The following is a 57,671-nucleotide window of genomic DNA, read 5'->3' as shown; positions in this document are numbered from 1 at the left end:
GAATGAGATTTTACATAACATACCACCCACACCCGACCAGCAGGAGTTTATCGGTAAGTTGATGGAGTTTGCCAAAACAGGAAATGCCACTCTTTTGGGGCGTGCACCACTTTCAGAAAGGGAAGAAAAAGCAAAAATGCTGATAGCAACCGACTATGCCCGTAAGATGTCGCTTGATATGCGGATGATAGACCCCAACAAATATGGCGACCATGTGGACAACAAAGCCAGTCATTGTGCGGCTTCAATAGCGGACTACTACAAAAAATACGATGCACAAAAAGGGACACAATTTGTATTTTCAGATTTGGGAACGTATAAACCGAACCAGTGGAGCCCATACACCGAGATAAAACGCAAATTGGTGGAGGATTATGGCATCCCTGCATCTGAGGTGCGGTTTATTCAGGAGGCAGGAAGCGAGAAAGCACGTAAAGCCATGATCAAGGATATGAATGCGGGTAAAATCCGTGTGATGTTCGGTTCGACCGAGATGTTGGGAACAGGTGTAAATGCCCAAAAACGGGCGGTTGCGATTCATCATTTGGACGCACCGTGGAGGCCAAGCGACCTCGAACAGCGGGATGGTAGGGCGATACGCAAAGGCAATGAAATAGCCAAACTGTATGCTGATAATAAGGTCGATGTGAAAATATACGCTGTCGAAAAATCATTGGATGCTTATAAATTTGGCTTACTGCACAACAAGCAATTATTTATCAAACAGCTTAAAAACAACAATCTGGGTAGCCGTACCATTGACGAGGGTAGTATGGATGAGAAAAGCGGAATGAACTTTTCTGAATATGTGGCTATCCTGTCAGGGAATACTGAATTGCTGGAAAAAGCAAGGATAGAAAAGAGGATAGCTGCTTTAGAAAGTGAAAGGCAGGCTTTTGTTCGTGGAAAATCATCGAGCCGATACAAATTAGAAAATATCATGCAGACCGTAGAATCCAATAAAGGATATGTTGATCGCATTTCCAAAGATGTGGAAGCCTTCAATAGCAAGGTACAGATTGCTCCTGATGGGACACGGCTCAATCCTGTAAAATTGGATGGTTTTCAAGCTACTGATCCGATTGCTATCGGAAAGAAGTTGAACGAAATATCGGACAAAGCACGTACACATGGAGCTCACGAGAAAATCGGTTCGTTATATGGATTTGATTTATTGGTAAAATCAGAGACTACCAATAAAGACGGCTATGATTTGGTACAAAACCGTTTTTTTGTGCGTGGAGAGGGACAGATACTCTACAACTATAATTACGGGAGTTTGGCGGCAGATCCTAAAACTGCTTCGCTAAATTTTCTGAATGCACTCGACAGTATGCCCAAACTTTTGGAGAAGTACCAGACAGACACCGATAAACGGATGCTGGACGTACCTGTTCTCAGGCAGGTAGTGGAAAGCATATGGTCGAAAGAGAATGATTTGAAGGACTTAAAAACGGAACTCACAGCTTTGGAACGTAAGATAGAGTTATCATTAAAGCCTATTGAGCAAAGCGAAGGACAAGAAAACACTTCAGAAAAGAATCAGGCTCAATCTCAGAATAGCCCAAAATCGGCAGTGGTTCAAGATACTCCTATGCCCAATACTTTGCAAGGAGTGAAAGAGGTTATGGGAGATAGATTTGTTATTGCATCGGTGGGTAGTAGTCCTCCAAAAGAAGAAAAAAGAGGTCTGAAGCTCTAAATGAAGATGACCGCAGAAGAGTTCTGCGGTCGTATTTTATTCTTTTTCTTCCATAACTCCAGCTATGTTATCGTTATCTCTAAAATGATCGCGGATAAATTTCTCTACGTTTTTTTCTGTGTAAAATATCTTGTGATGGATAGTTATGTAGGTCAGTTCGCCTGCCGAACGGTAACGTTGTAATGTCCGTTTGCAAATACTTGGAGATAAAGCAAAATTCAGACTAACAAGGTAACTGGTTGAAATATAGACTTTAATTCATCATTCTGCGTTGTCTTGAAAAACGTAAAAACGCAATAAAAAGCAGACTTCAGCGAACTTTCCGTTACCAATTCATTACCTATTTTGGGATGGTAAAACGAGAGAAATATACAGATTTTAAACCTGCTTTTATGCGGAAAATAAAGTTAAAGTAAAACTACAGAAATTAAATTTTATCTGAGAGTTTTACTCATTATTCATCAGCGATTTACATAGTATCACATAGCTCAGTTGAAAGTAACTTTAAAGAAAATGAGTTTTATGGGAACAACAGTAAAGGTTCTATTTTACCTGAAAAAAAATCAAACGAAAAAGAGCGGGCTTTCCGCTGTAATGGGCCGGATAACCGTCGGCAAAACGATGGTACAATTCAGTCTGAAAGTAGATGCAGATGCAGCACTTTGGGATATCAAAGTCGGACGTATGGGCGGTAAGAGTAGATCCGCATTGGATATAAACAGACAGATTGATAAAATCAATCTGTTGATCCACTCGCGTTATAAAGAGATCAAAGAAAATCAAGGTTCAGTTACAGCATTGCAGGTCAAAAACGCTATTCAAGGAATTGCTTCTACTGGGGATGCTGTTCTTGATCAATTTGCAAAGATGAACGAAACCGTATCTCTCCGTGTAGGTATTGACAGAAGCCAGTCTTCGTATGACCATTATCGAAAATCTTACAACGCATTACGCCATTTTTTACGTGTCAAATACAATCTGAGCGATATTCCCTTCAAGGCTCTAACCTATTCTTTTATCGAAGAATATCAGTTTCATTTACGTATAGAACGTAAATTTAAGGCCAGTACATCCGGGGGCTATATCCTCTATTTACGAAAAGTAGTCCGAAATGCCATCAACAAAAGAATTATCAGTCGTGATCCCTTTTATGGTTTTGAAGCCGAAACAGCTATTAATAAACATAAGACTCTGAGTAAAGAAGAACTTGATCAGATTATGACCATCGAGACACCTCCCGGTTTACAATCTATCAGTCGTGACATGTTTGTATTTGCTTCATTTACCGGTATGTCGTATATAGATGTAAAGAATCTAACTCCCGAAAAGATTGTAACGATGGAAGATGGCAGCAAGTGGATTATGGATAAACGCCAGAAGACAGGAGCACCTTTCCATGTCCGCCTGATGGATATTCCTTTGGCTCTCATTGAAAAGTATCGGGGACAAGGTGTAGATGGAAAACTATTCCCGATGCCCTGTACTGCAACGGTCTATTTCAGTCTGAATGCCATTGCTAAAAGATGTGACTTCAATAAGAAGGTCAGCTACCATCAAGCACGCCATACATTTGCCAGTTTGATTACGCTTTCCGAGGGCGTTCCTATCGAAACGGTCAGCCGTATGCTGGGACATCGGGACATCAAAACGACTCAAATCTATGCCGAGTTGTCATTAGATAAGGTGGCTCAAGATATCCGCTTGTTGTCCGAGCGGATTAGAGGCAAATATATTCTGATAGACTAACAAGCATCAATTACAATTGTATCACAAAATAACAATATCCTATGCGTAGTACATTCAGTATCTTATTTTATATCAATAAACAGAAAATCAAGAAGAACAGACGATGTCCGATTCTTGGGCGTATCACTCTTGATGGGAAAATAACTCAATTTTCTACCCACGAAGAAATAGAACCGGAATTATGGTCTGCTTCCGAAGGTCTACCTGCAGGTACAGATAAAATCAGTAAAGGGATAAAACGTAAACTTGAAGAATTCAAAACGGCTATCTCTACCCATTATGATCGTCAGATAGAGCGTAACGGATATGTTACAGCCGAAAGTTTGAAGAATGCTATTCAGGGTGTCGGAGTTACTCAGCCCATGCTCCTCAAAGAATACGAACTGCATAACGATGAAGTTTTTCGAAGTATAGGCATCACAAAAGAGAAGTCCACCTACAAGCACTATCTGTGTTCGTACCTAAGTCTCAAACGCTTTATAAAATACAAATACAATATGGAAGATATTGCATTTGAGAATTTGAATTACGCCTTTGTTGAAGACTTTGATTTTTATCTTCGTGTGAATGTCGGCATGAGTTCCGAAACTGTTGAAAAACGAGTCCGTAATCTCAAGCGGATTGTCCGTCGTGCTGTCAATAAAGAAATGATCCGGCGTAATCCCTTTACCGACTTTAGAACCAGAAAACCGGAAGCATCCCGCAAATGGTTATCGAAAGAAGATCTGGACAAAATCATGCAGACTTCCATAGAGCACAAAGGTGTCAATCATGTACGCAATTTATTTATATTTTCAGTATTTACTGGCCTGGCCTACACAGACATCCGTAATCTGAAATGGAACGAAATTGTAACCGATAAGGAAGGAACAAAATGGATTCGTCAGAAACGCAAAAAGACCGGGACAGAAGCCTGCATCCCTTTGATGGATATTCCTCTGTCTATTTTAGAGAAACATGGTATGCCAAAGGAAAACGACAAAGTATTTAATGTGGGAACCTATTCGCTGATCGTTTTCTATTTAGAGGATCTTCGGAAAGCCTGTAGATTGAAGACTCATCTGACCTATCACATGGCCCGTCATAGCTGGGCTACCCAAATCTGCCTGACCAATGGCGTGTCGATTGAAACACTGAGCCGTACAATGGGGCATCAGGACATTACCACTACACAAATCTATGCCAAGATTACCACACAGAAGATTGACGAAGATATGCAGGCATTGGAAAAACGCATAGCCGGAAAATATCAACTATCTGTCAATACAGAAAAAAGCAATAATAACGAACTCAAAAACCAACAAGCGATATGAAGAATCTGAATAAAGGAAAGCTCATCATTGAAATGGGCAAGGACAATAAGACTAATGTTATCTTCCGACCTGTCAATGGGACAGTTTGGATGGATAAAAATGAATTGTGCGAATTATTCGGAGTATATATGCCGGAAATCAAAGTCTGTATAGGTTCTATTATGGAAAAGAAAATAGTTCATACGGAAAATACATACAGGTTTCATCGAGTAGTAAAAGGCAGTAGCATTGTATATGACATACGAGAAGTTAATATGGAAGTTATTATTGCCTTGTCTTTTCATTTAAGATCTGCACAGGCATATTTTTTGAGAGAATGGTTTATGGAGCGGATTTTAAAACAAGAAGAATTGTTATCTTCCTTTCTGACAACAGACTATACTTTTTCTCTTAATTAGAATAGTTGCGGATGGAAACAAAATGCAATAAGTTATCGTTTCTGTTTCCATGCGTTATAATAATGTTGTTCCAACATGCTTCGTATGTCGGATATTTTGTATAATATCTTACCTTCTATCTTGTAAAAGGCGATGAAGCCCTTATCTCGATAATCCTGAAGGGTGCGGGATGAGAGACGAAGCATTTTACAGACCTCGTTGTTATCAAGGAATATTTCGCCGGATAGCATGGGTTTTTGCTCTTCAATATTAGCTGTTATATTTTCGTTTGCTTTTTCGATAGCATGGAACAGCTCAATAATTTCAGAAGAATTGCTGCTTAGAATATCATTCAAATTCATGGCTTATTTTTTTACGGGGTGCATAATTCTATTTTCTTCCATAAAGCGTTTGATGTCCTCTACTTTGTAGTAGCACTTGTGCCCCACTTGTGAATATGAGATCAATCCTTTATCTCTGTACGTTTGGAGCGTTCTGAGCGATATCCCCATCAGGCGGCATACATCCTGATTATCCCTCCATTCATCCTCAATTTGTGAGAAGCTTAGCTTCTTGCTATTTTCCACCAATTCGTGAAGACATTTTTTTATTCGCTCAAAGGTATTGCCTTCGATTATTTTAAATTCCATATTTCTTAATCATTTATCCGATTAAACCCAATGCTAAGTACAGTTGTCGATTACAACAAGGTACAAAGAAATATGAAAATATCGATAATGTCATTGGTTTTCAACATTTTGGCAGGGTTTGGCGTTCATTTGGTAGGATAAAAACAAATTCTATTGGAGCAAATTATTAGATATCAATGTTTTTGCCTATTTTTGAATATATAAATTAATAACAATACAAAGAACAAAGAAATGACAAAGGCTGAAGTTGTAAATGAAATAGCGAAGAATACAGGTATCGACAAAGCAACAAGTTTGAAAATCGTTGAATCTTTTATGGAAATTGTGAAAGACTCTTTGAGTGGCGGCAAGAACATTTATCTGCGTGGCTTCGGCAGTTTCATCATAAAGCAAAGAGCAGAGAAGACTGCCCGTAACATATCGAAAAACACAACGATCATCATTCCGGCTCATGTAATACCTGCTTTTAAGCCTTCACGTTCATTCAAAATCTAATATCCCAGCAACCGTTCAATTACTATTGCGATGAGTAATTTCACTTATGACAAGTTATTGCTTACATATACAGATAATCCGATGGTAAAGATGCCATTGGATCAAGCTAAACAAGCTCTCCTTGCCTCAATTCTTGAATTGCATTTTGAGCAACTTCCCATAAGTGAAATGAATGATATTGTCAATGAGAATTATCAGCTAAAGGCAGTAAGCCTTCGTTTGAATGCAGTATCCGGGTTCAGGGAAGAATTAGAAAATAGAAAATTTGAAAAATACTACGCGTCTTATCGTAAACGCAATAAATATAACGACTGGATCGAAGTTTATACGACAGAGATAACAGCCTTATCTGTTTTTCTGACACAGTATCTGATACAAAACGTAAGCAGTTTTGACCGGACATACCAACAACAGATCGGGGATCTGACAATACATATCCGGTACATATTGTCTAATAAAAATCAGCTTTACCAAATCGAAGAAAATCCCTATACGTTTACTCAAGATATAGATAATAAAATTGCCGAAATAAATAAGCAGCTTCCTGCTCTAGCCAATGTTTCGTATATACTGTTTACCCTGTTTGCCGTTATCTTTATCAGTAATCTGGCTATGGCAATTTGGTTTCATTCTTTTGGTCGGTTGTTTTGGGGAATATGTCTGATGTCTGCATTACTTCCCGTTGCCGCATATAGAGGTTTAAAAATGCTTATCAGGTCTAATAGTCAGAAGGAAATGCTCTACGGTTGGAAAATAGATATTCTGGTCAAAGAAAAGATGGATGGAATCATTACTTTAACGAATAGAAAATATTAGACATTAAATTATTCAAAATACAATTAAAAAAGATAAGGATATGCTTAAAAATCTATTCTCAAAAAAGGACGAAAACGGAACAGGGGTATTCAAAGTCGAAGATAAAAGTTTGGTTGAATTAACCAAAATGCCAGGAAATGGTTCTGTTAATAGTATCATTGAAAGTCTTGGTTATCCGACAAATCTTATACATACAGTGCATGCATTTAATTCTAAAAAAATTGATTGTATAGGATTTAAAATATTGTCCAAAGAGTTCGTTTTTGTGTTAGCTAAGGATAAAAAAACGAAGCTTTCATATTCAGATGTATCTAAAGAAGTAAATCAAATTGATTGGAATTTTGAATATTCAAGTTTAAATGTTGAGGATATTTTGAATGATGCTATTGATTTAGAAAATATAACCTTGGAGTTTTTCAAATCTGTAATTAATGATTTATCGTGTGAGAACCAACAAACTTATCAATCAAAGAGATTAGGTTTATATTTCAGTTTTGAAAATGATATATTGAAGGCTTTTACTTCAACAAGTTGGGATAATTCTGCAACAAAGTGGCTAAAAGATATAAATCCCTATATGTTTGATGAGATATTAAAAGAGGCAAGTTTATACCATGACAATGAAATAGATGCAATGGAGGAAGTAAATAAACACTGTGAATCACTTCTAAATATCCCCCAAGCTATGCAAAATGAGTTTATAGAATTCCATAGAAAACAAAATGGCAATATTAACCTTTATAATTTATAGATAACGCATTATTCTAAAAACTGTAATCTAAATGATTTTCAGTTCATGAATAAAGGCAGGTATTCTAAAGTTGGTAAAAATAATTTTGCGGTAGGAAAATTTGTTTATGAATTTGGAGATTTAAATCAATTAATTGGTATGTATAACCTCTAAGTAAAGCATAGAACAAAGCCACCAAGAAATTAATGTAACTGGCTTTGAGTGTTAGATATAAATAAAATCATTATGGATAAGGTATTGATTATAGGTAACGGCTTTGATATAGATTTAGGACTACCGACAAGATATATTGATTTTTGTAATAGCCAATATTTTCAAGAGATTGATAAATCATCCAATATAATTCGTCATATAGTAAATAAATATGATATAAATAAATGGGTTGACCTTGAGCTTGAAATAAGAGATTTTATTTTAGATAGAGAAATAGCTAAAGAGAAAAATCAGCCTGTCGTGTATGATAAGAGTGTTATAGATAAAAATAAAAACGGATTTTTTGAATTAAATAATATCTTAATGGATTATTTAAAATCTTTAGATTATTCAGCCATTAATAATCAGTCAACAGCAGCAAAACTTCTTCAAGCTATCGGCAAAAATGGATATTTCAAAATTTACAATTATAATTATTCTGATTTTTCAAAAATAAGCCAATTATTAGGGTTTAACAATCTAAAATACACACATGTACATAGTTCAATTAAGGAATCAAGTATTATTTTAGGGATAGAAGATAATATTGATATTCCGAAAGAGTATTGCTTTACCATCAAGTCCCATAATCCAAATTATCGTTCTTCTAATATTCGTTATGCCTTAGAAAAAGCTGATGAAGTTATTTTCTTTGGGCATTCTTTAGGAATTACTGATTATCACTATTTTTCAGATTTTTTCTTAAATCAATCAGGTAATAATGGAACTCCACAAAAGAAAAAAACTATCCGCATATTTACCTATGATGAAGATTCAAGATTAGATATTCTTCTTCAATTAAGAGAAATGAACAATAAAAAAACGAATGAACTTTTTGACCTGAATGATTTTAGAATTTATTGCACAAGTAAAAAAGAAGATGTAGATGATATAAATAGATATTGTCAGAACCTTATAAATAACAGTTTGGAAAATCAAACTGAAAGACTTAGGGATGCATTCTATTAATCTTTATTGATATAGCCAAACTCTATTGTATATTTATATTTAGAAAGCCCATTTGTACACAAAAAAACCAGCCACCTTCGTGTTGGAAAAGATAACTGGTTCTAAACACAAAACGATCAAATCAGATTATTTTCTCCTTTTTCGGGGAAATCTCTCGTTTTTGCGTAATGCTTCTAATATTTCCGCATCCTCATATTCCGACTTATAAGTATAATTCTGCATATAAATCAGTTCGTTATCCAACATAATAGCTTCTATATTATCAACTGATGTATCCCCAATGTAGCGTAGTTGCAGCAAAGCTTTCCGGGAGCCAAAGTAGAGCATAACCTGTAAAATATCCCTGACTGTCTTACAAGACATTGAGTAACGAAAAGTATTGTTGCAATTAGCAGGAAGCCTGAATATACCTGTCGATGAGGTAGTGTAAATTAAACTGTGTCAGCGTTTGTCTTTCACTTATAAATATATCAGGTTTTTCGTTTTCATTTTACAATGGGTAATGAAGAACCTGAGTTTTGTTGGTAAAAACGGTTAGGGGTCGATCCCCTAATCGTTTTTCGTTTCAATGGTACAAAGAGTCGCCATCGTTTTGTTGGTTTTACAAAACTAATAAAATAGTTGATATCTTGTAATTAATCGAGTAATTTAAATCTATCAGGGTATATAATAGCCAGTTATTGAGCTGTTTTACTCCATTCCCAGAGCGGCATAGTCCATTTCTTTTTGATATTTCTGTAGGCTAAATAGACGAGTTTTTCCAGAGCGGTATCATTAGTGAAAACACCTTTGTTTTTAGTGACTTTCCTTATCTGGCGATGATAACCCTCGACTGTATTAGTCGTGTATATCATGCGTCTGATACCATCAGGATACTGGAAGTAGGCTGATAGTTTGTCCCAGTTGTTCCTCCATGATTTTATAATGATCGGGTAATCTTCTCCCCATTTGAGTTCCAGATTATCAAGTTCTACTTCTGCCTGTTCCTTGCTGACGGCACGGTAAACCAGCTTCAAGTCTCGCATAAACTCTTTCTGGTTTTTACTGGCTACATACTTGATTGAGTTACGGATTTGGTGTACAATACAGGTCTGGACAGTCGTATCGGGGAAAATACTTTTGATAGCATCAGCGAAGCCTGTCAGATTATCGCAACAGGCAATAAGGATATCTTCAACCCCTCGGGATTGCAGATCTGATAAACACGACAGCCAAAAATTAGCTCCTTCACTTTTGACAATATACATCCCCAATAAATCTTTATAACCTTCCTTATTGATTCCTAAAATATTATAGATTGCTCTGGTTACCGGTCGATTCTTGTCATCCATTACCTTGTAGTGTATAGCATCCATCCAAACAATAGCATAGACATTATCCAATGGACGGCTACGCCAGGCTTGGATTTCGGGAAGAACACGGTCGGTGATAGAACTGATGGTTTCAGCTGAAACCCTATTACCCAGATTCTCTTCCATCCACTCGCTAATCTGCCGGGTACTGTTACCCATGGCATATAAGCCAATGATACGATCGGCAACACCATCAGCTAAAATACGTTCGCGTTTTTTAATAAATTCTGGCTCAAAGGTAGATTCACGGTCCCGTGGAGTATGAACGGTTACTTCTCCCAATGGGGTTTGTACTTGCTTGGGGGTATGACCATTACGGCGATTACCAGATAAACGTTCATGTTCATCTAAATGAGCATCCATCTCCCCCTCAAGGGCTGCATTCAGTATGCTTTCTAATAACGGAGCAAAAGCCCCTTCCTTACCTAATAAAGATTTGCCTGATTTGAGTTGTTCTAAGGCTTTCTTCTTAATGCTTTCAAAATCAAATCCTTTTTCCATAAATAAACTGTGTTAGTAAAAATAATAATTTATTCTTGCTTGACACAGTTTAATTTACAGTCTCGTCGATGAAGCCAATAACTCTTCTTTTGCTTGATTCTTTTTTGTCATTTCTAATGCATTCTGCATTTCTTCAAAGGATAAAGTGGAAAACCTCTCTTCATTTTCTGATTCGAATACGTTTTCTTCATGTAGAGGATAGGTAAGATCAACTGGGGCATTCTCCGTTTGTATTGCCGATACTTTTTCACTTAGGTTTTCCAATTGTTCGACCTGTTGCCTGCTTCTGGTGATAAATCGTTCGAAGATATGCTCTATGCGATCCACACACTCCACAAACAAACCATCATTCGCCACCAATGGTAAGCTGATATGTCCTGCCAGTACTTCCTTTATCAAAATTACTTCTTTATCCGTCAATCGGGGTCTAATCTGCTTTTTGAAAAACAGATGTTCGATACACATACAACAGAAAGCTATTAATACACACCATATCAGCGCACTTGCTGCCGATACTAATACATCAATTAAAATTTCACACATAATTTTGTCATTTTTAAAGTTTACTAATTTTACTTATAGTCTAAATCCCCTATTTTTCTTCGGTTCATCCTTCAGCTCTTTTTCCTTTTCTGTTTCCTGCGTTCCAGTACTGGATTTAGTTATAAAAATCCGTCCGGAATTGGCTTCTACAATATCTTTGATAGACATCGGCTGATTGGAACGGACATTGGATATCGTTTCCATGGAGATAGGTTTATTGGGCAGTGGATTCGCACCAACTTCAACTGCTTCTTTGTTTAGAGAGTCTTTTTTCGGTTGTTGTTCCGTTATCGTTTGATTTTTATTTTCCAAACTCAGATTAATCTGTCTGTTCAATGAATCCAATTGCGACTTTAGGCCTTTCAATTCAGGCTCTCTTTTGAAGACAGAATTTATGACTTCTTTTAGCACAGGAAGATCTTTTTCTAACTTTTGATTATCAGATCTGTATTTCTCCAACAAAGCTGGTATCTTCTCCAATGCTTTCAGAAAATTAGTAGCTGCCAACAGAGAATCGAGTGCAATATGCCCGTTGTTATAATTGTACTTGATGCCGCCATTACCCTCGATAAAGAAACGGTTATCTTTGAAAGCTGCTCTTTCCTTTTGGCTCTCTTCAGTCTTGACCAGCAATTTAAAATCATAAAGTTCTCCTATTCTAAAATACTCTCCATTGGTACGTGCATTATTTGCCAGTTGATTGAGCTTATCACCAATAATCTTCGGATCGTTACTATCCAGATTATCCAATCTTATCGGATTGAGTTTATTACCCTCCTTATCCATCTGTACCTTATTGTTGAACTGCTGGAGATCATTTGTTATTCGTGCAATCATTTCATTATTGCCATCTATACTACGAGTAGCATCCTCATAGTTGTAAATTGCCGATGATTTACTGCGGTTAAAGGCCTGCCGTTCACTTTCCAAAGCTGCTATCTTCTTTTCCAACTTGGCTTTTTCCAATAAATCGGTATTACCCGACAAAACAGCGACATATTCCGAGAAGTTTATACCGGAGCCTTCATCCATGCTTCCCTCATCAATGGTGCGAGTTCCCATGTTGTTATTTTTGAGTTGGCTGATAAATAGCTGCTTGTTCTGCAACAGGTTGAATTTATACGAATCCAGACTTTTTTCTACGGCATAAATGATCACATCGACCTTGTTATCTGCATATAGTTTAGCGATTTCATTGCCTTTACGGATAGCCCTGCCGTCCCGCTGGTTGAGGTCGGAAGGCCGCCACGGTGTATCTAAATGATGAATGCAAACAGCCCTTCTTTGCGCATTTACGCCTGTCCCGAGCATACTTGTCGAGCCGAACAGGACACGGATACGTCCGTCATTCATGGCTTCTATCATTGCTTTGCGGGCGTTGTCAGTCTTGGCTTCCTGTATAAAGCGAATCTCATGAGCGGGTATTTTATGGTCTTCTACCAGTTTACGTTTGATCTCCGAATACGGATTCCATTCATTGGGTTTATAGGTTCCCAGATCGGAGAAAACAAACTGCGTCCCTTTGTGAAAATCATATTTGTTGTAATACCCGGCTATCTGCGCTGCACAATGCGAGGCTTTGTTGTCCATGTGGTCGCCGTAAGCCATATCGATCATCCGCATATCGAGCGACATCTTCCGGGCATAGTCGGTGGCGATCAGCATTTTGGCTTTTTCTTCCGAGTCGGAAAGTTTTGCCCTGCCCAATATCGTTGCATCTCCTGTTTGGGCAAACTTCATCAGTTTTTCAATGAAGATCTCCTGCTGGGGTGTCGGAGGAATGTTATACAATATCTCATTTTTTTCGGGACGGTCTATACCTATATCCTTTGCTGTCCGATAATCTGTTATTTCGGAATAGAAAGCTGCCAGTTCCGGCACTTTGATGAAATAGCGGAAGCGTTCTTTCTGTACAATCTGGTTGGTAACTGAAAATTCATAGTCGGTCGTCTTCTTGGCAAAGATAGCTGCCCATGCGTCGAAGCTATTGATGCCTTGCTTTTCCAGTTCCTTCGGTCGAAGGTATTTGAACAAGAGATACAATTCAGTCAAAGAGTTAGAAATCGTCGTTCCCGACAAAAATGTTGCTCCCAGATCTTTATCCCGTCTCTCCTGTATGGTTCGGATAGCAAAGAGCATATTCAAGGCTCGCTGGCTACCCTCGGCATTCCCTAAGCCTGCTACCCGATCATGTCGGGTGGTAAAGGTCAGGTTTTTGAATTGGTGACTCTCGTCTACAAATAGGTGGTCGATGCCCATCATTTTGAAGTCTACCACATCGTCGGTACGGTTCTTTATCGTATCAGCCAGATTATCTAACTTTACCTCTAAATTTTGTTTGCGTATTTCCAATCCTCTCAGCATTCTCTTGGAAATATCTTTGCCTTGCGAACGTAAAACGTCTAAGTTTTCCTCTACCGAATCTAATTCCGATTGGAATATCTGTTGTTGCATCTCGGGCGATTGGGGTATCTTGCTAAACTGGTCATGTGTCAGGATAACAGTATCCCAGCTATTGTTCTTGATTTCATTGAATATCTTTACCCGTTTCTGAGGTGTAAAATCTTCTTTTCCGGGATAAAGTATCTTGGCATTGGGATAGGCGGTGCGGAATGTTGCTGCTATCTCATGTACATTTGCTTTGAGTCCAACGATCATCGGCTTATTGGCTTGTCCCAAACGTTTCATTTCATAGGCGGCACAACACATGATCAGTGTCTTGCCTGCCCCCACCTCATGGTCTCCTATGCCACCCCCGTTTTGCTTGAGCATCCATATACAGTCTTTTTGGGATTGGTAGAGGTCAGGAATACCCAAGCCTTTCAGGTCAAGCCCCGGAAAGGTTTGGTGGGAACCATCATACTGCGGGCGGACGAAACAGTTGAATTTGCGGTTATAGGTATCAGCTAATTTATTTTGAAATTCAGGCGATTGTTCGTCCAACCAGTCCGAAAAACCGTTACGCATCTCATCAATCTTGGAGTTTGCCATCTGTATGGCTTGTCCATCAGGTATTTTTACGTCTTTAGCTTCTCCCGTATTCGGGTCGGTTACTTTGATTGTCTTGGTAATATTGGGTGTGGTATTCAACAGGGCGTGTTTCAATAGATAAATGCCTGTATATAGCTTGCTCTCACTCTGTACGGCAAACTTTTCATTGATAATCAGGTTGCTTTTATCGGCTTTGACCGTATAGTCATCACGGGAGGCATAGTAATCGATGGTTACATCGGTTTCAAAGAGTTTAGCGATATATTTCTCATATATGTCCGTACCAATCCAACGCTCCCCGAAATTGAAGTCCAACTCTTCAAAACGAATAGGTTGCGGGATAGCATCTTGTAAAGCTTTGAGTGATGTTTGCGAACGGATATCATCGGGATGGTTCAATAAATAACGTTCTACGGATTCGGATTTGTCAACTACATTGCCTGCAATAAAACGGTCCCGCACTTCGTAATTCTGTACTAAGGGATTGAAATAGATCCGTCCCTCCAATTCGTGAATTATCTCATCTCTGTTCTTGCCTGCCAGCAAAGAATCCATATAGTCTAAGTCTACCTCTCCGTACTTATTCAAAGATGCTACCAGAGCTTCATCGGAAGTATCTACGACCTTAATTTCATTGGAATTGAATGCGACAGGCATAGAGAAAATATCGGCTTTTTGCAGTTTACCATCGATAGTACGCTCCAAAGAGAGTACCTCCCGGCCTCCTGCATCCATTTTGATAATATCGAGATTCCGTTTGTCATTGAGATTACCATATCTACGAACAAAATTATCATAGACTATATTGAGATTGCCCCGTAGGGAAGCGTGTTCACTTAGATGCTCCGCTTCGTGGTTATACAGCGTATGATAAGTATCGCGTAACTCTATATACCTGCTGATCTTTGCTTTTTGATCAAAAGATAAATCCAAGACTTGAAAAACAGCATCATCCTTATAACGCTCTTTCAAATAACCGACCTGCCCTTCGTCTTCTACCAATGAGCCGACTTTGTGAAACATAAATAATTCTCCCGAATAGGGACGAGGGTCTAAACTCAGTTTAGGCTGTTCTATCGGTTCTTGATTTGTATTCTTTTTGTTATCAGAAGAAAACATACTAAGCTGTACGGGCTTTTCGTTTTTAGCAGATACAATTTTTCTCTTACCTCTGGTCGGTTTTATTTGGCTGCGTTCTTCTTGCGAAAAACCGAATAAGTCATATAACGACAGGACGGGTTCAGAAATATTGACTTCCAATGCCTGATAAGTATTTTTCTCTTCTTTTTGTCGAATTTCGGATTGTTTCTGTGACGGAGCATCAACCGTTGATTCTATTAGGTGCTGTTTTGATTGTGAATTGCCTATCAAATACTGATTGTATAAGCCTAAATTCAGATTCGCTTTCAGGTCACTATCCAGCATCTTTCGCATATCGGAGGCTATGCCTTCGATACCACCTTCGTGGATAAATACCTGTGCAGGCTTACCGTAAGGATCAGTCCCGATGGAGCTTTTGGTCTGTACAACTCTTCCCAAATTATGAAAGTAATCATTGTTGTATGTCTCCGTTTCCCGATGCAATGAACTGCTTGTAAAGAGTTCTTCCCAAAAGTTGGGCTTTTCTTTAGCTGTATTCTTCTGCAAGACTATCAGGTCACTACCAACTTCTGTTCCAGCATAATCCGTAAAGAGGTTATTGGGCAGACGTATTGCTGAAACGAGGTTTGTATTTTCCATCAACCACTGACGGACTGGCTCATTACTTGGCGAGTTCATGACTCCCTGCGAAGTGATAAAAGCCAGCAGCCCGCCTTCACGCAAAGAATCGACTCCTTTTACAAAGAAATAATTGTGAATTGTGCGGGTAGACTCCCGATGCAGTTTATCCTGTTTCATAAAAGCAGCATCAAAAACACTGATCTCGCCAAAAGGGATATTGCTCGCTATCGTATCGAAGTAGTTGTTGTAACGGCTTTCGATATTCTCAAAACCTTCTGTTTTTATTTTATCATCCGTATATAGATGAGAGAATATTTTTCCTGTCAATATATCTTTTTCAAAACAGACCTTCTCTGCACTGTTATTTGCAAAAGCTTTGGGGAACTCGCCCGTGCCTGCGGATGGATCGAGGAAACGGTTGATTGTTATTCCCGAATCCTCTATGGCATCAGCAATGACTTGTACCACTTCAGGCGGTGTATAGAAAGCAGTCAGCACAGAGTTCTTGATGCTCGCGAAATATTGCTTGTATTCCTTTTCGGATACGGTAGTGTCCCGAATGACCTGATGCAGCTCGGCAACCAAGGGGAACAGATCAAGTTCCGACTTTGCCCAACTACTGATGTCGGACAACGTACCCGCAGGGTTGAGTACGCATTTCAACCCTCCGAATCCCGAATAAGCTTGCAGTATCAATCGTTCTTCATCGATAGCTGCCCGTTGCTCTTTTTCAAGAGCAAGGACAGTACGGATAGCTTCGATATTGGCTCGAAGATGGATCTTCTTATTGTACGCCATGTTCTTCCAGCCATAGGTCAACGAATCCCGTCAGTTCGGTATAGAGACTATTATACTCGGGAGAATACATAAACCCATCGGAGAGAACATAAGGGAGCAGGTATTGCGAGAAGACAGATTCGCATGGGGTCAGCAGTTTTTTTGCATAGTCTGTGGCTTCGCTTTGTGGAACAATATCAGGAAATTCGTTCCACAACACATGGACAATGATATCGTGCCGGGAAAAGAGTAATCCCCGAAAGAGGGTTAGGTTTGCGAGTTCCTCGGCTTCTATATGGGATAATCCTTCTTTGATAGCATTGGAATAGGCTTCCGCTGCTTCATCGGCTCTACTCTTAATAAAATCGGCATTGGAGACCAATGTCGGGTGGCTTTCTTTTAAGAATGATAACAAACTTAGTCTGTAATAGGATAGTTCCATTGGATTAGTATCTTTTTTCTTCATAATGATTTCTATATGCGGTGATTAAAAAAATCCCTACCTTTGTCTCACTTCAATTTGTTCGCATACATTTTTCTTCGAAAATGATGTCGTGAGACATTTCGGGTTAAATTTGAATAAGTTGGATAATTAGTGAGGTGCTTGGGAGGGATACCCAAGCACCGTTTGTTTATAGTCGCGGACTCTTTTGTTATTTCTTCCTTTTGAACTTGCTCCCCTTATCATAGCTATTGTCGAAAACAAATTTTATTTTGAAATTCTCGTCCAATACCAAAGCTGCATCAAAATGTTTACCTGCCTTGCTTTTGAAGCCTTTGATGGTAGCTGTTTGCTCGCCTTGTAGCAATAGCTGTAACACATCGTTCGATAAGGTCTTTCCGGCAAGGGAGGTAAAGAGCATCAGGTCACAATCAGGCATGGCTCCCGATGCCGAATTATTCCCCGAACACTTTGCCACTTTCGCATAAAAATTAATCGGCAGTCCGCATTTGGGGCAATTGACGGTTTCCTGCTTGGGCAAGGACAGGGAGGTATTCAATAACTCGTCAGTTATCTGCGTGGCATACACTTCTATTCCTTTTTTGAAATTACTCGCTTCGGCTGTTCCCACCTCAATCTTGGCAAAGGTATCCTCCCACATACCGGTCATCTCTACATCGGCTATCCGCTTGTCTTTTACGGCATCATAAACTGCCAAGCCTTTTTCGGTCGGAACGAGTGACTTCTTATCCCGAATCATATACCCCCGTCCAAATAGCGTTTCGATGATAGCCGCTCGTGTAGCAGGCGTTCCAATGCCACAGATCTTTAGAGCTAAACGTTGCTCTTCATCTTCTAAATCTTTACCTGCACTCTCCATCGAGCTGAGCAAGCTGGCCTCGGTGTGGAGCGGCTTGGGTTTGGTAAGTTTCTCCAATAGCTGAATCTGGCTCACGAAGAGTTCTTGTCCTTCGATTAATGTAGGAAGTTCTTTGTCCTGCTCCTGCTCTTTGTTTTGGGTCTTGCTCTTATCTTTATTTTCTTTTCCAAAGACTTCGCGCCATCCGGCTATTTTAATTACTGATCCTTTAGCAATATAAAGCGTATCGGCACAATTCAGGGTAATTGTTGTTTGATCCTTGACACATTTTTCGGAAAAGGCTTCTAACATCCGTCCGGCTATCATATCGTAGATCTTACGCTCATCATAACTGATACTATCGGGAATGTTGCCCGTAATCAGCAGGGCATGATGGTCAGTCACTTTCTTGCTGTCTACCGGATGGGTATTCAGGTTTTTACAAGATAGCTTATTGGCATAAGCACCCAATACGGCATGTGACGCCAGCTTATCAATTAATGGAGGTATCTCATAAAATACATCATCGGAAATGTATCGGCTACCGGTTCTCGGATAGGTAATGTATTTTGCTTCGTACAATTTTTGAGCAATGGATAAGGTTTTATCTGCCGAGAATCCATATTTGCTGTTGGCATCCTTCTGCAAAGAGGTCAAATCATACAGTAACGGCGGCTCTTGTACGATTTCTTTAGTCTCAATACTTTGGACAATAACTGCTCGCTGTTGTTTCTGTTTTTCAAACAGGTCTTTTGCCACAGAGCGGGATTCGATACGATCCTTAGTCATGGCCGAGAAACTTTGATTGGCGAATGATGTATCTAAACGCAATTCCCAGAATGGAACGGGCGTGAAGTTTATATGCTCCAAATAGCGGGAACAGACCATTGCCAGTGTCGGAGTCTGCACACGCCCGAGTGAGAATATGCCTTTTCCGGCTGCTATACTTATCGCCTGGCTGGCATTGATGCCTACTAACCAATCGGCTTCGCTACGGGCTTTGGCTGCATCGTAGAGTTTATCATAACTACTACCGGCTTTTAGATTCTGTAAGCCTTCCCGAATAGCCTTATCGGTCAAAGAACTGATCCAAAGACGGTCAAAAGGCTTTCGACAACCTAAATAGGAATAGATGTAGCGAAAGATAAGTTCTCCTTCGCGTCCGGCATCTGTGGCGACAATGATTTTATCGCATTCGTCAAAAACGGAGCGAATTACTTTCAATTGTTTCAGCGCGGAAGGGTCTGCTTGATATTCTTTTCCTACTCGTTTTTGTCGGGGAATCAATTTAAAGTCTTCGGGAATGATGGGTAATTCTTCCCGCACAAAGCCTTGTAAGCCATACTGTTCGGGCATAGCGGGTCCGACAAGGTGGCCCAATGCCCATGTCACGAGATAATTGTTGCCGGAAATGTATCCGTCTTTTTTATCTGTTGCTCCCACGATAGCGGCTATCTCGCGTGCTACCGAAGGCTTTTCTGCTATAATTGCAATCATTCTTTAGTTATGAGTTACGGGTTACGAGTAGATAAGTTGTGTCTTACTCGTAACAGATGAATAATTTTGGATAATTAGTGAGGTCAGAGACCATTTTGTAGATAGAAGAGTCTGTGAATCTTACATTTTCATTCCTTTGGACTTCTTGACTTCTTTCTTCTCCTGTTGCTGTTCTTGCTGTTTCTCGGATGGCACAGTTTGCCCCTTTTTCAGCGGCTCTTTAATATCTTTAGTCGCTTTGTTGGTCTTGCCTTCGGAGTTGACAGCAACCTGTGCCTTGGAGGCATTGTCGGGTGTAACTTCTGCTCCTTGTTTCTTAGCCCTGTCGGGATTCCATTTGAAAAAGTCAAGTTTTTCCTTCTCTGTATTGACTTTAATATAGGCATTGAATTTCTCTCCGGCCTTATCGGTCATTCCGGTTACATAGATGGTTTTATGTTCCGTCAAGTCCTTTTGTTGCTGTTCGGAGAGTTCTGCTCCCAATAATTTGGTCGGGATGCGGAAACCTGTCGTATCAGATTGCTGTTGTTGATTTTGTGATTGCCCTTGTTTTTGGGTATTATCAAACTTAAATTCCAGGCTCCGATGATCGGCATTGATCTGCACAGTAGCATTGAACTCTTTATCATTCTTCGATTTCATACCCTCCAAATAGACAGCTTTACCTTCGGACAGCTCTTTCTTCTGCTCATCGTTTAGTATTACACCTTTAACTTCATTGGGAATCTTGATTTTATCAGCTCTGACCGCCACCAATTCATTGGTCAGCTTATCGACAGAGAGGAAAGCCTGCATCTTTTGGTCTTTGACCGGTTCGATTTCTACCAATCGCCCGGCATGCCCGGTCTGACGTAGATTCTGTTTATCCTCTTCTGTAAGGCGGACTCCATAGACAAAGCCATCGAGCTGCGGTTCTTTACGCACGGCATGAACAACAAGGTTTAACTTGCCATCGGCAGATTCTCGTAGGGACAGGCGTGCATCGGTACGGATAATACTGTCTCCGATAGCCGTTTTAATAGGTAATAAAATAGGAGTCTTTTGCCAGTTGAGCAGATTATCCAGTGTTTTCTTGTCTATCATATCTCTAGTTACGCCTACGTTTTCGAACTGTGACCAGTTGATACGGGATTCGTCAATGGGCTGATACGGTTTTTTGGCAAAGGCTTCGGGTAAGACACGAATCTCATTCATGAATTTTTTGTTGGAGGGGTTTTCCGGATCTTTAAGCATTGTGCTCAGTACATTGACAATGTTATTCAATCCATCCGCAGGGACTTTGAAGAAATGAAAATGAGTGGGTTCTTTGCATTGGAGCATAAAATTGGACATGAAGTTCTCCAATGCATCGCTGTTCTTGTCGATTTTCAGAAAATCAGGCTCGTTTTCTTTTTTAGGCTCTACGGCTTTGGGGGTGCCGTCTTCACTCAATCCGGTAACTACCTTCGGGTTGGTACTGTCTTTCTCTGTGACCAGCAGAACATCTTGGTCTTTTAATTTTTCATTCATAATAAGTTGGATAATTAGTACGGTCGCAGACCGTTTTGTTAATACATAGCCTACTATTACATAAGCCTCTTTTGTTAGTAAAATACCCGGGATAACGGGAGGATAAATTTTATCGAGGGCTAATGTAAAACGAAAAAAGATAGGATATGCTGATTATCAATTCAGTGGCAGTATTTGGCGTTCATTTGGTAGTATGAAATAGAAAGTCGGGATGAAGCATAGAAAAGAAGAATCCCCACACTGTTACAGCGCGAGGATTCATACACCAATTAAAAACTAAAAGCTAAAACGAGTGAGGTTACATTAATCACCTTCACTGGCTTCATCATCCTTCTTGTCGGGAAGGATTTTCTTATTATCTATTTGATTTTGGAGGTAATTCATAACATCCGACTCCAGGTAGAATGTCTTTTGTCCTATTTGCATATAGGGCAATACACCTAAGCTGCGAAGACGTTGCAGGCTTCGTTTACTCAGTTTGAGCATTACACATAAATCCTGATTGTCATATAGGGTTTCGCCTTTAAGCCTGTTCTTGGCCTTCATCAGCTTGAGCAGCTCATACAAAAGTTTTAGAATCTGCCCCATGCTGTCATCGAATTTGTTATCGGATATTTCCATCTGTTAACCACATTTTTCTAAGAGCAAAGGTCACAGATATAAACTAAAAAAAATCCCTATTAGGGATAAGTATTTTCAAGTGTCAGATTTATTACTTTAATTTACAGTAAATTAAATGAGCCTATTAAAGAAAGGTTAGCGGAAAAATGGAGAAGTTAATAGGGGAAAAATAGCGTGGTCACTATTTTCAAAACAAGGGTACTGGTATAACCTGATATACGAAAAATGTGAGCCACGCTACAATAATAGCATTTAGCTTCACATCTCATTTTATGTATATCTAAAAAATTACCAGTTTTTTGTTTTATAAGATGAAATGAAAAATCAATAAGTTGAAGTTCTACTTTATAAATTTGTTTAATTCATAGGCTTTTTATTTTTCGTTATCCTCATCCATTTTATTGTTTAGTATCTCCCTTAGCCTATCTAAGAATGTAGTCCGTTGTTTGCGGTTTCTCATTTCAAAATAAGCTTTTGACGGATTAGCTCCTAAATCGATATTGAATATATCTTCGAAATAAGATATTATCTCCTTGAGCGTTGCTTTTCCATAATTGAAAGCTCCAAATAGATACAATGCATAGATCAGTTCAATCAGAAAGACTTTATTAACGGTCCAAGTCAGCTTTACTTTTGAGGGATTCGCTCCGTTTATTTCTTTAGAATCATCAATCTTTGCCAATTCATCATAAATATATTTCTCCAATTTATTATTCGCCAGTATCCGAGTTAATTTAAGATCGGCAACAGTAGAAAACAGAGGGTCTCGTTCATGTGAAATACTGTTATGATAAAGCGTATTGTCGGATTGACCGCGAAGGAAATAACGACAGTCCATTGAGGTTTCGTTGGATCGATAATACCGATAGAACGCCCTGTTTTTATCAAAAAAATCAGTAATTCGGGCTAACTCCTTTTCCAAATAAATTTTCAATTCAGGATATCCTCCTGTCGGACGATGGATTTCGAGGTTATACATTTTCTGATAGTAGATCAAATCACAAAAGAGGTTCGGTTTAATCTCCTTGAAAAAGAGAATTTCTTCGGCTTCATCTTTGAATTCATATTGATAAATAAAAACTCTAAGGCGATTAAACGCATCGGTCAATAAAGAAGTGATTTCTTCGGCTTTCTTCAATGTATCTGATTCTTTCGCATTGATTACCAGCAACGATTGATCGACTTCTTTTTGCAAACTGTCTGAAAATTGAATCATAGGCAATTGGGATTAAGTAGATAATATACACAATGTTAGGTTTAATATATCCTGTATGTTTTTACAATTGCTTCTCTTCAATATAGAAAATTTGGCAGTAGTACTCAGGGAATAACAGTCTTATTAATTTAAGTTTATTGAAAGACTTGTTGCCTAACAAATAATCTTGAATGTGTGGTACAACCATTTCAGATACCAAATATGAATCTTCTCCCATGTACTCGAAACTTCGGCCATTAAGAGGTATCCTATAAATATTTATTCCTGGTTCGAGAAGTACATTCTTATTTCTATAATGAGCTTCTTCTCCAATATTCTTACCATATAGTAATGCAATATCGGGATTCCATGTTACCGCAAGACAAGTTAGAGCAGAAAAAGTAATACAAGAGTCGTTTGTCCATTTCGCTTGATCCCATTCGTCTTACAATACCTCTGCACGAATTGATAAAAAAGGAGAGGTACAGAATTATTCGTTTCATATTTTATGTCTTATTGTAATTAATTATTTTACGTTTATTATTATTCTATCTTCTTTCAAATAGCTGCCAAAAGCATGTATCTCAATATTACCTTTTATTTGAGATGACTCTACAATAGCTATCAACTTCCCATTAAATAGGTTCATGTAAGAAGAACAGAATGAGGTTTGACTGGTTGCATCACCATTACATAGAGCCTTAAGCTTTCCTTCTCCGTTTGCTTCAAAAAACAATAACTGATTAGATGTCGGGCAGGGGTTTCCATCTTTATCCAAAACCTCAACGGTTATAAATGATAGATCTTTTCCGTCTGCATTAATCAAATTTCTGTCAGCCGTCATTTTTATTTGATAGGGCTTTCCAGCCGTTCTAATAATCTTCTCTTCAGCAAATTTCCCTAAATTATCATAAGCAACAACTTTGATTTCTCCAGGTTCATAAATGACATCTTCCCATACTAAACGATAACGTTTATATTTATCAGATTTGTCATGCGTCCTAGTTCCCATACTTTTTCCATTGACAAACAATTCGGCCTTCGGATAATTAGTATAGCAGAATACAGGGACTATTTGCCCTATTCTTTCCGGAAAATTCCAGTGCGGTAGAACATGCAATACAGGTTCATCACTCCAATGACTTTGATATAGATAAAATCTGTCTTTTTTTAATCCGGCCAAATCTACAATCCCGAAGTAAGAACTGCGAGCAGGAGTTCCTTCGTTATACGGAGTTGGTTCGCCCAGGTAATCGAACCCTGTCCAAACAAATTCGCCAAATACAAAATCATTATCTTCTTGCGCGGCAAATTCTACATCAGGGATTGCTCCCCATGAAACTCTATCGAGATCATAGCTCGATATCTGATAATCTTCATACCAATCATAGGTTCTTTCTTCGACAGGAAACTTATAAACTCCTCTCGAACTGATTGCGGAAGCTGTTTCGCTGCCATAAATTATCATATCAGGATATTGATCATGTTTAACCTTATAGTCGTATGGCTTGTAATTGAAACCGACTAAATCAATCTCATTAGCCAAACCATTATCGATAGCTTCGGTATGAAAATTGAATCCCGCAGTTGTAGGACGTGTAGGGTCTTCTCTACGGCAAACTTCTACCAACCGACGGGCAATATGAGCCGTGCCTGCCTGTTTTTGTTCACGAACCTCATTACCAATACTCCACATAATAACGGATGGGTGATTCCTGTCGCGACGTATCATAGCTTCCATATCCCGTTCGCACCACTCATCAAAATACTTATTATATCCGTTCTCGTTCTTTTCTCCCAGCCATTCGTCGAAAGACTCTACTTGTACAAGGAATCCCATTTTGTCACACAATTCTAACAATTCCGGAGACGGGGGGTTATGTGATGTGCGGATAGCATTACACCCCATTTCTTTCATCATCTCCAATTGGCGCTCTGTGGCTCTAACATTAACAGCGGCTCCCAATGGCCCTAAATCGTGATGTAAACACACGCCATATATTTTGGTTTTCTGCCCATTCAGAAAAAAGCCTTTTTCACGGTTAAACTCTATCGTGCGGAAACCAAAAGTTGTCTCATACTTGTCATATAGCTGGTTGTCGACATAGACATTCGATACAGCGCGATATAGATTCGGAGACTCTATATTCCATAGCTGAGGAGCCTTTACTTCAATCTGCTGTATGAATTGATTAATTCCCTCTATTCCTTTTTGTTGTCTTGTGTCTGATGCCACTTTAATGCCTTTGGAATCGTATATTTCTGTTATCAGCCTTATATTCTCATTTTCTGTTGATGTCTTTTTTATTGAAGTGTGAATATCGACAGTACCCTTTTTCGTTGTAATGTCAGGGGTTGTAATTTGGGTTCCCCAATGTGCAACATGAATAGGATTGGTTATGACCATTCGCACATTCCGGTATAATCCGGCTCCAGAATACCAACGTGAAGATAAATCTTCATTATGAAGTTTGACAGCTAATATATTTTTTTTTCCAAAGTTTACAAAAGGAGTTAAATCAAAGGCAAAAGAAGAGTATCCATATGCCCAGTTTCCGACAAACTTACCATTCAAGAAGACCTGTGCATTGCTCATCGCTCCATCAAATTCTACAGATATTTGCTTTCCTTTTTCTACGTCAGACAAATCAATTTCTTTTCTATACCAGCCTATTCCAAACATGGGCAAGGCTCCTGTACGACCTGTTCTTAATTCCGATTTTGTATCTCCATCCTCAATAACCTGAGTCCACTGCATATCAATAGTCATGTCGAAATTTCCACATATCGCCCAATCGTGTGGGACTGAAACTTGTTCCCAATTTTGATCATTAAGGTCAGCAGACTCTCCATTAGTAATATCTCCCAAATGAAACCGCCATCCGGTATCAAGCAGTATCGTATTACGAGGACTATCTTTTGCATTTATTATTGTAATAGAATACAAGCAAATAAGAATAAATGTAATTTTTATGATGTTCATTATATTATTATTTTATAGTTTAAAGATATTCTCGCCGGATTTTACATCGAATATTTTGTCGTGTACATGAAGTAAATAGCTGTTATTGCTCACAACGCGAACGATTTTATTCTCCGGTTCATAAATCAGGCTTGTTATCACTTCCCTAAATCTGAGATTTTCAATTCCATGCCTATCAGTACGATGAAGATTCCATTTAATAGAATTTGTATATCCATCAACATTTATTCCAATAATATTTTCTATTAACATAGATATAGGCACCAATCCACTCCATCCCACAAAATTGGGCTTACATAGCATAATTCCACTTTCGTTTACTGACGGCATATATATGTCAGGGGAATAACATTCCCATATTGTATGTGTTTTTTGATACACCTGATCCATCGATTGTAAGAATTTTTCGGAAATAGAATAGGCTAAATCGTTATAACCTTCCTGTTGTAAGCCTTTTACTACCATATAAGAAGTTGGTGCCCATACTCCGCCAAGCCAATATTTGCCTACAACAGAATATGTTTCCTGATCGGCGGCCAGTGATGGCAAGGGTAGTAGCCGCCAGAACAAAGAAGGGTCAGTTATGTTTTCTACCATTCTTCGTGTTTGAGCAGGATTACTGGCATTAGCTAACATTGGCCAAAATGCAGCCACTGTTTTCCATGGGGTTTGAACTCCATCGACATCAACATCATGATATAATCCAGTCTCTTCATTCCACATAAATTGATTGATACGCTTGATTATTTCACGGGATTTTTCATCGTATTGTCTTGCTTTTGTCTTACAACCCAATTCATTGGTTATAAAAGATAGATTTTCGTATAACATCGCCATCTGTGATGACATATCTACCCAGCCAACGGGATCTATTGCCGAGTGTTCGTCACAATCAGGAGCCGGAGCTGGCCGGCCTCGATCACGCAGAGTATTGTCCATTCCACTAGCTTGCCCATTACTCCAGTATAATTGATGGGGACTGTTCTTGTCTATTCTATTTTTATCAATCCATTCGGCATATTTTTCCAACACAGGCAATACCAAAGCTAAACGGGATTTGTCTCCGGTAAATTTATACATTTCAACTTCTGCCCAACCAAAAAGAGGAGGATTGATCGAACGCGCATTGTTAGGCCCCAGTCCCCATACATGATCTGCACCATCAGCTTCGTTTATCACACGACAAATCATCCCATCGGGATGTTGTTGAGCATAAAAATTGTCATGAGAATTAATAAATGGAAAGATATGATAAGCATAACGTCCGAAGAACATTATCAAATTAGTGTCCCATTGAAATATCTGAGGACTTAACCCCTCATCTATCCAAGGCGCCGTAAAAGGGGAGCCTTCAGGTGGAAGCATTAGATTGGAAAATGCTATTTCCCAAGCTTTCCAATATAAGATTTCCCACTCAGGATTTTCCTCAAGAATAGGGACTGGTAATAAATTCTTGATGTCTTCATATTGGGGAAGAGATGAAGGTATTTCACTCTTCTTTTTTGCAAAGTAGATTCCTCTTTTTTCAGAACCACTGACTGAGTTGAGGCAAATAAAGAGTGTGGCGAAAAGAAGTAAGATACGTATTTTCATAACATAATAACTTTATTTTCAGTTTAAATATGTTTTAATGTTTTTCACAAAATCTATTTTAAAATTTTGATCTTTCCCTACTTTGATTTGATCTTTTGTCATATGCTCTATCAAGATATCTCTTGTTTCGTAATTATCGTCTATACTATTGTTTTCTATGATAACATCACGACAACCGTCAAGAAGGAAAGCGGATTTCTGCCATGTATATGGTTCGTATGTTTTTGTTTTTATCACCTCGTTATTTGTAAAGAATAAGCCTTTTACAGAACGAGCCCTGACTAATGGAGCATCAAACACCTTAAATATATTATTTTCAACATGTATGTTTTTGTGATAAGCTTCTGTTTTTGAGCTCACAGGACGATGTGATGGTGTGATAGATATGATAGCATCACCCCATTGCCAACGGTCTCCATCTCTATTTCCCGAGGTGAGGCAGTCTTCAAAGATATTATTTTCTATTCTCACATTACAATTTGCACCTGATTCGAACCAATAATCAATATCCCCTTCAATTAATATTGCAGCTCCGGCTGTATGAAAATAATTATTCTCTATTATAACTTCTTTGGGAGTAGTAACTAAAATGCCTCTTGCTCTATGTTTTTTCAGAATCTTACAATTTTTCAACACCAACGAGGCGGACCATGTCTTATTTTCAATAAAATCACCAACCTTTAAATCCTTTGGTAATGGATCTGTAAAAGATAACAAGAAACCTCTCGAACCATCCTCTCTTTTTATCGGAGTAATATTTTCCAATATACCGATTTCGCCACGTTGAGCTGTTTCTTTATTCAGAAACCAGATTTCATCCCCTATTGTGTTATATATTCCATCTTCTTTTACTTCAACACTTTTAGCATCAACAATCTTTTGAATAATAATATTACGCCCATGAACATTAATAAAATCGTCCCCTTGTCCGGTATGAGTGCAGTTCTCAACTTTTATAACTCCTTTACAATTGATAAAATGCGAAGCATCTGCGACAATACTGAATATTCGTCCTTTAGCCTCATTGACAGTCATGGAAGCGTTATACATAGTTATATTTTCGCTTAATTCTCCTAATACACCATGACTTAGAGCATGGTAAATGGTAATGTTTTTTAATAGAGTATCCTTACTTCTATGTATATGAAAACCAACAGTCAGATAACGAGCATGAGCCATTGAAACAATAGTACCTTTAGGTGGCAATATTTTTGATTTACCATAAAAACGTAAAACCCCATTATTCCTTTCTTCTACTTTTTGTTGAAAAATATCTCCCAATGCACCATCCCATGTCTGAGGCAATATCTCTTTATTGTTTTTATCAAAGAGATTATTTCCTGTATATGATGATCGCCATCCTTCGCCGACAAATGCGATTTTATCATTCTCAATTACATAAGGATATGCCTGCTTATCCATTTTTATATCTAAGTAACTATCCGTTGCTTCTATAATTTCAGCCTGAGATATATATGGCCTGTCCCAATCTACTGAAAAATTTCGGAAAGTTATACCCTCACAGTTGTGAATCATTGCAATTTGCATACGCCCGTGAAAAATAAACTCGGAACCATTACCTTCTATAGTAATATTCTTTAAATTGTTTAGGTCAAACCCAATCGTTACCTCTTCTGAACCATCGCAGTGCGATGGCCAGAAATCATATCTTCCTTTAGGAAAATTCAGAATCATATCTTTTTGTCCAGAACAAGAAGTCAATGCTTCTTTGACTGAGTTTACGATGTCTTTACGGCTATCGGGTATTGCTCCAAAGTCAGTAATTTGAATTACCTGCTTCGCATTTAATAATTGGAAGGATGCCGACAAAAATAGTATGGAGAGTATAAATTTCATTATCGATGTTTGTTGTATATATCTTAAAGGAAAAAGCAGGAAGGCATTGTTAGACGATAATAAGACCTCGTTACCGGTTCTTCATTTTAGATTAACAATGCCGGATAGTATTCTATTTAATTCTAAAAAATTTAACTTCGTCAAAGTCGACAATCGGTTTAGGATTACCTCCAGACGTGGTTACTTGCATACCTATTTCACACTTTCCATTGTTAACATTTATATTATTTATAACAATTTTATGCCATGTAGCACCATTCGGTTGAACGATTAGTTGATCTCCGCCATAATCTTTTGCATAAAGCCTACACATGGAGAAATTGCCTTGTCTAATTCTCGCCCAGGCTTCTAGCTGATACATACCTTTATCTAAATTAGGAATAATTTGCGAAACAGTAAGATCAAAAGCATTAGTATCTGTAAAAACCAATCTGCCTGTAGTGTTATTATATCCTTCATCTTGATATGCCCACAGAGCCCATTCACTGCCCAATGTTTGATTGACATTCCAGCCAACAGGTCTATTCCCTCCTTCAGCCTCAAACCCAGAATTAGTAAGTAAATTTATATTTTGAATAGGTATTGATGGATTTATTGAGTTGGTTATCTTATAAAATTTTATATCATCAAACCATGCCCATTCATCGTTACCTCCGTCTGAATTAGATGCTAATCCAATCTCACACTGCCCATTATCAACATAGATGTTATCAAGTACGATCTTATGCCATTCTTCGCCATTGAGATTAACACTTTGTTCATCTCCTCCATAGCCTTTTACATAAATTTTGGAAGATAAATCATTTCCTTTCTTAGCCACCATAGCTTCAAGCCTATAAATGCCTGTTTCTAATCCGGTTATTGTTTGTGCCACAGCCAAACTAAAAGGTTCAGGAGAGGCATGCACTAACCTGTGAGTACCAGAGTACCCCCAATCTGCATATGCCCAAGCTGCCCACTCATTATTAGAATAGATGCTCCATCCGACAGGCTGCCCCCCTCCTCCTTCTTCAAATCCTGGATTTGTAAGCAAATTAGCTCCGGATTGGATACTATTAGCATTCTCTGAACATTCATAAGTTCTTACATAATCAATTAAAAATTCATTAGGAAGATAGGAGTCTACAGGTGTTCCTGCATGCCCTTCAATGCTAAAAATGATATAACGCTCTTGGTCACTTACACTCGGGTATGATGTTGTATCAAATTCCCAGAATACTTCTCCATCCAAATACATCCGAATAAAGCCATTACGTCGCTCCAGACCATATACGTGAAAATCATCACTTAAATTGAATGACAAATTCTTAACTTTCCACCCTAATGCAACGTGAGGATCCGCCCATTGATGTATTGTACTGGTGAAAATCTTAGGCTTTTCTCCAGCTTGAAGTGTCTCCATAATATCTATCTCGACATTTGGACTATTTTCAGTAGTTGGTTCATCGGATAACCATAATGCAGTCGTAACATTTGCTCTATAGTCAATTGTTTTTGCGCGAATCTCGACATAGCTATTTCCTCCAACTTTGAATGTTGACATAGCAATGCCTGCAGTATAGTTTTTCCCATTTTTGCTTTCTCTCTTAGCGGATAGCCTTAGGAATCCATCCTTAACACTTACATTTTGTGCGTTAAAGGCAAAATCGGTCGATACATCATACCATAAAGATATCCCCCATTTATTAGAATCCCAAACATCAAACTCATCACTAAGCTCTGGAACAAGATCCCATACGGTTTCGTTCAACATACTACTCTTTGAGTTTTTATAATCATTGGTGTGATCAATTAGATCATTATGATCATTGCAAGAGCATATACACAAAAAACTTATTATTGAAATAAAAATATTGATTTTCATGTCTTTATATAAATAGGTTAATTATTTATGAAATACTCATTTTATAAACTAAGCCTGTTACCCACAGATACATTGTGAGTATAGTCATTCATAGTAGGTTTACTCTCGACAACTACTATTACTACTTATAGATATATGACTTCTTACGGGGTCTTAAATATAAGTTAAATTATTAGTTGGAATTAGTTGTACGGAATACTCTTACATAATCGATAAGAAACTCGCTTGGTAAGAATTCATCGACCGGGGCTCCTGCATGACCTTCAACGCTGAGTATTATATAACGATCTTGATAGCTTACATTTTGATAATTTGTGGTATTGAATTCCCAATATGCGATATCGTCAATGTACATTTTAATATAATTATCCAGCCTAATCAATTTATATACATGAAAATCATCACTTAAATTTCCCGTAGGCATATCTATGCTTACCCATCCTAAGGCAGTATCTTGTCCATTTTCCCAATAATGCACAGTTGCCGTAAAATTTTGAGGAGCGTTTTTTGCCTGTAACGTCTCCATTATATCAATTTCTACATTAGGATCATTCTCCACAGCGGGCTGGTCGGACAACCATAAGGCTGTAGTTACATTGGCTCTATAATCTATCGTCTTTGCTCTAATCTCAACACATGTATTATTCCCTAATTGGGTGGTAGAAATAACGGCTCCACATGTATACTCCTTTCCATTATAACTTTCTTTTTTTGCTGCTAAATGAAGAAGTCCATCCTTGACATATACATTATCGGAGGTGAATGCAAAATCTGATGTTACATCATACCACAATGATGTTCCCCATTTACTGTTATTCCAGTTGTCAAATTCATCACTGACAGAAACATCTAAAACCCAGTTGTGTTCCAAAGCCTCATCTGTGTATCCGTCTCCAAAAGGGACACCCTCCGTGTCGTTGCACGCTACAAATGATAGCGCAGATAAGATTAGTAATATATATTGATTTGTTTTCATTTTTATTTGTTTTTGCTGTATAGTTATTTATAATCATTTATTTACGGGATTGGCTTGATTGCCAATCCCATAAAACTTCTCTGTATCAGTATTGCACTTTATAGAACCTAAACTCGTCAAAATCTATTGCCGGGTTTGGATTTCCACCTGATGTTATAACATGCATCCCAACTTCACATGTTCCATTATCGACAAATACGTTATCTATTACTACCCTAGTCCACGTACTGCCTCCGTTCGATTGGACTGTTCGTTCTTCGCCACCATAACCCTTTACATAAATATTACTTGTGGAGAAATCTCCTTGTCTCACCCTAATCCAAGCCTCCAGGCGATAAACTCCGGTTTCCACGCCTATAAGGCTTTGGTAAACATTTATGTCGAACGCCCCTCCGTCGGTAAACACCATTCTACCTGTTGTTCCGTTATAACCGTCATTTTGATATGCCCATAAAGCCCATTCGCTACCGGCAGTACGTTTTACTGTCCAATTGGTAGGTTGGTTTCCTCCTTCAGCTTCAAATCCGGGATTCAATATTAGATTAGCTCCTTCAGTTGGCGGATTGACCGGTGTGGTCGTATTATATACTTTTACATAATCGACTTTAAATGTACGTGGAAGTTGACTATCTACAAGAGATCCTCCGACCGATCCATCGATACCTAAAATTATACTGCGCAATTGATTACTTAACTCTGGATAGTCAGCAGTAAGGAATTCCCACAATAGATTGCCGTCAATATAGAGGCGGATATACCCATTGCGTCTTTCGATGCCAAATACATGAAAGTCATTACTTAACAGGTCATTCAAATATTTCACCCGGGAGCTTATGGCTGTTTCACCGGCTGGCATTATTTGCTGGCTGGCTCCAAAGACAAAAGAATTGGATAAGCCTCCGGCGCCAAGCGTTGTCTTCATTACTGTTATCTTAGTATTTGGATTTGCGGAAGCGGAAGGTTCTCCGAAAAGAGAGATGAAAGAATTTACATTTGTTTTGTTATGAATAACTTTTGCCCGTATCTTAACGTACGTATCCTCTCCTATTTCAAAGTTCGATTTAATAATCCCCGCTGTATATTCTTTTCCATCTTTGGCTTCTTTTGCAACGTTTAATAGTAACTTCCCATTATTTACCGAAACATTACTTGCACTATATGCAAAAATGCCGGATGTGTTTTCCCATATTGAAGTGCTCCATAGAGAAGTGTTCAATTGGTTGAAATCATCGCTTTTCGATGCGTCTAAAGTCCAAACAGAATTATCAAGTTCGTAATCAAACCCACTATCATATTCATCCTCTTTATCATCCACTTCAATTTCACTATCCCAACGAAGCTCTACTGTCCATTCCCTTTTTGTCGATCTATCACCAGCTATAAGGGTATATACGACCGGAACTCTGAAATCTGTAACAACTCCCATTTGTGGGGTAACAATTACACCCTCGGAAACAACAGCACGAGGAGTCAAACTGTCTTTAGGAATACCATCATAAATTACAACCTTTATGACAGAGTTTAAAGTGTCAATTTCAGAAGAGATTATCACATTTTCATTGTTAATATCTACTAAACTGAACGATGTTATTTCAGCCGCCTTATCAGTACTGGACGGATATTCATACAAGTCTGTTTTTTGACACGAGCTTATTATAAATATCGACAAAAGCGAAATAATTACAATTTTGTATGTTTTCATATATATTATTTTATTATAGATTACCAACCTGTATTCTGTTTCATATTCTTATTGTTACGCATCTCCGCAGTAGGTATAGGCCATAAATTGTATTTAGGATATGTCTTTAGCTTTGTTTGAAATAAAACGGACTCTTGGCCATAGGTTTCACGTCTATATCCATAAAATGCAGAACCATTAGGCATCGTTTTTTCATAATCTTTCCAACGCATATAATCCCACATGAGTACGTTCTCTGCCAAAAGTTCAACTTTCCTTTCGTGCTTGATTATTTCTCTTATCTCACTTGGGTCTGAAGACACTATTGCCGGCATGCCAACTCTATCACGGACTGCATTCACGTAAAACAGTGGAGTTTTCCCAAGAGGATCAGATATACCCGCCTCATTCAACGCTTCTGCGTAAAGCAGTAGCATATCCGAGTAACGAATTAATGGGAAATTATTTTCACTATTTCCATAGTAATAAACAGGATTAAAATTCGTCGGGTCAACTAATTTCTTAAAAGAGTAGGCATCATTGTCTCTGTCCGGGGAAAAAGTTGCATTTGCAGGTTCCCAAAACTCTCCTGTTCGTGATATTGTGCCTCCCGTAGTGCTAATTGTTGGATGAAAGAAAGTTGCTGTCAAGCGTGGGTCACGATTCGTAAACTCATTTAGGGGATCATATTTTGCACTTTTGCCGAGAAGCGGACTACTTAGATTTTTGGTATTTCGATATTTATTCATGTCAGCAAATTGTATTCCATTGGCCTGCCATCCATCAGTACATTCAAATAAGTCGATACAAGCCTGAGTCGCTTGAAGTGCCTTCCACCCTGTTCCTGCAAAGCATGTACTAATATTATTGGGGCGTTTATCGGCAATAAATTGGTCGGAAAATATGATTTCTTTATTTTCTTTTCCTTCGTTAGCCGCCCAGAATATCTCATTAAAATTATTGACCAGATCTGAATTTTTCTCATATAATTCAAATTGACCACTCCCTACAATTTGTGACAAAGCATCTACTGCTGTTTGGTAATGCTCTGTTTTTCCATAGTATCCTGCATAATGTAAAGCAGCTCGAGCGGCATACGCATTAGCTACGTGTTTGAATATCCGTCCGTGTGCATCATCCGATTGTGTTTCCGGTAACTCATCCGCAGCTAATTTGAGTTCAGATAAAACAAAATCCATTACTTCCGTTGCAGGTGTACGTGAGGGTAAAGCATCAGTTCCAAGTGTTTCTTTTACAAGTGGTACATCTCCATATCCCTGTACCAAGCGTAGGTAACAAAAAGCTCTAACAACACGCGCCTGTCCACATAAGTTTTTGTATTCATCATCTGTCATTAGGTTTTTTACTTTATCTACATTTTCGAAAAAATAGTTCGCGTACCTAATATATTGATATTTTTTGCTCCAAAATGCATATATCCAACCATTATCGGAATTCATCGATCCGTCGGAAAACGGCATAAGTCCGAATTCCCATGAGTTCCTTAAATAGATCAGGTCTGTACACACATCAAGATATGGAGCACCACCGGGGCTCCAATATCCGCCTCCATCTAATTCGTAGAAACATTCATACAATCCGTTCACTGCATATTCGGCATCACTGGCTCTTTCCCAATAGGCAGCTTCCGATAATTTGTCTAATGGACCTTTGTCTAGAAAATCTTCGCAACTTATCAATAAGATGGTGCATAGCAAAGTTGTTAAATAGATATATTTTTTCATGTTTTCTGTTTTTTAAAATTGTAGATTTAAGCCAAATGAATATACTCGTAAAGTAGGATATATATCTGTTCTCATATCTCCCTCCGGGTCATAGCCTTTGAGAAAATCAGGAGCTATCGTAAACAGATTTGTTCCTGAAACATAAAACCGAAGATTTTGTATCCCTATTTTGGATAAGACAGGTTTGGGCAGATTATACCCAATTTGCAGGTTTTTTAACTTGACATACGACGCATTTTTGATCCAGAAACTGGATAATACATCCGTATTATGTGTATACTGCCTTCTCAGTCGAGGATAAAGAGCATCTGCATTTCTGTTTTCTTCTGTCCATCTATCAAATTTGTTTGTATCGGAAGATCCATAAGTTCCGGTAGAACGGGTTGCTCCATCCATCATTTTATCTACATCAAACGCTCCTTGAAAGAAAATCTGAAAATCGAAGGCTCGATAACCCAGATTCAGATTAAGACCGAAATTCTTTTTAGTATTCCAATTACCTATTTTTACAACATCCATATAATCTATACGCCCGTCTCCATTTTGATCTTTGTATTGTAAATCTCCTAAATCTACGTATGGCGATACATTTTCAATCTTTTTGTACGCCGACAATGTAGCTTCGTCATTAATGATACCTAAACATTCATAGCCGTAATAATTCCCGAAATCATCACCGGGTCTGTATTCGGTACTAAAAGCAGAAGCCCTATTTTTCAGATCAACAACCCAACTGTTCCATGCAGTGAATGAAAGACGAGCATCATAGGTAAAATCTTTTGTAAGATTGCCTCGTGTGCCAACAGAAATATCAAAACCATGACTGGCAACCTTCCCTGCATTGACGGTTTGTGATGAGCTTGAAGATCCTATAACTGTAGATATAGGGATTGTTAGTATAATATCATCGGTATTTTTTTTCCAAAAATCGACTTCAAAGGTGTACTTGCCGTTTAAGAAACTACCATCTAATCCTGCATTATAAAATGTAGTCGTTTCCCAAACCAGTTCTCTGTTTTCGGGATCAGAAGGCCTCGTCCCAAAAACTTGATTCCCATCAAAATTGTAATATGGTCCTGAATCTATACCTCCAAACCATAAGTACAGGCCTACCTTTTCTGCATTGCCTAGTTGTCCCCACGACACTCTGGGTTTCAGTTTATCTATAAATGTGATGTCCTTCATAAAGTTCTCTTTGTTAATGTTCCATCCAAGAGAAAGAGAAGGAAAGGTTCCCCATTGTTTTGACGGAGCAAAACGTGATGATCCATCGTGACGAAAATTGGCCTCAAATAAATATCTGTCGTCGTATGCATAATTCAATCTGCCAAAAAAAGATGCAAAAGCCCATTGGTCTGCACCACCGGCATTTGTCTGAGTTGATGCATCCCCTGCATTTAATTCCTGCAAAGACTCATTAATGAAATTCTTTCGATAACCTTGAATATAATCGCTCCGAAAACTTTCAGTGGAGAAACCTGCTAAAACCTTGATATAGTTTTTATTAATTGTTTTTTCATAATTCACGGTCGTCTGAAAATCGTATTTATACTCTTTTGTCCATCTTTCTGATAGATTAGCAGGTCCCGATTGACCAACAGATTGTGTCAGAGGATTCCATGCTATCCAACTACGGTTATATTCCTGGCTGTCACTCTGAGAATGTTGATAAGTCCCTTGTACTTTTACCGTAAGATCATTAATTGGTCTGTAACTTAAACCGCCCGATGTATTGAAAGTATGCCAATATAAATCACGAGGACCATATTCCGTTATATTTTGGACAACATTGGATGCATCAGACAAATGCGCTCCATTCGCAAAGATTGTATTACCCCAATGACCATCCTTATAGCGAACGGGAATGGTTGGAGAGGTAGTTAATACAACATTGAATATATCAGCGAGGCCTCCGGATATCTGATTTGTACGGATATAGTTGGTATTAAACTGGAACTGAATACGATTTGTTATATCACTGACTATATTTGCTCTTAAATTTATACGGTTCCTTTTGTCTATTTCTTTCACCATACCGTCTTGTTGCATATATTCACCCGAAACATAATACCTACCCAATTGGCTATTTCCACTAACACTGACATGATTTGTGTAAATTGGGGCTATATCCCTAATTCCTTCTTTTTTCCAGTTTGTGTTAGCATGCAAATCATCAGTAACTCCGTGCCTGAACATTTCCATATCGTGAATGCTAAAAATCGGATATTTGTTTCCCTTATTTGATCCGACAGCCTCATTTCGGGCAATCTCATTTATCATAGATGCATATTGATATGAGTTTAACCTATCAGGAAATTGTGCTAACGTTTGCAAACCTATATAGGAATTGAGTTGTACAACTGGTTTTGTGTCGCCGCTGCGTCCTTGCTTCGTTGTTACCAAAATAACACCATTGGCCGCTCTTGCTCCATAAATGGCTGCCGCTGCCCCATCTTTTAAGACTGATATTGCTTCAATATCGTTTGCCGGAATTTGATTTAAATTTGCGGTGGGTACACCATCGACAAGGATCAGAGGAGAAGTGTCTCCGTCAATAGTTCCTTTTCCCCTTAAGAGTAATGTAGGCGACGAATTAGGGTCTCCTGTGGCTTCAGTTACGGTAAGCCCCGCAATCCGTCCTTGTAGAGCCGAATAAATGTTGGGACGGGGTACATTTGTTATTTCATTTGGATTCAGGGTAGTTATGGCGGCTGTCATACTTGATTTTTTTTGCGTTCCATATCCTACGACTACCACCTCATCTAACAATTTATTGCTTTCGGATAGGGATACGTTGATAATAGTTTGGGTGCCAACAATAATTTCTTTTGGCTCATAACCCAAATATGAAAACACAAGAGTATCATTATCCTTTTTCACTTCGATAGTGTATCTCCCATCAATATCGGTTATAGTGCCAATTGTTGTTCCTTTGACGTTTACAGTGACTCCAATTAAAGGTTCTTTCGTATCGGAAACAACACCTTCTACCCTTCGTGATCTGTCCTGAGCTATTGAATGGCTGACAAAGATGATAAGTAGAAACACTAATGTCATCAATCTATTCAAACCTAATCGTTCATTTTTCGGTCTTTGCTTGTTTTTCATGTTCTATCACTTTTTTGAGGATTAGTAATTTTTTTCTTAGATTTAGTTGTTTATATTATTTTTCAAGAGATCATTTAATACAAGAGCCCATATTGCATATGCTTCGGCAGTCAGGTGAACACCGTCTGTGGTGTATTCATCTTTCAATCCGTTTTCATCAGATAGCTGTTGGTTCAGGTCTATATAAAAAATGGAATTTTCTTTGCAGTATCTTGTCAACACTTCATTCATTTTGTCGATCCGTTTATTCATTTCTTTATCGCCACGTACATGAAGAGTCAGTTGTACTATTGGTTTTATACGGTGAGACGATAACATTTCGATAATTTTGATTTGGTTTTGATAAATCAAAGACGGAGGTAAATCATTGAATAAGTCATTAATACCTGCCATCATAAAGCATACTTTAGGTTTTGGAGCTAAAACGCAAAGATCTATATACCACAACATTTGCCCCGAAGTATAACCTCCCTGGCCGGCATTTCTAACATCCTGTCTTTTTAATAATTTATTCCAGTCGGCACCTGCAGTGATTGAATTGCCAAGCATTACTATCTCAACGGTTTTGGGGGATTTTCTCAATATATCTTTTATACCTTCACTAACGAGGTTCTCCATAGTCGTTTTGGGGGCTGTATATCCCGATTGCAGTAGGAAATAATTGTTTATCTGATTTCTTATATTTGTGACAAAAAGCTCCTGCCCTCTTGGGTTTAATATCATAGAATCAATTGTCAACGTTTTATCCAATTCTCCGTTTATCAACATACTACTATCAGCCGAAAAGCATGGAATTTCATTCTGGATTGCTACATCTTCAATAAGTCGGTTCAAGGATTGTATTTTCATATTAATTACCGGATATCCCGATACCGGAAGAATTTTTATGATGATGGGCTTTATATCATGTTCTTTCAAACGATTGATTAAATGTTGATACGCATTTATTATTGTGGGAAACGGTACTTGCAATAATATGTCTGGAAGTCCACCAGACACAATGCAATAGTCCGGCTTATAGCGATATAAGCGCTCTTGCATGTTCCAATCATATTGTTTGACTAGAAAATTCTTTACACTCGGATTAATAACCTCGTATGAGTCTAATGCTTTTGTCCAATCTATATTGTACGCATCTCCATTGACAAGAACTCCAATTTTAGTACTCCCGTCAGAAGATTGTGCTCTGGTTTCCGTTCCCAACAGTATAATTGAGACGAAGCCTATAAGTAACATTATAAATCTATTCATTTTCTATTTTTTATTTAATAGCCCATTTATCTTGCCACATTATCTCAAATTTATTATTCTCAAATTCGACAGGCAACCAGACATATCTGCCATCAATTGCATTCTGGGGTGTCCATCGATCGCCCATGTAGATAAATGTATTTTCCTTGTTTTGTACGGGAAGAATGAATGTGCTTTGTGAATCAAATGTCGTTTCCTTGGTATCATTAATACACGGGTTCCCCAGTTCTGTCCATTGTCCGAGAATTGAATCGGATATTGCCGACCGAGCCTGATTCGGATCCCAACCGGTACACCCCGACATCATCATGTAATACTTCCCATCTTTTTTAAAGATAGCTGGAGCTTCCATAAAACGTCCGGAAAAATTACGAGTATAAATTCCACTATGGCTTAAATAATCATCTGACAAAAGAGCAATGTGGAGTGTACTATTTTCCTCAGACGAATATATATGGTATGCTTTTCCATCTTCATCCACAAAAAGAGTCATGTCTCGAGCCATTTGTCCTTTTTCAAAATCGCGCTTTACGATATTCATCGAATCAGGACTTTCCGGTAAATAATTGCCGGGGAAATTTATCCCTTCTGCTTTACTCGGCTTATTTTTCAAGTATTCGGGATAATCTACAGGCCAGCAACCAGCATTAGGTCTTACAGCCTTGATAAACTTATAAGGACCTGAAACGTTTTCGCTGACGGCCACTCCGCTCAATGCGCCCTTATATCCATTACCTTTAGGTTCAAGATGAAACCACATCACGTATTTGCCGGTTTTCTTGTTCTTTATTACCTTTGGACGTTCAAGGATACACCCTTTTTCAATATCGCTGCCAGAGTTTTCTTCATCTACAGAGAGAACTATTCCTTCATCTTTCCAGTTGTAAAGGTCTGTCGATGAATAACAATGTACACCCACATTAGCCATATTCCCGCTTTCCCCTTCTGTTTTATGTTCGCCAAACCAATAGTATTTACCATTGTCAAAGAGGATTCCCCCTCCATGGGCATTGATGTGTACGCCATTATCATCAAGCCATAATTCACCAGGAGTGAATGATGTATATTTTGACATATTTTGGCAAGAGAATACTACTAATGAGCATAGGATCAGTATTAGTAATTGTGCTTTTCTCATAGAACGCTTATTTTATTGTTGATAGAAAAAGGTATTCGGTTTTTCAACGACAGACTTTTTAAAGCCTCTCTGTTTATTTGTTTTGACATTGACGCAATCCACCGCGCTTATTTCAGCATCAAAATCTCCCTCGTATGAGTTATCTGTTATTTCTACAGTCTGGCAATTTTGAATATCTATAAATGATAATCCTTTATAGATTGGCTTATAGTCTTTTGTTTGAAAAAACTTGTTGTTCTTAATTTCAAGGCTCTTAACGCTTAAAGCGTATATGACTTGAGAGTCGAATGTTTTGACGATATTATCTTCAAATACAATTTTTCCATGATAATAACCATCCTTCCGGTTTTCCTTTGGTATTTCCGGAGATATTTGTAATACCGATTGAGGTGCTTCTCCGCCTTTACCAATATTTACAAATGTATTTCCTCTTATTACAACATCGCCAACGTTTCCTGATTCGAACCAGCTATTGGCATCTCCAGCTATCAATATACCGGCCATCATGGAGTCGAAATAATTATTTTCAATAAGAACAGGCTTCGAGGTAGAAATAAGAATACTTCTTGCTCTATTATTTCTTACCGTGCAATTTTTCATTTCGACAGAGGCAACTCCAGATAAGTTTTCAACTGCCATATTTCCGTTTTCGGGAAAACTTTCCAATTTGTCTGCTGAATGAATGAGATAATAATTGTCGTTGATTTTTTCGATTTCTTTTACCCTGAACACCTGTTGTGGTTGTAAATTATTTCTGTAAATTATTCTTAATGTATCTCCTTCTGACGCAAAATCAAATCCTTCCTGCTGATAATGGCCAAATGCTACGGCAATGCAATGATCCGAAATGCTTTTTCTTATTGGCATATAAGTTCCATGCACATTTGTTGCATCGTCCAACATATTCTCAAATAAGCAATTATCGAACTTGATGAGTCCTCTACAGTTGACAAAATGAGAGGCATCGGCTGAAGCAGAAATAATTCTTCCCGAGTTTTCCCTCAGTTTTACATTATAATTATCCAGAGATATATTTTCACTATTTTCGCCTATCAGAGCCATTCCTCCTGACATATATACATTCACATCTTTTAGAATAACATCGGATGATGAATGAATGATTATACCTGGAAAAGTTCTATTTTCACCATGTGGACCTTTGTCTGTATATATACTGCCAACAGGAGGAACCTCTTCCGAATTGAATCCAAGAAGTCTTACACAGTTATCGCCTAAGTCTTTAGCTTGTAGTTCGGCCGGCCACCAAAGATGCGAATATTTTGAAGTATAATAGTAAGGAGCCCTTGTTTTTGGATCGAATACTATGTTTTCACCTAATGCCTTTTCCCACTTGTATCCTCCAAAAAACAGTCTGGCTCCTCTTATTCTATAATCTGTATTAGAACTGACCTTTATATCTATACTTTTTTCTTTTTCATTATTTGCAATTACCTCTCCTTCAAATATGAAGGATTTATCATAATCGAGACTGATACCCGATAACGTAACATTTCTACTATTTTTAATATAAAACGGAACTATTTCGCCATGAAAAACAAATTCGGAGTTTTGTCCTTTTATCTCGACCCTTCTCTTCGAATCTAATAAGAATGCAACTCGTTTATATCCATTGTCATTGTTGGAAACATTAATATAAAGTCCATTAGCTTCTTCAGGATAGAAATGATAACTCCCCTTTTCAAATTCGAGAATTAAATCAGATTCTGGAGTATTCTCTAAAGCTTCACGAACCTGAGATGTATAGTCTGTCTGATTTGTGTTAGGTATTCTTATAGTTTGCACTTCCTGAGCGTAAAAGTAATTTACGATCAACAGACAAGTTAAAACAATGGAGGCTATTCTCATTTATATTATGATTTAAGATTTTATGGTCAATGTGATTTATGTTGACAAATGTATCAGCATATTAAGTAAATGTGGAAGAATAATGATTTTTAATATTATTGCAATTATCGCGAACAAGCATTACGAACAAATAGATAGTTAAACTGAACATTTACATACATAGCTGTAGCTGTAATATACAATACTTATCTTATCTTTATATTTTAAGAATCAGTACTATATATTATTACCTGTGCTATATGAAAAAACACATACTACTTTTAGTTCAATTTATATTTATACCGATTTGTTTGGTAGCGACTAATGGAAATGTTATAAAAAACTATTTCCAAATAAGTAAAAGTGAAGGTTTAAGTAACAATAGTATCAATATAGTCGCTGATGATATTTATGGAAGAATATGGGTAGGAACTTTCTCAGGACTTGAGATATACGATAGCCAGAGACTTTATCATCCCGAAATTTTCCGAGGAATTAAGATCGCCGGATTATTGGATGTAGGCACCCAGATGCTTATCACTACAGATAGAAACGTTATGCTTTATAATTATAAAACAGGGGTTTTTGAAGAATTAAAATTCGAAGAAAATGGTATAAAGCATACCAGTTCTATTATAAGTCATAATAATACCACAATAATTGTAAGTGACCGAAATATATATAAACTAGAAAATGATAAAGTAACCCTATTAAAGCAAGTTCCTTATTATTACAAAAAAGTAATTATCGATAAATATGGAAGCCCTTGGGCACTATATAATAAGGGCATTCATCAGTTAGATAAAGATTTCAATCTGATTCAACAATATACACTAATTAATACAAATTCCTCTTTAATCAATGAATCATGTATCTTTCCGGATTCGAACGGAAGCATATGGGTTGGGACTGAAAAGGATGGATTATATAGATATAATAGAGCAATTGATAAATTCCAAAAAGAGAATTTGAAAAATCTGTTCGGTATCAATGAGATTGAAAATATAGGCAGTATTAATGAAGATGATTTCTCCCGTTTATGGATTGGGCATAATAGTGGAATTGCGGTGTATGATTATAGCAACAATGACCTGAAAGATTATATGTTAGAAAATAGTTCTGGGATAATAGAAAATACAACAGTGACTGATATTTATAAAACTAAAAATAATCACATGGTGGTTGGAACTTATTTTTCCGGTTTGTTTTACATCAATGAGCTCATTTCACCGTTTGAATTTTATAATTTCTCAAATAAGAACAAAGAAGATCGCGGAATTGCGGTAAACGGGATATTAGAGGATATGAATGATCAATTATGGATAGCAACAAACAGAAGCGGAATAAATGTTATTGATCGAAAAGGCGATATAATAAGGCAAGTGAATCAGTATTCAACCGGTATCAATAATAATATTGTATCTATTCAGGAAGACTCCTCTGGTAGTATATGGGCCGGGGCATTATCAAACGGCTTATATAAAATCGATAAAAATGGTCACATATCTCATTATTTAAGCAATCCGAATGAGCCAAACTCAATATCAGGCAATACTATCTATGGCCTGCGGCTATTAAACCAAGATAGCCTTATAATTGCGACAAATAAAGGGGTAGATATTTATTCTTTCTTAGACAAATCATTTTCAAATATAATATCCACTCAGGATGTTGATTTTGCCTTTTACAACATCCATATTTATGGCAACTATGTTTATATTATAGATGCTGGTTTTATAGTTATCTTTAATAGGAAAGACAAGAAGGTGACGAAGCATAATTTGAATGATATTTTCCCTGACATTCGAATTCTTTCGAGTATTGTCACGAGTAAAGGCAATCTGTTGTTAGGCACTAATAAAGGGCAAATAATCCAGTATAAGGACAATTCTGCAGAACCATACTTAATGGATAATGAACAAATGAACGGATCTATAGTGGGACTGCAAATAGATCGTAATGGTAATATATGGGCTGCATCGGGGAATTATTTATTTTGTATTAAACCAAACAAAGATGTGAAAAAAATAAATTTAAATTGGGGAATGGGGAAAAATGAGTTCAATGTACGATCGAGTTTTTCCGACAAAGATGGGATAATATATTTTGGGACAACAGATGGATATGTAAAGTTTAATCCTCAAAAAATAATCGATTATGAGTCTCAGGTGCCTCAATTATATATAGTTAATTTTAAGATATTCAATAAAATAGTAAATACGAATGACGATCTACGAATACTGACTCAACATATAGACAACACTACCCAAATTAAGCTGAAAAATAATCAAAACTTCATATCATTTGAAATATCTCTTATAGACTTTAGCTTAAGTAAATATCCTTATTCTTTAAGATACAAATTAAATAATTTTGAAGAGAATTGGAATGAAGTTAATTCCAGTTCGAACGAGATTTCATACACCGGACTTCCGCCCGGAAAATATACTCTTATAATACAACTATTGACCGATAAACAGATATCATATGAGAAAAAGATAGAAATAATCATAACGCCCCCTTTCTATTTGAATTGGTATATGATTCTCGTTTATATTTTACTGTTTTCTATTGTTATATACACAATATATAGGCAGATATACAAACAAAAAATAGCAAAAAAGATGCTTGAGGAGGCGAAGGAAGAACAAGAAAAGTCGGAAAAAATAAATTCATTAAAGCTCGATTTCTTCACTTATATATCTCACGAATTTAAGACGCCCCTATCTATTATATCGACACTACAGGATGAGATTGTATCATCTGTTCAGAACGAGAATGTAGAAGTGGATATATTCAAACGCAATGTTAAACGTCTAGAATATTTGATAAGTCAATTAATAGAGTTCAGAAGCATCGAATCGCAACATAAACCAATTAAATATACAAAACTCAGTATCGTTTCTTTTATTCAGGAAATATCAAAAGCCTTTATTCCATTATGCAGAAGTAAAAATATAAAATTCGACTTTCTTGCCGAATTAAATGAGTTTGAAATGATTCTTGACGCGGAAAAGGTGGAGATGCTCATTGGTAATCTGCTGGTTAATAGAATAAAACACACACCTACCGATGGCCTTGTATATCTGAAAATAACAAAAGAAGGTGAAATGTTGAGAATGGATATTTTCAATTCAGGTGAATGTCTTACAGAAGAACAAAAACAGATTATTTTTGAACCATACAACAGAATGTATTCTTCAGATAATTACGCAAATAGTGGGGTCAGTTTGGCTATTGTAGATAGTATAGCTAAATTATTAAATATAAAACTATCCATTATATCTGTCGATGGCCGGGGCGATATATTTAGGGTGGAAATACCTTTTAGGCTAAATGAGAATATCGAAATTACCGAAGAAAAGATTAAGACTGACGTCATACAAGAAATTATAGATAATACCATTTATACCGAAAGCCATAATTCAACAGAATTAGATTCGAATAATGAAAAATCTGAATACAGAATATTAATTGTTGAAAATGATCATGATACAAGAACAATTCTGAAGAAAAAACTAGAAAAATACTATCAGGTATTTTTGACATCCAAAACGAAAGACGCACTTCTCATAATGAAATCCCAGAATATAGACTTACTAATATCAGATGTCCATATGCCAGAGATCAATGGCTACGATTTATGCAGTATAGTAAAACAAAATGAAAAGACAAAGCATATTCCTGTTGTTTTGATAACATCAGAATCCTCAACTGAATCAAAAATAAAAGGTTTCCAATCTGGAGCTGATGTGTTTCTACAAAAGCCGATCAACATTCAGGAACTTTTGCTGAGATTAGATAATATACTAAGGCACAAAGGGGTATTACGGAAGTATTATTCTGACTTAAAAATAGATAATGTTGATTCGGAATACCTAAACAATGAAGATGAGATCTTTTTAAAGAATATTTCAAATTTCATATACAATAATTTAGACAATGCAAATTTATCAGTTCAACAATTGGCAAATTACGCCAGTGTTGGACGGACGCAATTGTATTTGAATATAAAGAAAATAGCTGGATGTACTCCGTCTCACTTCATTTTGAATATTAAAATGAAAGAAGCAAAAAAAATGCTTCTATCTACAAAATTAACAACATCGGAAATATCAGAAAAATTAGGATACAAAAAGCCAAATCATTTTAGCAAACAGTTTAAAGATTTCGTTGGACAAACCCCATCAAAATTTAGAGGATAGTTGGAAGAAGCCTATTAAGCAAGTTGGATCTAATCTTTTTTTTGTGCTAACTCTTCTTCCACAATCTGTTTTACATCCAATTTTATTTGTCGATAATTCTCTTCGATTTGTGTGTTCATCGTATCTAGACCTTCTTCATTGATAAAATTAGTTAGAACAGGGATTTTCTGGTAAGTTTCTGTTTCAGTAGCTACTTTAGCATTATCTATAACAATCTCTGCATGAAATATCTTTTGTTCAATCCGCTCATTAAAATTATCAGAAACCGCGCCAACAAACATCCCTTGAGTCAGATTTGATATCTTACTGGCGGGGATTAAGCTATCCATCTGCGTGGAAATTGAAGTTGACTTATCCTGTCTATTGATGGTCATGGATTGACGTTTTTGCAAAACTTTTCCAAATCGATCAGATAGAGTCTTAGCTGACTCACCCACCACCTGTCCCGAGAATATGTTTCCTACTGTATTTTGCACCACCTTTGATTCTTTATCACCATAGTCTCTATTAAGTTGTGAGAAATCCTGAAATCCGAGACAGACAGCGACTTTATTGCTTCGGGCAGTTGCAATCAGGTTATCCAGCCCTCGAAAATAGATCGTCGGCAACTCGTCGATGATAACAGATGATTTGAGTTGTCCTTTTTTGTTAATCAACTTCACAATACGGCTATTGTATAAACCCAGAGCGGCCGAATAAATATTCTGACGGTCGGGGTTATTCCCGACACAAAGTATCTTCGGCTCTTTTGGATTATTAATATCCAAGGTAAAATCATTGCCGGTCATTACCCAATAGAGTTGGGGGCTTATCATCCGGGAAAGTGGAATCTTCGCTGATGCTATCTGTCCCTGTAACTGATCTTGTGCTCCTCCTTGCCATGCATCCATAAAGGGAGACATGTAGTTCTCGAGCTCAGGATAAGAACTCAATATCGGAAAAATATCCTCGTATTTCTTGTTCAGGAACTCAATAGCATGTGGAAAGGTACAATATTTCCCGTCTTTATAAATTTTCAAATACCAGATAATAGCCGCCAATAAGATAATGGGCGATTCCACAAAAAAGTCGCCCTGCTTCTGAATCCAGCTCTTATTCAGGTTTAACATAATCGTATATGCACTTTCATATGCGTCTGAGATGTCTGTCATAAACTCGGGAGCTATCGGGTTACATCGGTGGCTTTTCGCCGGATTGTCAAAATTAATCACATAAAATTTCGGTTTGATTGCATATTTATCCATGTTTTTCAACAGTTCATTGTAAGCGATAGTTGAAAGGTCGTCAAACTTATAGTCATACAGATATAAGGCAAAGCCTTTGGCTATTTGCTGTTTAATAAAGTTATTGACCACAGCGTAGGATTTTCCCGATCCCGGAGTTCCCAATACAATCGTTGCCCGAAACGGGTTGACGACACTGATCCAACCCTTATTCCATTTCTTTTTGTAATAAAAACGTGTAGGTAGATTAACTGAATACTCATTTTCAATCAGGCGTGTTTCCTGCATAAAGGATTCGTTCTCCACATTAAAGACATCATCCATCAGGTTGTTCTTTAATAAGCGGCTCATCCATAAACCTGCCATTAGTAGTAAGATATATCCAATTGTCATTGTTGTGATGTAAAAAGCAGTATTGGCGATTAATGGCAATGGTAAGGCCAGTAACCACCAATTAAGGAAGAAAAAGATGAAACCCAAAAACAGAAAAACAAGTATTTTACTCCACGTGATTTTTTCTTCCTTTACCCCTTTTGTTCCCAAACAGGACAATGCCAAAAATATAACTGCGAATAGTTTTGTCCACAAGATATTAGAAAACAACCCTGCCGTATTCTGAAAATTGAGTAATATTTTATCGACTACTCCGATATTAATACCCATCTCCCGAATGGATTGATAACAGAACCAATAGATATTGATTACCACAAATAATATACTGATGGCTCTCATGAATTCCATCACTTTGGCGAGTCCTCTTAAATCGTCTTCTTGTTGCATAAGATAATAATTTGTTAATGAGATAATATGCCAATGTGCCAATGAAGTAAGCACATTAGCAAATGAGTTAAATTGAAAATTTATAATTTCGGTCCGCGAGGCTTGCGTTTCTTGAGTTTCATCCGATTGGTAAAAGCAATTTCTTCGTAATTATCGCCATGCTGCTCCATTGCAAAGAGTCCGACAGAATCGAGAGTGTTGTCCTGAGTATGAGAATAACTATCTTCAAAATCTTTGCTTCTGACTTCCGTTTCCAAATGATTGTTATTCCTATTTTCGCAGAACAGATTATGAAAGGCGTTTGCCGAAAACTCTTTCCCCATCCGTGAACCGTTGAATACCGCTTTCTCCTGATGGTCGATAAAGGTTGCCCCGTAAATACGGCCTTCATCATTTTTACGAAACAGGACGGCAATATCATTTTTTGCCAGTTCTTTCTCAAATTGCTTTTGAGAGGGTTGTTTTTTGAGCAAAACAGCAACAATATTTCGTGTACGGTTATAGGCTTTCTTATCTTTCAATAACTCTTTGGACGAGCTAATCTTCTTTTGCAAGGCATTGTAACCGACATCCCGACCAATCAAGGATGCTTTGAATGGATTACCGACCTTTTCTCCATTCTTGTTCAAAGCCGAGTACACCAATCCGTTATAGGCTTTGCTCCGAACCTCGCCTTTGACTTCCTCTATTGTTATGCCATATATGTTAAGCAATGCCCGATACTCATTGATGCTTTGGAAACGATAATCTCGTATCAGAGCTTTGGCGATATTGGAAACTTGCTTTTTGATATTGCCGTCTTTGATATTTACAGGTTTTAGAGGCAGGATATTTGAGCTCTTTTGTCTCTCGGCAGGGATGAGATTGTATTTCTGCTCCAGTTTCTTTCGAATTTCATCCGAGCGTCTTTTCTCAAAAGAGTCATTTAGTTTCTTGCCGTTCTCATCTATCCGCACCGAAACGATATGCAGGTGGTGGCGGTCGATATCTTCGTGCTTATATACTAAATAAGGTTGGTTGCCATAACCCATCTTCTCCATATATTCTTGTGCAATATCGCTCAATTGACTGTCAGATAACCTGTCATCAGGATGAGGATTGAGGGATATATGTAGAATCGGTTTCTCCGTTCGCTTGTTGGCTGCCAGATAAGGCTCGAAAGATTTTATATTCAGAAACATGTTGTGTGAGCCATCTACATCCTGAATAATACGATTGGAGAAAAGATCCTTTCCCTCGTCTTGATCCACTTTCTGCTGATTGTAAGACAAAGCCCCGAAAAGGGAACTACCGACATTGATTTTAGCCACCATAGTTCTGTAAATATTTATCCTTAAATTCGGTCGTAAGGGCAATAACCTTTTGGTTTAACTGAGCCAATTCGATGGTTGCCTGCTCTAATTTATAGAGAAAAGCGAGTGCTTTTTTCTCAGTAAAGTTGGCATTGAGTGATCGTATAAGCTGGTTGTAGTTATTCGCAATACCCCGAAACTGACCAAAGAAAGTGGTTAAGCGCATGTAATAATCCTGTACACCCTTATCAATCTTTACCACTTTGAGAGGCTTATCAAAGATACAGGAGGTAATAAAATGAGCCATTGCAGTTTTACCTGACTGCTCAAAAAGAGATAGAAAACGGGACTCATCTGTCTGATTCAGATAAAATACATGTTTTCTTTTAGCCGGATCCTGCTTGGGAATACGTCCGGTTTTGCGTTGGTTTGTTTTTTCCTTTTCATTCATAATAACTTGGATAATTAGAGGAGGTACAGCCTCTTTTGTTTTACATGTGCTACCATAACTGAGTAGCCGTTACTTTACATTCTATCGAGAACAAAAAATCTTGCAACTTCGGCGCAAGATTCTCCCCCGACTTATCAAAGGAGTGGGCAAGATGGTTTCAAGTGCCTTGAAACAGTTTTGAGGGTACTCAAAACACATCTTGCCATTGTCTGACGACATTAAAAATCCGCATGAGTGCGGATTGCCATTGTAGCTAAAAGGGGATAACTTTTAGCTAATAGAATATGAGAGATGCAGATAAATGCAGATATTTCAATTCTGCCGTTCTGCTTCCTATATATACTATAAAAACCGAAAACTGTTCTTTCGGGGACAAAGTTAGAGGCTTAGTAATTAGCATGCTAATAATCAGAGGTAGACAATGAACGCCAAACACTGCCAAAAGGGAGGATTGGGACTATTGAATACAGAAAAGACTCAAATAAGCAGGTGTTTCTTCCCAAAAAAGACATTTGAATATGTTGATTTTGTATTTCCGGTCTCTTTATGAAATATAACTACAATAGTTGTTCCGATTTTCAGTAGAAAATGGCAAAAAACAGATACCTTTTTTCGTGGTTATTTTGCCAAAAAGCAGTTATTCCAGAATGGATTTTCCTTGAATATTTTTCTCCCCTTATCATTAATAGACTACCAAACAAGCGCCAAACACTGCCACACACTTTGAAAATGAGTGTTTTATGAAATCTTTATTATTTATTTGCCAAACGATTGATTCGGATAACCATTTCATTAGAGAAAAATTAAAGTATAGCTCTCAATAAATGAATAAGCAATTTGTCGAATAATAGCCTATCCGGATTAGCGGAGAAGCACTGATGTGGAAACTTACTTATGTTGAAAAGTCGTGAAGTCAGAACGTTCGTCTTTATATCAGCGAAAAACCATGTAGGCATATTGCTACTGAATCAGATATGACCGGATACAGGTATACAGATAATTACAACATTATATCCTTTTATAAACTGATAGCCCATTGAGTTCGGATATAGATATAGGCTGCTATACCGATAAACTGTATTGGCTATTTATCAAACTAAATATAAATTGTTTTAACTAACTAATTATTTATCAAATGAAAGAAAAGAAGACTTTATTAGTTGCCTTTTCCACACAGAAGGGTGGAGCAGGCAAAACTGCCCTGACCGTATTGATGGCCGGATATTTCCACTATGTCAAAGGATATAATGTGGGAGTAATAGACTGTGACCTCCCACAGTTTAGCACCTATAATATGCGGGATCGAGATCGAAAAATTGTAACTACCATCGACCACTACAAACTGATGGCTTTCAATCAGCTGAAGACATTGAATAAGAAGCCGTACCCAATTCTTAAAAGTTCACCTGTCGATGCCATTACAGCAGCCGAGAGAATGATAAAACAATCATCAGAGGATTTGGATATACTCTTTTTCGACTTACCGGGTACACTTAACAGTGAGGGTGTAATTAAAACCCTGTCTATGATCGATTTTATTATTGCCCCTATTACTGCCGACCGAATGGTATTGCAAAGCTCCCTTGAATTTGCATCCTTGATCAATGACAATGTTATTTCTACAGGAAAGAGCAATATACAAGGTCTGTACCTTGTCTGGAATCAGGTAGATGCCCGCGAGCGAACCGATCTGTACGATACCTTTAACACGCTTATCGGCGAACTGGGGCTACAAGTTCTAAAAACGTCCATACCTGACAGAAAACGTTTCCGGCACGAATTGACGGAAGAGATCAGACCCGTCTTTCGCAGTACCCTGTTCCCTGTTGATAAGCAATTGATAAAAGACACTAATCTGGATCTGCTGGCCGATGAAATAGAGGAACTGATAAAACTAAAAGCGTATGGCGAAGAAAGATAATATCATTCGTCGTGTGGAGGGTATCGATGAGAAACAGCTTTTGGAATCGATGGTTGATTTCGGCAGACCGGAAAGTAAAACGGAGACAGCATCCGTTGAAAAAGAAATAAGAACAGAAGAAGAGGATCAATGTGCAGAACCTGAACCGGAAGAGCGGAAGGTCACAACAAAGCCAAGAGTCGGAAGTGGCTATCGTTCAACCTTTCTGCAACCGAAAGAATTAAAAACCAGGCAATGTGTTTATATCAGTCAGGACCTACATGAAACAATTCTGGCAATAGTCAAGGAAATAGCCAATAAAAATATGACTGTCGGTGCTTTTATAGATACTGTTATCAGACAGCATTTGGAAGATAATAAGCAGGAGATAAATTTCTTGTATAAAAAGAAAAGAGACGATTTAATAAAATAAAACGAAAAACAAAAATGGAAAACTTACATCAAAGCCAACAGACCGTTAAGCAGGGACAATCAGAACCTGTTGCTTCGGATAAACCCGAATACCGGTCTGCTTTTATAGAAAGATCTACTGAACAGATACCTCAACGTAAATGTGTATATATTAAAGCAGACTTGGTTGACATAATCAGCCGTCTGGCTGCCGTCAAGCCAGGACTAAAAATGTCGATAGGTGCTTATATCAGTACTGTTTTGGAGCATCATTTAGAATCCCATAGGGAGGAAATAGAACACTATTATAAAGAGAATATACCTAATACCTTACTGTAATGGAAATATTATTATTGCTTATATCAGTATCTGCACTGATTGGAGGACTTATAGTCTTAAAACAGCTCAAGATCTACAGGCGTACTCCTTTAAATATAAAAGAAGTAGAAGATGGGTCTGTGGATATACCATCTGATCATCGAAATATATCCATTTCACAAAAGAGAGAACAGGCAGACTACGAGTCGCTTTTCGTTAAAGTGACTCCAGTTACTGGGAGAAAAGAAAAAATAACCTATTTGCGGAGCCAGTTTTATAAGAAGATACAGAATATCATTCTTTGTTATGACAATCCAAACTTATCAGTGTTCGGATATATAGATACGGTGCTGTCTCATCATTTTGAAATGTATGAGTCCGATATAAAGGAAATACTCAAACCAAAGATAGATGAATAATATTTAGATAAATATGGTACAAATAATAGTCGTTATCGCTTCCGTCTTGTTGGGTATGATCCTTTATCCGATTTTGGTAAAGAAATGGAAACAGTTTGTCGATTGGTTGCATTTAATTACCTACGGAAAATCAGAGGAAGAAATAGCTGAAAAACCTAAAAGGATAACCACCGAAGAGGATAAAATAGCTTCAATTTTGGGTAAAAGTAAATTTAACCTACGCCAATCAACGCCAAACACTGCCACGGATTTGAAAAATGAAAATCCTATTGAAAAAGAATCTACATTTGTCCCTCCGGCGAAAGATGAGGCTGAAAAGTTCGATATAGATGTTCCTTTGGATAAGGTCGAATATTTGTCGCAAGAAGAATTTGATGCGGAGTGTGAACAGGAGGAACTGGAAGGTGAATATGATGCAGTACTGGCCAGCGGAGCCAGTTATGAGGAATTAGCTCATACAAATCGGACCATTGCTGATAAACAGGCTTCCGTTACTGATAAAGATGAGGCCGGGCGTGTACTCTATGAGAATAAGCAAACGGAAATGATTGAGCAAGTGATAGCCAACGGAGCGGAGATATCCAAGACTATCTCGACACTGATCGATGTTCATCTGGCTATGTGTGCTCGGCGTTTACAAGGAGATAATGAAATAGTTTATCCAAAAGATTTCAAAGATTTTAATATAGACAGTATATTCTAAGACCAGCAAAATGATATGCCTATGGAGAAATAACCGGGACAAAAGAGTTTCTGCACTCTAAAAACGGATTTAGCAGACGATGTGAATAAAACGGTCTACTTGTCGTAGACTGTATAAAACAAAAGAGGCTGTGCCTCCACTAATTATCCAAGTTTAACCCGCCGTAAGTGACCATCCAATCCTCACGGCAATTAAGAACAAAAAACGTATGAAGAAAAGACTTTTATTTTCAGCAGCTATACTCTTGGCTGCTACCACAAGCATTTTCGCCCAAGGCAACGGTATGCAGGGGATTACAGATGCTACGAATATGGTAACCAGCTATTTCGATCCCGCTACCAAACTGATTTATGCTATCGGAGCAGTTGTCGGACTTATCGGAGGGGTAAAAGTGTACTCGAAGTTCAGCTCAGGTGATCCGGACACCTCGAAAACGGCTGCTTCGTGGTTTGGAGCGTGTATATTCCTGATTGTAGCAGCCACTATTCTCCGTTCATTCTTCCTATAAGAGTCCCTTTAGTCCCCCGAAAGGGGGAAAGTGGAATCTTACATAAGTTCAATAATTATTAAAATTAAGAAGAATGGAATATAGTATCAACAAAGGAATTGGAAAACCTGCCGAATTTAAAGGACTCAAATCGCAGTATCTTTTTATTTTCACAGGCGGGCTATTGGCTGTATTTATTGTCTTTGTGATTATGTATATGATCGGGATCAGTCACGTTATTTGCATCGGATTCGGAGTCGTTACTGCCGGAACATTGGTCTGGGGTACATTCCATCTGAATGAAAAATACGGAGAGTTTGGCTTGATGAAAGTTCAGGCTGTTCGTAATCATCCGCGATACATTATCAATCGCAGACATATTATACAGCTGGTTACCCGTATCAAAAGAAAGGAGGAGCTATGCGAAACAATTTAAGTGCAGTGACCTTAGAGAGCAAGTTTCCCCTGCTGGCAGTAGAGCATGATTGCATCCTGAGTAAAGATGCAGATATTACTGTAGCCTATCGGGTGGAACTGCCAGAACTCTTTACCGTGACCTCTCCCGAGTATGAAGCGATTCATGCTTCATGGGCAAAAGCTATGAAGGTATTGCCTAACTACAGTATCATTCATAAACAAGATTGGTTTGTGGAAGAAAAGTACGAACCACAAGTGCAAAAAGAAGACATCAGTTTTCTGTCTCGTAGTTTCGAGCGACACTTCAACGAACGCCCCTTTCTGAATCACACCAGTTATCTCTACCTGACCAAGACCAGTAAAGAACGCGCCAAGCAACAAAGTAGCTATACAGCACTTACGCGTGGTTTTATCGTTCCCAAAGAGATGCAAGACAAAGAGCTGGCGCAGAAGTTTTTAGAATCCGTTGGACAGTTTGAACGGATTATTAATGATTCGGGATTTATCAAATTGGTGCGACTGACTACCGATAAGATTGTCGGGACAAAAGAGGAGGCAGGAATTATCGAAAAGTATTTCTCCTTGTCGCAGGAAGATACCACTTGCCTAAAAGATATGGCACTCGGAGCAGGCGAAATGAAAGTCGGTGATAACTATCTCTGCTTGCATACCCTGTCGGATGTGGAAGATCTGCCGGGCAAAGTAGAAACAGATACCCGCTATGAACGGCTCTCTACTGACCGAAGTGACTGTCGCCTTTCCTTTGCGGCTCCTATCGGTGTATTGCTGACCTGTAACCATATTGTGAATCAATATATTTTTATTGATGACCATACGGCCAACCTGAAACAGTTTGAAAAGCAGGCTCGTAATATGCACTCACTTTCAAGGTATAGTCGTGGAAACCAAATCAATAAACAGTGGATCGAAGATTACCTGAACGATGCCCACAGCTTTGGTTTGACTTCCGTGCGTTGCCATGTCAATGTGATGGCATGGAGCGAGGACAAGGAAGAACTCAAACGCATTAAGAACGATGTAGGTAGTCAGTTGGCTCTGATGGAATGTAAGCCCCGACATAATACCGTTGATACGCCGACCTTGTTCTGGGCAGGTATTCCGGGTAATCAAGGCGATTTTCCGAGTGAGGAATCGTTCTATACTTTTATCGAACAGGCTCTATGCTTTTTTGTAGAAGAAACAAACTACAAATCTTCGCCATCGCCTTTCGGTATTAAAATGGTAGATAGGGTAACGGGTAAGCCACTTCATGTGGATATATCCGACTTACCGATGAAGAAAGGAATCATTACCAACCGAAATAAGTTTGTGTTAGGGCCTTCGGGTAGTGGGAAGTCTTTCTTTATGAACCACCTCGTTCGCCAATACTGGGAGCAGGGCACGCACGTCGTTCTGGTCGATACGGGTAATTCCTATCAGGGATTGTGTGAAATGATATGCAGCAAGACCAAAGGGGAGGATGGAATATATTTTACATATACCGAAGAAAAGCCTATTTCATTTAATCCCTTTTATACGGATGATGGCATCTTCGATGTGGAAAAGAAAGACAGCCTTAAAACCCTGTTGCTGACACTCTGGAAAAGCGAGGACGATAAAATTACCAAGACCGAATCGGGAGAGCTGGGTAGTGCCGTCGATGAGTACATCAAAATGATTCAAGGTGATCCGAGCATCCGTCCGAGCTTCAATTCCTTTTATGAGTTTATGCGGGATGTGTATAAAGCGAATATGGAGAACCGTGAGATTGAAGTGGGGAAAGAAGAGTTTAATATCAACAATTTTCTGACTACCCTCCGCCAATATTACAAAGGCGGCCGCTTCGATTTTCTATTGAATTCAGACAAGGAACTGGACTTGTTGAACAAACGCTTTATTGTCTTTGAAATCGACCAGATAAAAGGTGCGCCCGTCAAGGCAGCATAAGAAATGTCCTTTGGCAAGGACTAGGTAAGTGTTCTTTGAAAAACCTATCATCACTCG

The 57,671-nt window shown here is 38.0% G+C and carries 41 protein-coding genes and 2 pseudogenes (1 of these 43 running past the window's edge); 17 read left to right on the top strand and 26 right to left on the bottom strand.

The genetic code is table 11. From position 1 onward, the window contains the following. From BGO84_RS13605 to BGO84_RS13590, 4 genes are all read left to right on the top strand, one after another. Positions 1–1,702, top strand: the final stretch of a protein-coding gene (locus BGO84_RS13605; protein ID WP_291029946.1) for an N-6 DNA methylase. 3,977 nt of this gene lie to the left of the window's left edge; 1,702 of the gene's 5,679 nt are visible here — the last part of the coding sequence; its start codon lies beyond the left edge, outside the window; the stop codon is at positions 1,700–1,702. A 522-nt stretch (positions 1,703–2,224) separates the two neighbouring features. After that, the gene (locus BGO84_RS13600; RefSeq protein ID WP_291029944.1) at positions 2,225–3,448 is read left to right on the top strand and encodes a site-specific integrase; all 1,224 of its coding nucleotides are present in this window, start codon (positions 2,225–2,227) and stop codon (positions 3,446–3,448) included. Between the two features lie 41 nt (positions 3,449–3,489). Continuing rightward, complete coding sequence (locus tag BGO84_RS13595; RefSeq protein WP_291029942.1) at positions 3,490–4,761, top strand: site-specific integrase; 1,272 nt, start codon at positions 3,490–3,492, stop codon at positions 4,759–4,761. Then, positions 4,758–5,159 carry a hypothetical protein gene (locus tag BGO84_RS13590; RefSeq protein ID WP_291029940.1) on the top strand — a complete coding sequence of 134 codons (402 nt, stop codon included), beginning with the start codon at positions 4,758–4,760 and terminating at the stop codon, positions 5,157–5,159. The genes BGO84_RS13595 and BGO84_RS13590 overlap by 4 nt, the downstream gene beginning before the upstream one ends. Before the next feature lie 32 nt (positions 5,160–5,191). On the opposite strand, the gene BGO84_RS13585 is transcribed toward BGO84_RS13590, so the two are convergent. Both BGO84_RS13585 and BGO84_RS13580 read right to left on the bottom strand, forming a co-directional pair. Next, positions 5,192–5,500: a helix-turn-helix domain-containing protein gene (locus BGO84_RS13585; RefSeq protein ID WP_291029937.1), complete on the bottom strand. Its 309-nt coding sequence runs from the start codon at positions 5,498–5,500 to the stop codon at positions 5,192–5,194. Between the two features lie 3 nt (positions 5,501–5,503). Continuing rightward, complete coding sequence (locus BGO84_RS13580) at positions 5,504–5,788, bottom strand: helix-turn-helix domain-containing protein (RefSeq protein WP_291029936.1); 285 nt, start codon at positions 5,786–5,788, stop codon at positions 5,504–5,506. Between the two features lie 231 nt (positions 5,789–6,019). Between BGO84_RS13580 and BGO84_RS13575 the strand changes: the two genes are divergently transcribed. From BGO84_RS13575 to BGO84_RS13560, 4 genes are all read left to right on the top strand, one after another. Continuing rightward, complete coding sequence (locus tag BGO84_RS13575) at positions 6,020–6,283, top strand: HU family DNA-binding protein (protein ID WP_291029934.1); 264 nt, start codon at positions 6,020–6,022, stop codon at positions 6,281–6,283. A 30-nt stretch (positions 6,284–6,313) separates the two neighbouring features. Continuing rightward, complete coding sequence (locus BGO84_RS13570; protein WP_291029932.1) at positions 6,314–7,099, top strand: hypothetical protein; 786 nt, start codon at positions 6,314–6,316, stop codon at positions 7,097–7,099. Positions 7,100–7,139: 40 nt separating this feature from the next. After that, positions 7,140–7,850 (top strand): hypothetical protein, encoded by a 711-nt coding sequence (locus BGO84_RS13565; protein ID WP_291029930.1) that lies wholly within the window; start codon positions 7,140–7,142, stop codon positions 7,848–7,850. 225 nt (positions 7,851–8,075) lie between these two features. Then, entirely contained in the window at positions 8,076–9,011 is a 936-nt protein-coding gene (locus tag BGO84_RS13560) for an AbiH family protein (protein WP_291029928.1), read from the top strand. A 126-nt stretch (positions 9,012–9,137) separates the two neighbouring features. Here the strand turns inward: BGO84_RS13560 and BGO84_RS13555 are convergent, their stop codons facing one another. From BGO84_RS13555 to BGO84_RS13455, 21 genes and pseudogenes are all read right to left on the bottom strand, one after another. Next, positions 9,138–9,374 carry a hypothetical protein gene (locus tag BGO84_RS13555; protein WP_291029926.1) on the bottom strand — a complete coding sequence of 79 codons (237 nt, stop codon included), beginning with the start codon at positions 9,372–9,374 and terminating at the stop codon, positions 9,138–9,140. A 314-nt stretch (positions 9,375–9,688) separates the two neighbouring features. Further along, positions 9,689–10,864, bottom strand: a complete 1,176-nt coding sequence (locus tag BGO84_RS13550; RefSeq protein ID WP_291029924.1) for an IS256 family transposase — start codon at positions 10,862–10,864, stop codon at positions 9,689–9,691. A gap of 54 nt (positions 10,865–10,918) precedes the next feature. Continuing rightward, positions 10,919–11,407: a hypothetical protein gene (locus BGO84_RS13545; RefSeq protein ID WP_291029922.1), complete on the bottom strand. Its 489-nt coding sequence runs from the start codon at positions 11,405–11,407 to the stop codon at positions 10,919–10,921. Positions 11,408–11,440: 33 nt separating this feature from the next. Continuing rightward, positions 11,441–16,918 (bottom strand): N-6 DNA methylase, encoded by a 5,478-nt coding sequence (locus BGO84_RS13540; RefSeq protein WP_291029920.1) that lies wholly within the window; start codon positions 16,916–16,918, stop codon positions 11,441–11,443. Next, positions 16,905–17,363, bottom strand: a complete 459-nt coding sequence (locus BGO84_RS13535) for a DUF1896 family protein (RefSeq protein WP_291029918.1) — start codon at positions 17,361–17,363, stop codon at positions 16,905–16,907. The genes BGO84_RS13540 and BGO84_RS13535 overlap by 14 nt, the downstream gene beginning before the upstream one ends. A gap of 187 nt (positions 17,364–17,550) precedes the next feature. After that, the gene (topB, locus tag BGO84_RS13530) at positions 17,551–19,695 is read right to left on the bottom strand and encodes a type IA DNA topoisomerase (RefSeq protein ID WP_291029916.1); all 2,145 of its coding nucleotides are present in this window, start codon (positions 19,693–19,695) and stop codon (positions 17,551–17,553) included. Between the two features lie 120 nt (positions 19,696–19,815). Further along, positions 19,816–21,204: a DUF3945 domain-containing protein gene (locus tag BGO84_RS13525; RefSeq protein WP_291029914.1), complete on the bottom strand. Its 1,389-nt coding sequence runs from the start codon at positions 21,202–21,204 to the stop codon at positions 19,816–19,818. Positions 21,205–21,507: 303 nt separating this feature from the next. Next, complete coding sequence (locus BGO84_RS13520) at positions 21,508–21,825, bottom strand: helix-turn-helix domain-containing protein (RefSeq protein WP_291029912.1); 318 nt, start codon at positions 21,823–21,825, stop codon at positions 21,508–21,510. Positions 21,826–22,198: 373 nt separating this feature from the next. Further along, a complete protein-coding gene (locus BGO84_RS13515) occupies positions 22,199–23,041 on the bottom strand; it encodes an RteC domain-containing protein (RefSeq protein ID WP_291029910.1) in 843 nt (280 codons plus the stop codon). A gap of 169 nt (positions 23,042–23,210) precedes the next feature. Further along, positions 23,211–23,486: pseudogene (locus tag BGO84_RS13510) on the bottom strand (glycosyl hydrolase); the annotation flags it as partial. Positions 23,487–23,546: 60 nt separating this feature from the next. Continuing rightward, positions 23,547–26,003, bottom strand: coding sequence for a beta-galactosidase GalB (gene galB, locus BGO84_RS13505; RefSeq protein ID WP_291029908.1), 2,457 nt, complete (start codon positions 26,001–26,003; stop codon positions 23,547–23,549). Between the two features lie 12 nt (positions 26,004–26,015). After that, the gene (locus BGO84_RS13500; protein ID WP_291029906.1) at positions 26,016–27,596 is read right to left on the bottom strand and encodes a trehalase family glycosidase; all 1,581 of its coding nucleotides are present in this window, start codon (positions 27,594–27,596) and stop codon (positions 26,016–26,018) included. Positions 27,597–27,614: 18 nt separating this feature from the next. Further along, positions 27,615–29,453 carry a right-handed parallel beta-helix repeat-containing protein gene (locus BGO84_RS13495; protein WP_291029905.1) on the bottom strand — a complete coding sequence of 613 codons (1,839 nt, stop codon included), beginning with the start codon at positions 29,451–29,453 and terminating at the stop codon, positions 27,615–27,617. A gap of 112 nt (positions 29,454–29,565) precedes the next feature. Then, positions 29,566–31,206 (bottom strand): glycoside hydrolase family 16 protein, encoded by a 1,641-nt coding sequence (locus tag BGO84_RS13490; RefSeq protein WP_291029903.1) that lies wholly within the window; start codon positions 31,204–31,206, stop codon positions 29,566–29,568. A gap of 283 nt (positions 31,207–31,489) precedes the next feature. After that, on the bottom strand, positions 31,490–32,293 hold the full coding sequence (locus BGO84_RS13485) for a glycoside hydrolase family 16 protein (protein ID WP_291029901.1): 804 nt from the start codon (positions 32,291–32,293) through the stop codon (positions 31,490–31,492). A gap of 85 nt (positions 32,294–32,378) precedes the next feature. Next, positions 32,379–33,995, bottom strand: coding sequence for a hypothetical protein (locus tag BGO84_RS13480; protein ID WP_291029899.1), 1,617 nt, complete (start codon positions 33,993–33,995; stop codon positions 32,379–32,381). Between the two features lie 20 nt (positions 33,996–34,015). Beyond that, entirely contained in the window at positions 34,016–35,719 is a 1,704-nt protein-coding gene (locus BGO84_RS13475; protein ID WP_291029897.1) for a RagB/SusD family nutrient uptake outer membrane protein, read from the bottom strand. A gap of 12 nt (positions 35,720–35,731) precedes the next feature. Next, the gene (locus BGO84_RS13470) at positions 35,732–38,827 is read right to left on the bottom strand and encodes a TonB-dependent receptor (RefSeq protein ID WP_291029895.1); all 3,096 of its coding nucleotides are present in this window, start codon (positions 38,825–38,827) and stop codon (positions 35,732–35,734) included. Between the two features lie 42 nt (positions 38,828–38,869). Next, on the bottom strand, positions 38,870–40,078 hold the full coding sequence (locus BGO84_RS13465; protein WP_291029893.1) for an SGNH/GDSL hydrolase family protein: 1,209 nt from the start codon (positions 40,076–40,078) through the stop codon (positions 38,870–38,872). A 10-nt stretch (positions 40,079–40,088) separates the two neighbouring features. Then, positions 40,089–41,216, bottom strand: coding sequence for a glycoside hydrolase family 43 protein (locus BGO84_RS13460; protein WP_291029891.1), 1,128 nt, complete (start codon positions 41,214–41,216; stop codon positions 40,089–40,091). Between the two features lie 12 nt (positions 41,217–41,228). Continuing rightward, the gene (locus BGO84_RS13455; RefSeq protein WP_291029889.1) at positions 41,229–43,082 is read right to left on the bottom strand and encodes a right-handed parallel beta-helix repeat-containing protein; all 1,854 of its coding nucleotides are present in this window, start codon (positions 43,080–43,082) and stop codon (positions 41,229–41,231) included. Positions 43,083–43,321: 239 nt separating this feature from the next. Between BGO84_RS13455 and BGO84_RS13450 the strand changes: the two genes are divergently transcribed. Further along, on the top strand, positions 43,322–47,266 hold the full coding sequence (locus BGO84_RS13450; protein WP_291029887.1) for a two-component regulator propeller domain-containing protein: 3,945 nt from the start codon (positions 43,322–43,324) through the stop codon (positions 47,264–47,266). A gap of 29 nt (positions 47,267–47,295) precedes the next feature. On the opposite strand, the gene mobC is transcribed toward BGO84_RS13450, so the two are convergent. The 3 genes from mobC to mobA form a co-directional block, all read right to left on the bottom strand. After that, positions 47,296–49,269 carry a conjugal transfer protein MobC gene (gene mobC, locus BGO84_RS13445; RefSeq protein ID WP_291029885.1) on the bottom strand — a complete coding sequence of 658 codons (1,974 nt, stop codon included), beginning with the start codon at positions 49,267–49,269 and terminating at the stop codon, positions 47,296–47,298. 80 nt (positions 49,270–49,349) lie between these two features. Next, positions 49,350–50,582, bottom strand: coding sequence for a conjugal transfer protein MobB (mobB, locus tag BGO84_RS13440; protein ID WP_291029883.1), 1,233 nt, complete (start codon positions 50,580–50,582; stop codon positions 49,350–49,352). After that, the gene (mobA, locus tag BGO84_RS13435) at positions 50,572–51,012 is read right to left on the bottom strand and encodes a conjugal transfer protein MobA (protein WP_291029881.1); all 441 of its coding nucleotides are present in this window, start codon (positions 51,010–51,012) and stop codon (positions 50,572–50,574) included. The genes mobB and mobA overlap by 11 nt, the downstream gene beginning before the upstream one ends. A 1,135-nt stretch (positions 51,013–52,147) precedes the next feature. Between mobA and BGO84_RS13430 the strand changes: the two genes are divergently transcribed. From BGO84_RS13430 to BGO84_RS13395, 8 genes and pseudogenes are all read left to right on the top strand, one after another. Further along, positions 52,148–52,933 carry a ParA family protein gene (locus BGO84_RS13430; protein ID WP_291029880.1) on the top strand — a complete coding sequence of 262 codons (786 nt, stop codon included), beginning with the start codon at positions 52,148–52,150 and terminating at the stop codon, positions 52,931–52,933. Next, positions 52,917–53,345 carry a DUF3408 domain-containing protein gene (locus BGO84_RS13425; RefSeq protein WP_291029878.1) on the top strand — a complete coding sequence of 143 codons (429 nt, stop codon included), beginning with the start codon at positions 52,917–52,919 and terminating at the stop codon, positions 53,343–53,345. The genes BGO84_RS13430 and BGO84_RS13425 overlap by 17 nt, the downstream gene beginning before the upstream one ends. 14 nt (positions 53,346–53,359) lie before the next feature. Then, positions 53,360–53,662: a DUF3408 domain-containing protein gene (locus BGO84_RS13420; RefSeq protein WP_291029876.1), complete on the top strand. Its 303-nt coding sequence runs from the start codon at positions 53,360–53,362 to the stop codon at positions 53,660–53,662. Then, positions 53,662–54,060, top strand: a complete 399-nt coding sequence (locus BGO84_RS13415; protein WP_291029874.1) for a DUF3408 domain-containing protein — start codon at positions 53,662–53,664, stop codon at positions 54,058–54,060. The genes BGO84_RS13420 and BGO84_RS13415 overlap by 1 nt, the downstream gene beginning before the upstream one ends. Before the next feature lie 13 nt (positions 54,061–54,073). Further along, positions 54,074–54,763, top strand: a complete 690-nt coding sequence (locus tag BGO84_RS13410; RefSeq protein ID WP_291029872.1) for a hypothetical protein — start codon at positions 54,074–54,076, stop codon at positions 54,761–54,763. A 208-nt stretch (positions 54,764–54,971) separates the two neighbouring features. Then, entirely contained in the window at positions 54,972–55,271 is a 300-nt protein-coding gene (locus BGO84_RS13405; RefSeq protein WP_291029870.1) for a DUF4134 domain-containing protein, read from the top strand. Between the two features lie 73 nt (positions 55,272–55,344). Next, a complete protein-coding gene (locus BGO84_RS13400) occupies positions 55,345–55,686 on the top strand; it encodes a DUF4133 domain-containing protein (RefSeq protein ID WP_291029868.1) in 342 nt (113 codons plus the stop codon). Next, positions 55,671–57,590, top strand: a pseudogene (locus BGO84_RS13395) (TraG family conjugative transposon ATPase); the annotation flags it as partial. The gene BGO84_RS13400 and the pseudogene BGO84_RS13395, both read left to right, overlap by 16 nt. Between the last annotated feature and the right edge of the window lie 81 nt (positions 57,591–57,671).

It is taken from the genome of Dysgonomonas sp. 37-18 (genome assembly GCF_001899125.1).
Lineage (GTDB): Bacteria > Bacteroidota > Bacteroidia > Bacteroidales > Dysgonomonadaceae > Dysgonomonas.
This window is presented reverse-complemented; position numbering and strand designations above follow the sequence as displayed.

Bases quoted from the DNA above. Each gene is read 5' to 3' on its own strand.
- BGO84_RS13600 (WP_291029944.1), top strand. From the start codon at position 2,225: ATGGGAACAACAGTAAAGGTTCTATTTTACCTGAAAAAAAATCAAACG.
- BGO84_RS13595 (WP_291029942.1), top strand. From the start codon at position 3,490: ATGCGTAGTACATTCAGTATCTTATTTTATATCAATAAACAGAAAATC.
- BGO84_RS13590 (WP_291029940.1), top strand. From the start codon at position 4,758: ATGAAGAATCTGAATAAAGGAAAGCTCATCATTGAAATGGGCAAGGAC.
- BGO84_RS13585 (WP_291029937.1), bottom strand. From the start codon at position 5,500: ATGAATTTGAATGATATTCTAAGCAGCAATTCTTCTGAAATTATTGAG.
- BGO84_RS13580 (WP_291029936.1), bottom strand. From the start codon at position 5,788: ATGGAATTTAAAATAATCGAAGGCAATACCTTTGAGCGAATAAAAAAA.
- BGO84_RS13575 (WP_291029934.1), top strand. From the start codon at position 6,020: ATGACAAAGGCTGAAGTTGTAAATGAAATAGCGAAGAATACAGGTATC.
- BGO84_RS13570 (WP_291029932.1), top strand. From the start codon at position 6,314: ATGAGTAATTTCACTTATGACAAGTTATTGCTTACATATACAGATAAT.
- BGO84_RS13565 (WP_291029930.1), top strand. From the start codon at position 7,140: ATGCTTAAAAATCTATTCTCAAAAAAGGACGAAAACGGAACAGGGGTA.
- BGO84_RS13560 (WP_291029928.1), top strand. From the start codon at position 8,076: ATGGATAAGGTATTGATTATAGGTAACGGCTTTGATATAGATTTAGGA.
- BGO84_RS13555 (WP_291029926.1), bottom strand. From the start codon at position 9,374: ATGTCTTGTAAGACAGTCAGGGATATTTTACAGGTTATGCTCTACTTT.
- BGO84_RS13550 (WP_291029924.1), bottom strand. From the start codon at position 10,864: ATGGAAAAAGGATTTGATTTTGAAAGCATTAAGAAGAAAGCCTTAGAA.
- BGO84_RS13545 (WP_291029922.1), bottom strand. From the start codon at position 11,407: ATGTGTGAAATTTTAATTGATGTATTAGTATCGGCAGCAAGTGCGCTG.
- BGO84_RS13540 (WP_291029920.1), bottom strand. From the start codon at position 16,918: ATGGCGTACAATAAGAAGATCCATCTTCGAGCCAATATCGAAGCTATC.
- BGO84_RS13535 (WP_291029918.1), bottom strand. From the start codon at position 17,363: ATGAAGAAAAAAGATACTAATCCAATGGAACTATCCTATTACAGACTA.
- topB (WP_291029916.1), bottom strand. From the start codon at position 19,695: ATGATTGCAATTATAGCAGAAAAGCCTTCGGTAGCACGCGAGATAGCC.
- BGO84_RS13525 (WP_291029914.1), bottom strand. From the start codon at position 21,204: ATGAATGAAAAATTAAAAGACCAAGATGTTCTGCTGGTCACAGAGAAA.
- BGO84_RS13520 (WP_291029912.1), bottom strand. From the start codon at position 21,825: ATGGAAATATCCGATAACAAATTCGATGACAGCATGGGGCAGATTCTA.
- BGO84_RS13515 (WP_291029910.1), bottom strand. From the start codon at position 23,041: ATGATTCAATTTTCAGACAGTTTGCAAAAAGAAGTCGATCAATCGTTG.
- galB (WP_291029908.1), bottom strand. From the start codon at position 26,003: ATGAACATCATAAAAATTACATTTATTCTTATTTGCTTGTATTCTATT.
- BGO84_RS13500 (WP_291029906.1), bottom strand. From the start codon at position 27,596: ATGAAAATACGTATCTTACTTCTTTTCGCCACACTCTTTATTTGCCTC.
- BGO84_RS13495 (WP_291029905.1), bottom strand. From the start codon at position 29,453: ATGAAATTTATACTCTCCATACTATTTTTGTCGGCATCCTTCCAATTA.
- BGO84_RS13490 (WP_291029903.1), bottom strand. From the start codon at position 31,206: ATGTTGAACGAAACCGTATGGGATCTTGTTCCAGAGCTTAGTGATGAG.
- BGO84_RS13485 (WP_291029901.1), bottom strand. From the start codon at position 32,293: ATGAAAACAAATCAATATATATTACTAATCTTATCTGCGCTATCATTT.
- BGO84_RS13480 (WP_291029899.1), bottom strand. From the start codon at position 33,995: ATGAAAACATACAAAATTGTAATTATTTCGCTTTTGTCGATATTTATA.
- BGO84_RS13475 (WP_291029897.1), bottom strand. From the start codon at position 35,719: ATGAAAAAATATATCTATTTAACAACTTTGCTATGCACCATCTTATTG.
- BGO84_RS13470 (WP_291029895.1), bottom strand. From the start codon at position 38,827: ATGAAAAACAAGCAAAGACCGAAAAATGAACGATTAGGTTTGAATAGA.
- BGO84_RS13465 (WP_291029893.1), bottom strand. From the start codon at position 40,078: ATGAATAGATTTATAATGTTACTTATAGGCTTCGTCTCAATTATACTG.
- BGO84_RS13460 (WP_291029891.1), bottom strand. From the start codon at position 41,216: ATGAGAAAAGCACAATTACTAATACTGATCCTATGCTCATTAGTAGTA.
- BGO84_RS13455 (WP_291029889.1), bottom strand. From the start codon at position 43,082: ATGAGAATAGCCTCCATTGTTTTAACTTGTCTGTTGATCGTAAATTAC.
- BGO84_RS13450 (WP_291029887.1), top strand. From the start codon at position 43,322: ATGAAAAAACACATACTACTTTTAGTTCAATTTATATTTATACCGATT.
- mobC (WP_291029885.1), bottom strand. From the start codon at position 49,269: ATGCAACAAGAAGACGATTTAAGAGGACTCGCCAAAGTGATGGAATTC.
- mobB (WP_291029883.1), bottom strand. From the start codon at position 50,582: ATGGTGGCTAAAATCAATGTCGGTAGTTCCCTTTTCGGGGCTTTGTCT.
- mobA (WP_291029881.1), bottom strand. From the start codon at position 51,012: ATGAATGAAAAGGAAAAAACAAACCAACGCAAAACCGGACGTATTCCC.
- BGO84_RS13430 (WP_291029880.1), top strand. From the start codon at position 52,148: ATGAAAGAAAAGAAGACTTTATTAGTTGCCTTTTCCACACAGAAGGGT.
- BGO84_RS13425 (WP_291029878.1), top strand. From the start codon at position 52,917: ATGGCGAAGAAAGATAATATCATTCGTCGTGTGGAGGGTATCGATGAG.
- BGO84_RS13420 (WP_291029876.1), top strand. From the start codon at position 53,360: ATGGAAAACTTACATCAAAGCCAACAGACCGTTAAGCAGGGACAATCA.
- BGO84_RS13415 (WP_291029874.1), top strand. From the start codon at position 53,662: ATGGAAATATTATTATTGCTTATATCAGTATCTGCACTGATTGGAGGA.
- BGO84_RS13410 (WP_291029872.1), top strand. From the start codon at position 54,074: ATGGTACAAATAATAGTCGTTATCGCTTCCGTCTTGTTGGGTATGATC.
- BGO84_RS13405 (WP_291029870.1), top strand. From the start codon at position 54,972: ATGAAGAAAAGACTTTTATTTTCAGCAGCTATACTCTTGGCTGCTACC.
- BGO84_RS13400 (WP_291029868.1), top strand. From the start codon at position 55,345: ATGGAATATAGTATCAACAAAGGAATTGGAAAACCTGCCGAATTTAAA.